Annotated in this window: 52 protein-coding genes and 1 riboswitch; of the genes, 39 read left to right on the plus strand and 13 right to left on the minus strand. The window is 36.6% G+C overall.

The window, feature by feature from the left end:
• Positions 1-12 precede the first annotated feature (12 nt).
• The 4 genes from fadH (at position 13) to ACIP9G_RS18810 (ending at position 2785) form a co-directional block, all read left to right on the plus strand.
• A complete protein-coding gene (gene fadH, locus ACIP9G_RS18795) occupies positions 13-780 on the plus strand; it encodes a 2,4-dienoyl-CoA reductase (RefSeq protein WP_401021363.1) in 768 nt (255 codons plus the stop codon).
• Between the two features lie 158 nt (positions 781-938).
• On the plus strand, positions 939-1178 hold the full coding sequence (locus ACIP9G_RS18800) for a short-chain dehydrogenase (RefSeq protein WP_340826146.1): 240 nt from the start codon (positions 939-941) through the stop codon (positions 1176-1178).
• Positions 1179-1619: 441 nt separating this feature from the next.
• The gene (locus ACIP9G_RS18805) at positions 1620-2495 is read left to right on the plus strand and encodes a helix-turn-helix domain-containing protein (protein ID WP_401021365.1); all 876 of its coding nucleotides are present in this window, start codon (positions 1620-1622) and stop codon (positions 2493-2495) included.
• A 125-nt stretch (positions 2496-2620) separates the two neighbouring features.
• Positions 2621-2785 (plus strand): hypothetical protein, encoded by a 165-nt coding sequence (locus tag ACIP9G_RS18810; protein ID WP_340826143.1) that lies wholly within the window; start codon positions 2621-2623, stop codon positions 2783-2785.
• Between the two features lie 54 nt (positions 2786-2839).
• Here the strand turns inward: ACIP9G_RS18810 and ACIP9G_RS18815 are convergent, their stop codons facing one another.
• Positions 2840-3673, minus strand: coding sequence for an alpha/beta fold hydrolase (locus tag ACIP9G_RS18815; protein ID WP_401021367.1), 834 nt, complete (start codon positions 3671-3673; stop codon positions 2840-2842).
• Between the two features lie 154 nt (positions 3674-3827).
• On the opposite strand from ACIP9G_RS18815, the gene ACIP9G_RS18820 reads away from it, so the two are divergent.
• The 17 genes from ACIP9G_RS18820 (at position 3828) to ACIP9G_RS18900 (ending at position 23539) form a co-directional block, all read left to right on the plus strand.
• The gene (locus tag ACIP9G_RS18820) at positions 3828-3956 is read left to right on the plus strand and encodes a hypothetical protein (protein WP_340826140.1); all 129 of its coding nucleotides are present in this window, start codon (positions 3828-3830) and stop codon (positions 3954-3956) included.
• 94 nt (positions 3957-4050) lie between these two features.
• Entirely contained in the window at positions 4051-4821 is a 771-nt protein-coding gene (locus tag ACIP9G_RS18825) for a hypothetical protein (protein ID WP_401021370.1), read from the plus strand.
• Complete coding sequence (locus tag ACIP9G_RS18830) at positions 4818-6035, plus strand: YcaO-like family protein (protein WP_401021371.1); 1218 nt, start codon at positions 4818-4820, stop codon at positions 6033-6035. The genes ACIP9G_RS18825 and ACIP9G_RS18830 overlap by 4 nt, the downstream gene beginning before the upstream one ends.
• A 12-nt stretch (positions 6036-6047) precedes the next feature.
• Positions 6048-6752 carry a SagB/ThcOx family dehydrogenase gene (locus ACIP9G_RS18835; protein WP_401021373.1) on the plus strand — a complete coding sequence of 235 codons (705 nt, stop codon included), beginning with the start codon at positions 6048-6050 and terminating at the stop codon, positions 6750-6752.
• Complete coding sequence (locus tag ACIP9G_RS18840; protein WP_401021375.1) at positions 6749-7549, plus strand: arylamine N-acetyltransferase; 801 nt, start codon at positions 6749-6751, stop codon at positions 7547-7549. The genes ACIP9G_RS18835 and ACIP9G_RS18840 overlap by 4 nt, the downstream gene beginning before the upstream one ends.
• A gap of 120 nt (positions 7550-7669) precedes the next feature.
• A complete protein-coding gene (locus ACIP9G_RS18845) occupies positions 7670-8314 on the plus strand; it encodes a DUF2268 domain-containing putative Zn-dependent protease (RefSeq protein WP_401021377.1) in 645 nt (214 codons plus the stop codon).
• 11 nt (positions 8315-8325) lie between these two features.
• Positions 8326-9549: an MFS transporter gene (locus ACIP9G_RS18850; RefSeq protein WP_401021380.1), complete on the plus strand. Its 1224-nt coding sequence runs from the start codon at positions 8326-8328 to the stop codon at positions 9547-9549.
• Between the two features lie 349 nt (positions 9550-9898).
• Complete coding sequence (cbpB, locus tag ACIP9G_RS18855) at positions 9899-10342, plus strand: cyclic-di-AMP-binding protein CbpB (protein WP_340826130.1); 444 nt, start codon at positions 9899-9901, stop codon at positions 10340-10342.
• A gap of 67 nt (positions 10343-10409) precedes the next feature.
• On the plus strand, positions 10410-11297 hold the full coding sequence (locus ACIP9G_RS18860) for a transcriptional regulator CcpC (RefSeq protein WP_340826530.1): 888 nt from the start codon (positions 10410-10412) through the stop codon (positions 11295-11297).
• A gap of 423 nt (positions 11298-11720) precedes the next feature.
• The gene (locus ACIP9G_RS18865; RefSeq protein WP_401021383.1) at positions 11721-14111 is read left to right on the plus strand and encodes a hypothetical protein; all 2391 of its coding nucleotides are present in this window, start codon (positions 11721-11723) and stop codon (positions 14109-14111) included.
• The gene (locus tag ACIP9G_RS18870; RefSeq protein WP_340826126.1) at positions 14111-15046 is read left to right on the plus strand and encodes an ABC transporter ATP-binding protein; all 936 of its coding nucleotides are present in this window, start codon (positions 14111-14113) and stop codon (positions 15044-15046) included. Before ACIP9G_RS18865 ends, ACIP9G_RS18870 begins: the two co-directional genes overlap by 1 nt.
• Complete coding sequence (locus ACIP9G_RS18875) at positions 15043-15888, plus strand: ABC transporter permease (protein WP_401021386.1); 846 nt, start codon at positions 15043-15045, stop codon at positions 15886-15888. Before ACIP9G_RS18870 ends, ACIP9G_RS18875 begins: the two co-directional genes overlap by 4 nt.
• A gap of 12 nt (positions 15889-15900) precedes the next feature.
• Positions 15901-17325 (plus strand): hypothetical protein, encoded by a 1425-nt coding sequence (locus ACIP9G_RS18880; protein ID WP_401021387.1) that lies wholly within the window; start codon positions 15901-15903, stop codon positions 17323-17325.
• Positions 17326-17336: 11 nt separating this feature from the next.
• On the plus strand, positions 17337-18332 hold the full coding sequence (locus ACIP9G_RS18885; protein WP_401021388.1) for an AAA family ATPase: 996 nt from the start codon (positions 17337-17339) through the stop codon (positions 18330-18332).
• Positions 18329-19201 carry a DUF58 domain-containing protein gene (locus ACIP9G_RS18890; protein WP_340826120.1) on the plus strand — a complete coding sequence of 291 codons (873 nt, stop codon included), beginning with the start codon at positions 18329-18331 and terminating at the stop codon, positions 19199-19201. The genes ACIP9G_RS18885 and ACIP9G_RS18890 overlap by 4 nt, the downstream gene beginning before the upstream one ends.
• Positions 19202-19212: 11 nt before the next feature.
• Positions 19213-20958, plus strand: coding sequence for a vWA domain-containing protein (locus ACIP9G_RS18895; protein ID WP_401021391.1), 1746 nt, complete (start codon positions 19213-19215; stop codon positions 20956-20958).
• Positions 20942-23539, plus strand: coding sequence for a VWA domain-containing protein (locus tag ACIP9G_RS18900; RefSeq protein ID WP_401021393.1), 2598 nt, complete (start codon positions 20942-20944; stop codon positions 23537-23539). Before ACIP9G_RS18895 ends, ACIP9G_RS18900 begins: the two co-directional genes overlap by 17 nt.
• Before the next feature lie 59 nt (positions 23540-23598).
• Here ACIP9G_RS18900 and thiW read toward each other — a convergent pair whose 3' ends face one another.
• The 7 genes from thiW to ACIP9G_RS18935 all read right to left on the minus strand — a co-directional run bounded on the left by thiW (position 23599) and on the right by ACIP9G_RS18935 (position 30401).
• The gene (thiW, locus tag ACIP9G_RS18905) at positions 23599-24090 is read right to left on the minus strand and encodes an energy coupling factor transporter S component ThiW (protein WP_401021396.1); all 492 of its coding nucleotides are present in this window, start codon (positions 24088-24090) and stop codon (positions 23599-23601) included.
• Between the two features lie 220 nt (positions 24091-24310).
• Positions 24311-24418: riboswitch (TPP riboswitch) on the minus strand.
• 55 nt (positions 24419-24473) lie between these two features.
• Positions 24474-25670, minus strand: a complete 1197-nt coding sequence (locus ACIP9G_RS18910; protein WP_401021397.1) for an MFS transporter — start codon at positions 25668-25670, stop codon at positions 24474-24476.
• Positions 25671-26071: 401 nt separating this feature from the next.
• Positions 26072-27145 (minus strand): ABC transporter substrate-binding protein, encoded by a 1074-nt coding sequence (locus ACIP9G_RS18915; RefSeq protein ID WP_340826112.1) that lies wholly within the window; start codon positions 27143-27145, stop codon positions 26072-26074.
• A complete protein-coding gene (locus tag ACIP9G_RS18920) occupies positions 27142-27939 on the minus strand; it encodes an ABC transporter permease (protein WP_340826109.1) in 798 nt (265 codons plus the stop codon). Before ACIP9G_RS18920 ends, ACIP9G_RS18915 begins: the two co-directional genes overlap by 4 nt.
• Entirely contained in the window at positions 27936-28745 is an 810-nt protein-coding gene (locus tag ACIP9G_RS18925) for an ABC transporter permease (protein ID WP_401009628.1), read from the minus strand. The genes ACIP9G_RS18920 and ACIP9G_RS18925 overlap by 4 nt, the downstream gene beginning before the upstream one ends.
• Positions 28735-29841: an ABC transporter ATP-binding protein gene (locus ACIP9G_RS18930; protein ID WP_340826105.1), complete on the minus strand. Its 1107-nt coding sequence runs from the start codon at positions 29839-29841 to the stop codon at positions 28735-28737. The genes ACIP9G_RS18925 and ACIP9G_RS18930 overlap by 11 nt, the downstream gene beginning before the upstream one ends.
• 17 nt (positions 29842-29858) lie before the next feature.
• Positions 29859-30401: a helix-turn-helix domain-containing protein gene (locus ACIP9G_RS18935; RefSeq protein WP_401021402.1), complete on the minus strand. Its 543-nt coding sequence runs from the start codon at positions 30399-30401 to the stop codon at positions 29859-29861.
• Between the two features lie 404 nt (positions 30402-30805).
• On the opposite strand from ACIP9G_RS18935, the gene ACIP9G_RS18940 reads away from it, so the two are divergent.
• From ACIP9G_RS18940 to ACIP9G_RS18970, 7 genes are all read left to right on the plus strand, one after another.
• On the plus strand, positions 30806-31348 hold the full coding sequence (locus ACIP9G_RS18940; RefSeq protein ID WP_401009626.1) for a peroxiredoxin: 543 nt from the start codon (positions 30806-30808) through the stop codon (positions 31346-31348).
• Positions 31349-31582: 234 nt separating this feature from the next.
• Positions 31583-32035 (plus strand): TlpA family protein disulfide reductase, encoded by a 453-nt coding sequence (locus ACIP9G_RS18945; protein ID WP_340826099.1) that lies wholly within the window; start codon positions 31583-31585, stop codon positions 32033-32035.
• 280 nt (positions 32036-32315) lie between these two features.
• Entirely contained in the window at positions 32316-32978 is a 663-nt protein-coding gene (locus ACIP9G_RS18950; protein ID WP_024362220.1) for a potassium channel family protein, read from the plus strand.
• Between the two features lie 166 nt (positions 32979-33144).
• Positions 33145-35667, plus strand: a complete 2523-nt coding sequence (gene mprF / locus ACIP9G_RS18955; protein ID WP_401021405.1) for a bifunctional lysylphosphatidylglycerol flippase/synthetase MprF — start codon at positions 33145-33147, stop codon at positions 35665-35667.
• A 182-nt stretch (positions 35668-35849) separates the two neighbouring features.
• Entirely contained in the window at positions 35850-36416 is a 567-nt protein-coding gene (locus ACIP9G_RS18960) for a GNAT family N-acetyltransferase (protein ID WP_401021408.1), read from the plus strand.
• A gap of 190 nt (positions 36417-36606) precedes the next feature.
• Positions 36607-37104, plus strand: a complete 498-nt coding sequence (locus tag ACIP9G_RS18965; RefSeq protein ID WP_401021410.1) for a GNAT family N-acetyltransferase — start codon at positions 36607-36609, stop codon at positions 37102-37104.
• 9 nt (positions 37105-37113) lie between these two features.
• Entirely contained in the window at positions 37114-37935 is an 822-nt protein-coding gene (locus ACIP9G_RS18970) for an alpha/beta fold hydrolase (protein WP_401021412.1), read from the plus strand.
• A gap of 94 nt (positions 37936-38029) precedes the next feature.
• On the opposite strand, the gene ACIP9G_RS18975 is transcribed toward ACIP9G_RS18970, so the two are convergent.
• Complete coding sequence (locus ACIP9G_RS18975; RefSeq protein WP_401021415.1) at positions 38030-41119, minus strand: efflux RND transporter permease subunit; 3090 nt, start codon at positions 41117-41119, stop codon at positions 38030-38032.
• A gap of 99 nt (positions 41120-41218) precedes the next feature.
• Between ACIP9G_RS18975 and ACIP9G_RS18980 the strand changes: the two genes are divergently transcribed.
• A complete protein-coding gene (locus ACIP9G_RS18980; protein WP_401021416.1) occupies positions 41219-42052 on the plus strand; it encodes a TetR/AcrR family transcriptional regulator in 834 nt (277 codons plus the stop codon).
• Positions 42053-42432: 380 nt separating this feature from the next.
• Here the strand turns inward: ACIP9G_RS18980 and rnjA are convergent, their stop codons facing one another.
• Together rnjA and ACIP9G_RS18990 are read right to left on the minus strand one after the other, a co-directional pair.
• Positions 42433-44100 carry a ribonuclease J1 gene (gene rnjA, locus ACIP9G_RS18985; protein WP_340826085.1) on the minus strand — a complete coding sequence of 556 codons (1668 nt, stop codon included), beginning with the start codon at positions 44098-44100 and terminating at the stop codon, positions 42433-42435.
• Positions 44101-44105: 5 nt separating this feature from the next.
• Entirely contained in the window at positions 44106-44315 is a 210-nt protein-coding gene (locus ACIP9G_RS18990; protein ID WP_340826084.1) for a DNA-dependent RNA polymerase subunit epsilon, read from the minus strand.
• 434 nt (positions 44316-44749) lie between these two features.
• On the opposite strand from ACIP9G_RS18990, the gene ACIP9G_RS18995 reads away from it, so the two are divergent.
• Complete coding sequence (locus ACIP9G_RS18995; protein ID WP_401021419.1) at positions 44750-45520, plus strand: Cof-type HAD-IIB family hydrolase; 771 nt, start codon at positions 44750-44752, stop codon at positions 45518-45520.
• Positions 45521-45690: 170 nt separating this feature from the next.
• Here ACIP9G_RS18995 and ACIP9G_RS19000 read toward each other — a convergent pair whose 3' ends face one another.
• Entirely contained in the window at positions 45691-46452 is a 762-nt protein-coding gene (locus ACIP9G_RS19000) for a DeoR/GlpR family DNA-binding transcription regulator (protein ID WP_401021421.1), read from the minus strand.
• A gap of 147 nt (positions 46453-46599) precedes the next feature.
• On the opposite strand from ACIP9G_RS19000, the gene ACIP9G_RS19005 reads away from it, so the two are divergent.
• The 5 genes from ACIP9G_RS19005 to phnX are packed head-to-tail and all read left to right on the plus strand — an operon-like array spanning position 46600 to position 51849.
• Positions 46600-47352, plus strand: a complete 753-nt coding sequence (locus tag ACIP9G_RS19005) for an ABC transporter ATP-binding protein (RefSeq protein ID WP_401021423.1) — start codon at positions 46600-46602, stop codon at positions 47350-47352.
• Positions 47345-48973 carry an ABC transporter permease subunit gene (locus ACIP9G_RS19010; RefSeq protein WP_401021425.1) on the plus strand — a complete coding sequence of 543 codons (1629 nt, stop codon included), beginning with the start codon at positions 47345-47347 and terminating at the stop codon, positions 48971-48973. The genes ACIP9G_RS19005 and ACIP9G_RS19010 overlap by 8 nt, the downstream gene beginning before the upstream one ends.
• Positions 48973-49956, plus strand: coding sequence for an extracellular solute-binding protein (locus ACIP9G_RS19015; RefSeq protein ID WP_401021427.1), 984 nt, complete (start codon positions 48973-48975; stop codon positions 49954-49956). The genes ACIP9G_RS19010 and ACIP9G_RS19015 overlap by 1 nt, the downstream gene beginning before the upstream one ends.
• A 14-nt stretch (positions 49957-49970) precedes the next feature.
• Complete coding sequence (gene phnW, locus ACIP9G_RS19020) at positions 49971-51071, plus strand: 2-aminoethylphosphonate--pyruvate transaminase (protein ID WP_401021430.1); 1101 nt, start codon at positions 49971-49973, stop codon at positions 51069-51071.
• The gene (phnX, locus tag ACIP9G_RS19025) at positions 51061-51849 is read left to right on the plus strand and encodes a phosphonoacetaldehyde hydrolase (RefSeq protein ID WP_401021432.1); all 789 of its coding nucleotides are present in this window, start codon (positions 51061-51063) and stop codon (positions 51847-51849) included. The genes phnW and phnX overlap by 11 nt, the downstream gene beginning before the upstream one ends.
• A 237-nt stretch (positions 51850-52086) precedes the next feature.
• Here phnX and def read toward each other — a convergent pair whose 3' ends face one another.
• Positions 52087-52644, minus strand: a complete 558-nt coding sequence (def, locus tag ACIP9G_RS19030; RefSeq protein ID WP_340826072.1) for a peptide deformylase — start codon at positions 52642-52644, stop codon at positions 52087-52089.
• A 395-nt stretch (positions 52645-53039) separates the two neighbouring features.
• On the opposite strand from def, the gene pdhA reads away from it, so the two are divergent.
• The 4 genes from pdhA to ACIP9G_RS19050 all read left to right on the plus strand — a co-directional run.
• Positions 53040-54155 (plus strand): pyruvate dehydrogenase (acetyl-transferring) E1 component subunit alpha, encoded by a 1116-nt coding sequence (gene pdhA, locus ACIP9G_RS19035; protein ID WP_401021436.1) that lies wholly within the window; start codon positions 53040-53042, stop codon positions 54153-54155.
• Between the two features lie 3 nt (positions 54156-54158).
• Complete coding sequence (locus ACIP9G_RS19040) at positions 54159-55136, plus strand: alpha-ketoacid dehydrogenase subunit beta (RefSeq protein WP_173477915.1); 978 nt, start codon at positions 54159-54161, stop codon at positions 55134-55136.
• A 47-nt stretch (positions 55137-55183) separates the two neighbouring features.
• Positions 55184-56536 carry a dihydrolipoamide acetyltransferase family protein gene (locus tag ACIP9G_RS19045; protein ID WP_340826069.1) on the plus strand — a complete coding sequence of 451 codons (1353 nt, stop codon included), beginning with the start codon at positions 55184-55186 and terminating at the stop codon, positions 56534-56536.
• Positions 56537-56540: 4 nt separating this feature from the next.
• The coding region (locus ACIP9G_RS19050; protein ID WP_401021439.1) for an FAD-dependent oxidoreductase at positions 56541-57046 on the plus strand (506 nt) is incomplete at its 3' end.

Genomic DNA, 57046 nt, shown 5'->3' on the forward strand with positions numbered 1-57046 from the left:
GGGGGAAGCAGAATGTTGCAGGGGAAAACGATTATTATTACAGGTGGTTCAAGTGGTATGGGGCTTTATATGGCAAAGCAATTCGTTTCAGAAGGCGCAAATGTTGTTATAGTAGGTCGTAATGAAGAGCGATTAGCAGAAGCTAAAAAGTTTATATTAGAAGCAGGAAAAACAATTGAAACATTCCAAATGGATGTTCGTATACCAGAGCAGGCAGAGGCGATGGTCACGTTTGCTGTTGAAAAATTTGGCCAAGTTGATGGACTAGTGAATAATGCAGCTGGTAACTTTATCGTTCGTGCAGAAGATTTGACGCCTAATGGTTGGAAATCAGTAGTTGATATTGTATTAAATGGTACGTTCTTTTGCTCTTCTGCCATCGGCAAATATTGGATTAAAAATAAAATCAACGGTTCAATTATCAATATGGTGGCGACCTATGCTTGGAATGCAGGCGCTGGTGTAATACATTCATCTGCTGCAAAAGCAGGCGTATTATCAATGACAAGAACTTTAGCGGTCGAGTGGGGGAAACGTTATGGAATTCGTGTAAATGCCATTGCACCAGGTCCAATTGAACGTACTGGTGGTGCAGCTAAACTATGGGAATCAGAGGCAGCTGCTGCTATGACAATTGATTCTGTACCACTTGGGCGAATTGGTACGCCAGAGGAAGTAGCCGATCTTGCAACATTTATGATGTCTGATAAGGCGCGTTATATGAATGGTGAATGTGTCACATTGGATGGAGGACAGTGGCTAAATCAATCCCCTTTTTAACTTGCTTCAGCAAAAGAATGAATGTCGTTGAATCCAGTTAAATGGACTTGCCGATGTCACAGCTTTTAAGTGAGGCTTTTGAGCAGCCTCGAAAAAAATCATTGCATAATGAAGAGCTGTATTGATGCATACTAAGGGCAAAGAAAGGAGTTTTGTCTATGGGTATGTGGTTAATACCAGCTCTTATTGCAATTACAATCATTGCGGCTATATCCTTTGTGGCGACAATGCGAATTGCCAAGATGACTTCCGAGCGGAAATCGGAAAAAGATACGCCGATTTCAGGGACAGTCGAAGAATTTGCAACAATGCTGAATCCAATTGTTTGGGTGTATATTGTTTTTTTACTGTTTTTAGGGATTATGATTTTTTACTACTGGAGTAAGATAGGATATTAAACGGCTTTAAACGAAGTATCACCATTGCATTGGTCAATGTGATACTTCTTTTTTAATAAAAAATTTCGTCTAAAGCTAAGCTGTTAAATATTATTTTTCCTTAAAATTGCGAATTTATAAGGTGTTTTTTTATTAACTTTAATTTGTGCTTAGCTCAAACATTTTGAGTGACAGCACTTTTTTATTTTCAACAGTAAATTTTGAAAGGAGCGACATTTAGTTTAAATAATGCTCCTTGTCTTTGCACGTAATAATTTTAGGTGCTTTAATTGAGTTATGGACATATTACTTTTTTATTATTAGAATAGTTATAATGATAAGGAGTTTATATTATAAAGTAATAACAAACTTCTTCAAATATATGCACCATGTGGGCTCTCATAGAAAAAGAAGTGATTACGTAAGTATAAGAACTATATACTGTAGAAGAAAAGGAGAATTATGTTAGAACTTATTTCAAGTAAATTAAAAGAAGCACGTAAAGATAGAGGAATTACACAAGCGGAGCTAGCAGATGGAATTTGTACGCAAGCGATGATAAGTAATTTTGAAAAAGGTGAAAGTGTACCATCTAGTGTAGTGTTATTTAAAATTGCTCAAAAATTAAAGTTAGATATTAACTACTTCTTCGGACAAAATTCATTGAAAACACATCAAGATGATAATGAGGAAACAAAAAAATTAATAAGAAAACTAATAAGAAATCGTGATTATCAAGCTATAAATTATATAGTAAAAACGGAAAAAGAAAAGGCGAATTTTAGCAGTAATGAAGATAAACAGTTTTTACTATGGCATGAGGGCATATGTGATTTTTATTTAAATAAAGATAGTGTTAACGCTATAAATATATTAAACAGCGCTTTAAAATTAACCGGTAAGGAAAATTATACAGAGCAGACTATTAGTATAAATAATAGTATTGCGATTATTTATTTTGAAGTACAGCAGTATGAAAATTCTTTAGAAATCTTCCAAAAGTGTAAATCAGAATACGATTTAAGTAATTTAAAAGATAGTGTGCTGAAGATTAGAATTTTATATGGTCTATCTAAAACTTTAGTTGCTTTAAAAAGAGAAGAAGAAGCTATTTTAGAATGTAAGAAGGCAATTAAAATATGCGTTACAGAAGAGTCACTGTATTTATTGGGAGAGCTTTACTTCCAAATAGGTAGGAATTTAGTTATTTTAGATAGGGTAATGGAATCAGAACAATATTTTGAGAAAGCGCAACATATTTTCGAAATTGAGGGAAATTATGAATTCCTTGATGTGATAGAAAAAGTAAAATTAGATTATTTTACTGAAAAACGATAATGATATGGGATTCCTGATTGCATCGCAGCTGTCGGGAATTTTTTATTAAAATAAATATTTATATAAAAATACTTATTGAAAAAATCAAAATATTTATGTATAATATTTCAAAAGGAGGGTAATATATGAAGAAAATAATAACGCAATTTTTAGTAGTATCTACTCTTTTCGTAACTTTTATTAGTGGACCAACAACAAAACCAACAGCAATGGTGGACAGTCCTAAAAATATTGAAGTAGTCAATATTATAGAAGTTCTAGATATACCTGATTTACCAAGTCAACACTAATCCTATGATGAACAAGAAGCTATTCCTCCTATATGTGGGGAATAGCTTTTTTCTTTATTTAGTCGACTTAACAAAATTATTAAATGCCTCTTCTTCTTCGACAAATGGATTATGACTACTTTCGTCAAATATCGTTAAGCTAGAATTGTTAATTGCCGTGGCGATTTCTTCAGAAAAAACTAAAGGACATTGTGTATCAAACCTTCCGCAATAAATAAAAGAAGGGCTATCTATTTCTTTTAAGCTATCAGTAATATCATAGTTTTTTAGTTCCGTAGATATAAAATAATCTAATCTTTTGTTTACTGCCTTTCCACTATTAGGTCGAGACATTATGATATCGTAATCTTCTTTTTTATAAATGGACATTAGATTCCATTCTTTATTTAACGCTCTTCGTTCTTCTAAAGTTTTAGATGGATCTTTAAGAAGTTTTAAAATTTCTAATAACCTTGGATTATTAGGATTACTTTTACAATATATGCTATCTGGATGCGACATATATTTTGACGATGCGGACAAACCACCTACTATAATTTTTTGTAAAGAATTTGGCTTTGTTATCGCATAAATTAAACCCAACATACCTCCAGCAGAATGACCAGCAAAGCTCCACTGTGACAAGCCTAGTGATATTCTGATTGCTTCCAAATCTTTAACACTAGTCATAAAACTATAGTCATCAGTTAATGTTGAATCGCTAGAGTTTCCACAGCCCCTTAAATTAATTAAATAGACAGTATAGTGTTTAGTAAAAGGAGCTGCGAATATATTGCCCTTACTATTAAACTCCGTATATTGATGCGTTATACAAATTGGTTCACCATTTCCCATTTTAAAATACTCAAAGTGTCCTCGAGGGGTTTCAATCATATATTGTGTCCACATAAGGTGCCTCCAATTGTTTTTATTTATTATAACACTATTACAATAAGTTTATTTATAAAATACGTATAAAAATAAGTAATTTTATAATTTGATAAATATATTTATTGTAAAAATATTAAAAATTAGTATAATTATATGCAAGGAGGTGTTAAATATGAAATTAACAATTAAAAGTGTAGATGTTCAATCATTAAACACAAAGACTAAAAAAGATTCACAACAATTACTACAAGCTGGTTGCTGTTGTGGAGGTGGAAGTGAAGCTCGTCCATTAAAAAAATAAGAGCAAATATTTTCGTACCATCTAGATATAAAAATTTAAAAAAGTAGCGAATTTTTTAAATTTGCTACTTTTTTGTAACTTTGAGGTGATAAATATGTATATTCAATCAAACGGGGAACTACAACGTTTATCTGAAAAGCTAATATTTATTAATGATCGAGTAGGTTATGAGATAGATGGAGAAGGTGTAACAAATTTTAATCAGTTATTTCCTTATTTAACAGGTACAATTCCTTTGACAAAAATAAGCGAATTAATCCATATGGAAGAACATGAATTATTAAATAATATAAGTGATTTAGAGAAAGTTGGAATTGTTTCGATTAATGATGCACCAATGCTGAAAGTGAGCATAGTTTCTGGAAGTTTAAATAGTGAAAAGTTACAGCGAATTTTTGACATTCCTACTTTAAATCAAATTATAACTTTTACTAATTTAGAAAATATCTCATTAGAAAACACAGACATTGTAATAGCACTTGATAATGATGGTAGTAGTTTTTTTTCACAGGTACATAAACGTTTAAGAGCTATTGAAGTCCCTTGGTTAAAATATTCCTTTAGCTATTCTAAACTTTTTATGGGACCGATTTTCTTTCCTGATGGAGGTCCTTGTTACAATTGCTTCCAAAAACGCCTTAGTAGAGCGGAGGAAGAGCCTATAAAAAATAAAAGTTTAGGCAATTTAGAAGCTTTTTTAGCGCCTTTTATTGAAAAAGAATTATTAAAGTACTGTAGAGCTAAAACGCCAACACTATGCTTTAATACTGAAATCGTTTTTGACGCTGAGGAACTTGAAATTAAAAAATATCCTGTATATCAAATGCCTGACTGTGAGTTTTGTAGGGGTGAGGTTAGTTTATGAGTAATCAAATAATAATAGAGGATACTTTAAGAGCAAGCTTTATTTCAACATTAAACGAAATTTACCCTTTGCCAGGGTCACCTAGGTTATTTCGCTATTTAGCAGTAATTAATGGTGATAATCATTATATAAGTAGTGGCTCTGGCTTTTCAATAAGTAGGGAGCAAGCTAAGTCTGCTGCAATTGGAGAAAGTGTTGAGAGGTATTGTGCTAATCAGTTTAATATGAAAGACATTTATATCGGAAAATATGCAGATATTAGTCATCAGGCACTTAATCCTACATTTATTACTCGATATACAGATGAACAATATAAGAATAATACGATGTACAAAGAAGTCGACGTTAACGAACCGAGAGCATGGGTTGAGGCAAAAGATGTAGTAGATAATAAAAAAATATTAGTCCCATTTGAACTGATTTTTCTAACTAGCCCTCCTAGTCATTTGCCATTACGGGATTTAATTTCTACTGGATTAGCTTGTGGCCAAACTTTAGAGAAAGCAATTTTAAGTGGTTTTAATGAATGTATTGAAAGAGATGCATTTGTGAAATTTTGGTTACTTGGTTGCGTACGAGGAGAAATTGATTTAAATACGGTTCACAACGAATATGTAAAAAGACTATTGGAGCTTGCTGAAAATAGCAATCTACAATTGAGGGTGTATGATATTAGCACTGATTTGGAAGTGCCTACAATATTAACTGTTGTAAAAGTTACAGGGAATGCTGGATTTTACTTAGGGTGTGCTAGCTCACTCGAATACTTGCATGCAATTAGAAAGTCAATTGAAGAAGGGTTAGGAGGATTTTCGATTTATTATGAGTTGATAAATCACTATAAAGAGCCTATTCCTAAAAAGCTTGATCATACATCTACTTTAGATGATCATCCACTATATTATTTAGCTGGCAATAATGATGAAATTTTATTGCAGCTCCTTCCTAATTCTATACCTAAAATTGCCGTAGAAGACCGTAGTGTGCAATTTACTGACGCAGTTGAAAGGATTACTCGTCTAGGTCATAAAATATATTATAGTGAAATTACAACTGAAGATGTAAAACAAATGGGATTATCTGTTGTAAGAGTGATAATACCCACTTTGTGTTTTCTCTCAATTAATGATCCACTACTCAATTGCCCAAGGTTACAAGAAACGGCTTCTAAATTAGGGAGAAAAATAAATACAGAACCACACCCATTTCCATAAGGAGGGCTTTATTTGAAAGATTCATATATATACGAGTTTTATCATAATAATTCAAAAAACTATCTTTCGCAAATTTTAAATGCTCCGGGGAAAAGTTTTAACATAGATAGTGATGGCAAACTATATCCACTTAGTCATAAAAATTATTGCGATGTGTCGAATGTTAACGGTACTATAACAAGTTCCTTTAGAAGTTATGAAAAAGTGGATATGACAATGGATGTACTTTTACAAATATTAAAAAAGAGCTACTTTTTAGAGAAAAAGGGGGAAGAAATTAAATCTTTAACCCCCTCAGCTGGTGGATTGTATCCAATTGAAATGTATGTGCTAACATCTACTAGCCATTATTTAAAAGGAACATATCATTACCTTAGATCAGAAGCAAAACTTAATTATATACGTGATGCAATAGCGTTTGATTCATTTCTACCTACTAATAATAGTTTTGTTTATAGCGCTCCATTTGTCATAGTAATGACGGCAAGAATGGAAGACATAATTAATAAATACGGAGCAAGAGGGTATAGATACGCCCTTCTTGAAGCAGGTCACATCGGTCAAAATATTTCGAGGGCAATTATGGATAATCCAGATTTAGGTTGTTGTGCTATTGGTGGCTTTTATGATGACAAATTACATAGTGCACTTAATCTACCATTAGATGAAGTGCCACTATATTTATATTGTATTGGTCAAAAGGGGGAGTTTACATGATGGCATATAGAGAATATTTAAGATTATTGAGCATTGATGACTCTATGGTCTTACATTTACCACGTTTTGACTTGCTTTCGCGAATTATCTTAAATCATCAGTTAGCTATACCATTCGATACAGTTAGAAAATCTCAAGATTATAACGCTAAAAAAATATTAAAAGAGAATTACGTAGATGTTAATCAATATATCCAATCTGTTTCTCAAAATGGTTATGGTGGAACATGCTTTCATCTCACGTGGGGTCTTTATAATCTGTTACATTCACTTAATTATGAAGTGAAAATAATTAAATTAGAGGAACTACATTTTGCGTTAGTTGTCAGCTACGATGCGGAAGAGTTTTACGTTGATGTTGGTTTTTGGGCGCCATTATTTAAGCCTTTCCCATTAAGAGAAAATTGGATAGTAACAAATCACGTGCATTCTGTTGAATGGAGGTATATGCCTGAAAATGAAAGCGGCACCCTTCTGTGTGGCGGAGAACCCGCAAAAAGGTGGGATGGTAGCTTCCTAAGTGTTCATGATTTTTGGCGTGAATGGGAAAATTCGATGAATGAAGATAATACCTTTCTTCAAAATTTATATATTAATAAATGGAAGGATGAAGATACTTTTTTATTTCTAGTTAACAATAGCTATAAGGAGTTTTATAAAGGGAAAAAAATTAAAGATGTCCAATATGACTATACAAATACAGTTGAATTAAAAAACATACTTGTCAATAATTTTAATGTGGATGGGGACGATTATATTTATTTATTGGACCAACATTATAAAAGCAAGATGAGGTGAGTAGCTATAGTTAATGTAATTAATTTAATTGATAAACCTATCGATCAAGTAAAAGAAAAACTTGTTATATTTAGCTCAGCTTTAGATATTAATCAATTAATACAAACTGGTTTTAGTCAAATGATGCATGATAAAAAGGAAAACTTATACCATAATATCGAACATGAAGTGGCGACTTATATAAAGTCAGCTAGTAATCAATTAATGGAAGTTCCTACGAATGTGTTTCTTCTGCCGTTAATTACGACGGATGTATTTTATTTAGAAAAAATGAGCGGAATTTTAGCACATACAGATGGGACCTCAAATATTTTTATATATTTAAATGTTGATAAAAGGGTGGATTCAAAATTTATTCAAAGTATTTCCTTCCATGAATACCAGCATGTTGTTCGCAATACAATCGTCAAAAAGAAAGAACCAAAAACTTTACTAGATGTAATGATAGATGAGGGTTGTTCAGAATTATTTGTGGAAGATGCTCTTGGTAAAGACTATGTTGGGGAATGGGCAACGTCGTTAAGTAACAATGAAATAAATCTGTATATAGAACGTTTTAGGCATAAGCTTTCTTTAACGAAAGCGGATGACATTCAAAAATTTATGTATGGTAATACGTTGGAATACCCATTGTGGTTAGGTTATTCGATGGGATACTACATTGTTAATAACTTTAGGAAGAAAGAGCCACAAATAAAATTCGAACATTTAATACGACTTAATCCTTATCAAATTTATTATAACGCTACTAGTATAGATAGGTGATTAACATTAAAATGAATACAATTTCGTATATATGGAGAAAGTATCCAGATTTTAAAAGATTACAAATGTCTTCAATTTTTACTGGATTAGGATCATGGATTTCGTTTATAGGGATGCTTGTGCTATTAGATAAAATAACACAAAATGGGATACAGTTAGGATTATTATGGTCAATAAGTGGACTTGCACCTATTCTATTTAGCTTATTTACTGGCGTTTTTGTAGATAGGGTGAATATTAGGAAGTTAATAGTTTTTGCTGATTTTTTTAATGCAATATTATTTTTAGTTTATATATTTATTCCACAATTCGATATGAACATATCTTGGGTATTATTTTTTGTTATTCGATTCATAATTGGAATATCAAATTCGTTCTCTTCTATCGCCTCTCAAAAATTAGTGAAAAATATCGTCAATGGAGAAGATTTAGTTATTGCTAACTCTTTAAGCTATACCATTACAAGTGTTATAAGACTTACAGGAGCCTCAATCGGGGGACTAGTGATTTCGTTTTTTCCTCTAGAGATAGCATGGATTATCGCCTCATTCCTATATTTAATATCAGCAGTTAATATTTATTTATGTAACTGGAAGCATAGTGAGAAAATAAAATCAGAAAAGAATTTTAAAGAAGAATTTATAACGGGTTTAAAAGTTGTTCAGCAAAATAAATTAGTGGGGATCGTATTGATTTCTGCATTAACAATGGGAATAATTATTGGAACCTTTAATTTAATGCTTCAGCAATATGTTACAAATATATATAAAATGCAAAATTATGGGATTAGCATGTTGTATTGCGCTGAAGGTTTAATTGCAATTATTGTTGGGTATAAAATAGCTCAGAAGAAATTTATGCTAAGCAATAAAATTAAATACAGCTTTATCTATGGATTGATTGGATTAGGATGGATACTTTTCGGTTTTACTAATGGTATATATCAAGGCATACTTGCACTAATTATCTTTTCAATCGGCGCAGCGATATTAGCCCCATTTGAAAGATACATTATGCAGACACAGGTTCCAGAAGCATTACAGGGGAGAGTCTTTGGCTTGTGGAATACCGTTACATTGGCTGCAATACAAATTGGTGCGTTATTTACTGGAATCATTATAGAAGGCTTAGGTATCAGATTTGTCCCAATCATAAGTGGTACTCTTGAAATACTAACAGGTATCGTATTTTTTATTATTTTTAGTGCCAGGCACACAAACAATTCTGACAATTAAAAATAACGGCAACAAAATGTCCTTTCCATATGCGAATACATTGTATAAAGCTGAGGATGAATTTTGTATATGGAAAGAGTATTAAAACGAATCAAAGATATTTTAGCATTACATACATAAATAGATATTACAGTGAAGATGCATTATCTATGTAAATGAGGAGAATATAAAAATATTCCTCCTAATATGCTTTGAACAGAAGAAGGTGTTAATGGGAAATGCCCATAATATGCATTATTTATAATAAACTCTTCTTGACCTTGTCGTGGTCATATTCGGAAACATTGTGATATGATAAAAGAGAAGGATCCTGTTCTGCAAAGCAAGGACAGAAAAGGAGAAGAATTTCATGATTTCAACTAACAGCAAAGACTTATTAGCAATGCCAATTAGTGATTTTATTATTTCATCCGAAAAGGTCGCGCATGTACAAATTGGTAATAGTGCTGAGCATGCACTCCTTGTTCTAACACGTACGGGGTACTCATCAATACCTGTATTAGATATGAAATATCGACTTCAAGGTTTACTGAGCATGAAAATGATTACCGAATCCATTCTAGGTCTCGAACATATTGAATATGAAAAATTACCAGATATTAAAGTCGATACAATAATGGAGAAAAATATAGCCGTATTAAAGATGACGGATACATTCCAACGCGCTTTAGATTTGGTTATTAACCATGCATTTTTATGTGTTATAGATGAAGATGGTACATTTACAGGAATTTTAACAAGACGCGTTATTTTAAAGCAGTTGAAAAAATATATCTATCAAAAAGAAAAGTAGTGTAAGAGGGAGCTCAGATGAAAATCATGAGGTCCCCCTTTACTTGTATTGGAGGTTTAGGTAATTGATGGCAACAGAAGCGGAAATTTTGAAAGTTTTAGCTGAGGAACGCAATATGCGTAAGGCAGCGGAGCGGTTGTTTTTATCGCAGCCTGCACTTTCACAACGGTTGCAATCGATTGAAAAAGATTGGGGTGCACAGCTTTTTATTCGTTCACAAAAAGGACTAACAGCAACACCTGCAGGGGAGCACGTCATTGCCTATGCAACAGACATGCTCACTAAAAAAGAAGAAATCTTTGAAATGATTCAATCCTTAACGACAAAAGTTAATGGGACACTAAAAATTGCTTGTGCTTCGATTGTAGGGCAAAACTGGTTGCCCCAAATATTAAAGGACTTTGTGACAAAATATCCAGAAGCTAAAATATCACTTATGACTGGCTGGAGCTCAGAAATTGTCAAAGCTTTATATGAAGGAGAGGCTCATGTCGGAATTGTGCGTGGTCAGGTCGATTGGAAAGGAGAAAAGATTCATCTTTTCCGAGATACACTGTACTTAGTCGACCAAGAATTAAAAACGATTGAAGATGTGTTAACGACTGATCGCCCATTTATTCAATTCAAAAGTGATTCAAATTATTACCAGGAAATACAGCAATGGTGGCAACAGCATTTTGCTTCAAATCCAAGAAGACAAATTTTAGTGGACCAAATTGAAATATGTAAGCAGATGGCGTTAAATGGCATAGGTTATGCTATCTTACCGTCAATCACATTAAATGAGCATGATAATATTAATAAAATCGCACTAACAAACGATGAAAAAGAATTCGGTTTAACGCGAGATACATGGTTAATTGGCTATGAGTCTTCTTTTGAATTACGACAAGTTGAGGCATTTGTAGAAGTCGTGCAAGATCATGCGCGATGTCTGTTTGACTATACAAAGTAAATATCCCAATGCTAAAAAAGGCTGGGACAAAAGAGAAAAAGTGTTAGATTGACTGCCGTCAAACTAACACTTTTTTGCTGTGCTTATTATGAAGGAGAACATATATATTCTTTCATTTGGCATAGATAGAATCCAATTAGTTGATGGTAGCGGAGGCGGTGACTCCTGATGGAACGCACGCAGCGTAAGATGCGGGCATTCCGCGCGTTAGCGAGCGTTGCGGCTTACGGTGTGCCCGCGGAAAGCAACCGCCATAGCGGACATCAACGGGTAGCAAAAATAGGCCCAACCTCTATTTATATTTCTCCCTAAATCTTAAGAGTTTATGAATATTCATGAAGATATCATAAGAAATGGAACAAAATGCCCGATAAAACGTATAATTATGTAATCATCTAAAAGTAAGAAAAAGGGGTTGAGCTTTTGAAAAAAATAAATATTACAGTACTAATACTATTATTAATGCTTGTTGTAGGTTATGCTCTGCCTGTCTCCGAGGCGAGCGCAGCACCTACTTTAGAGGTACAAGCTAAGGCAGGGATTTCAGGAAAGGCTAAATATCAATCAGTTACACCATTGCAAGTAACGGTAAAAAATAATGGTGCTGACTTTTCGGGAGATATGGCCATTAATACCTTTAATTCTTATCAGGCTGCATCAGCACTAGTCGTTCCAATCGATATAGCAGCTGGTGAAGAAAAAACATTTACATTATATTTAGACAGCTTAGCTGACTACGGATATTCCGATGCCGATTTATTTGCCTTTTATGAGGGCGATATTGAAAAAGGAAAAAAGGTCGCATATAAAGGAACAAAACGTTTGCAGGCTAATTTTTTAGAAGCAAATTCAACATTTATTTATACGCTAACAGATAAAAGTGACCGATTATCGGCATATTTGCGATTATCACAATTTGTACCATCAAATAGTGTTGAAATTTTTAATTTAAATCAACTAAAGGATTATACATTACCTGAAGTTGCACAAGGCTTTGAGATGGCGAATATCATTGCAGTAGATGAGATAGCCATTGCTGATTTATCACCTAAACAACAGGAAGCATTATTAAAATGGGTACAAGATGGCGGTACATTATTACTTGGAGGCGCTGAGCAAATCAATGCAACAGCGGGCGTTTTTAAAGACTATTTACCACTTTCATTATCCCAACAAATGACAAGTGTCTCAGCAGATAGCTTAACAAAATTATCTGGAGGCGGTATTTTCACACAAGCAATACCGGTATATACAGCAACAGAAAACGAAGGAAGTGTCCCAGTATTAAAGGACAATAATATTATTCTAGCAGCTAAGAAACAGGTTGGTAGTGGAGAAATTGTGCAAACAACGTTTTCATTAGGAGATCAGCCTTTAGCATCGATGGATGGTTATGCGGCATTAACGGCGAAAATGCTAGATATTCAAACAATGTCTCAACAAACAACGATGCAAGGTCAATCAACGATGGATCAGCTTTCTTATGAGCTAGGTAGTATTAATGAGTTATTCCCATCATTTGAAGTGTCTGTTACTTATATGCTCATCGTCATTATTCTTTATATTTTAGTAATTGGTCCAATCCTTTACTTTGTTCTAAAGAAAATGGATAAACGTGAGCATGCTTGGTGGGTAGTTCCTGCTATTTCTGTTGTCCTATCGATTGCGCTATTTATTTTTGGTGCAAAAGATCGTATTGTACAGCCACAAGTACAACAATCGGCATTTTTTAAAGTAAATGAAGATAGTAGCGTAAATGGCTATTATGTTGAATCGATTTTAACAAATCGAAGTGGTAATTTTGTTGTGAATGCAGATAAGGCTACGACTGCACTAGCATTCCGTAATAACTATAATCTCTCCGGTGCAGCGGGTTCATTACATGAATCATCGTATATTAAGGAGCACGCAAATGGTTCGACATTAACATTACGTGATTTAAGCTATTGGTCTGTACAATCTTTTGGAGGAAAAACTGCAGCTCAAAATATTGGCAAAATGGATGTTGATATTACATTAAAAGACGAAAAGCTTTCAGGAACAGTTAAAAATAACTTCCCGTTTGCTCTAAAGGATGTCACTGTAATATCGGGCACGAAAGAAGTGAAGCTTGGTGATATTGAACCAAATGCCACACTAACGGTGGATAAAGAAATGAAAACAACGGTTCTTCAAAAGCCTTCAAACTTTAATAATTATAATTATGATAATCCAAAGTCGAAGGAAGAGGTTGACCCAATACGTATTGAACGCATGAAATCTCAGGCACTTCAATTAGTAGAAAATGAAAAACAACCAGTCATTACAGCTTGGGCAGAGCAAGCGATTGTTGGCGTAGAACTTGAAACAAGCGTCAAGATGTCGCCTATTTCTTATTTTGTACAGCCATTTGATGGAAAAGTTGAAATGTCCGGTCCATTTACGATGAAACGCAACAACTTTTCATATAATTTGAGCCCACAATCATCAAATGCCTTTTTTGATAAAATAGATGAACAGTTGAATACTTGGTACTTGTCAGACGGCTTATACGAATTATCGATAGAGATGCCAGACAATTTTATGAGCTTCGTTCAATCTTTAAATGAGCTCACAATTTCTAATAAAGATGTTAAACGTATGCAGCTATCGATTTGGAATAATACAACGAATGCCTATGAGCCATTAGTGGATACAAAGCAGGTGTTTACAAAAGATATTACTCAGTATTTCAATGAAAAGGGTGAACTGCTTTTGGAAATTAAATTTGGACCAGATCAAACTGGAGAGCAGACAAAATTACCTGAAATAGAGCTGAAAGGAGTGGCGAAGTAATGATTGAGATTCGTGATTTAACAAAAAAGTATGGCTCCTTCATAGCACTAGATCATTTAAATCTATCATTGGAGGAAGGGGTAGTGTTTGGTTTCGTAGGTGCCAATGGTGCTGGGAAATCGACAACATTTTCGATTTTAGCAACATTGCTTTCCCCAACTTCAGGCGATGCATTGATTAACGGAAAAAGTGTCATTAAGGAACCAAAAGAAGTGCGTAAACAAATAGGCTATATGCCAGATTTCTTCGGTGTATACGACCAACTAAAGGTAGATGAATATTTAGACTTTTATGGTGCGAGCTATGGCATTGGAACGCAGGACCGTAAAGTGCTGATACCACAGTTATTAGAGCTCGTTAATTTAACTAATAAACGTTTTGAATATGTAGATTTACTATCACGAGGAATGAAGCAGCGTCTATGTTTAGCAAGAGCCCTCATCCATGATCCAAAGGTATTAATCTTGGATGAACCTGCTTCAGGATTAGATCCACGTGCGCGAGTAGAAATGCGTGATATTTTACGAAATTTAAAATCCATGGGAAAAACCATTTTAATTTCCTCGCATATTTTGCCAGAGCTAGCTGAAATGTGCGATGAAATTGGCGTTATTGATAATGGTAAACTGATTGCCCATGGCAATGTTGCTACTATTCAAGCTCAGTTACAAGGGGAAAAGCGCATTGTCATTAAGGTTTCGGATTGTTTAAATGAAGTACGTGCATTTTTGGAAGAAGATCCACTTATTTCTTCAATAGATGTGATGGACAATCGATTGGAAATTGCCTTTAATTACCGTGGAACGGACAGTGAACAAATCATGTTACTGAAAAAGGCAATGCTTGCGGATTTACCAATTTATGCATTGAGTGAGGAAGAAAAAGATTTAGAGGATGTCTTTATGGCGATTACGAAGGGAGCGGACAATCAATGATGGAAAGGTTTTATAACCCTGTACTTGTAAAAGAATTGAAGTTACGCTTCCGTTCTTTTAAAAGCTTTTCAGGTTTAATGTTTTATCTAGCAGTGATTTGTATTTTTATCGCAGGCTTTTTACTGCTGACGACTGAATTTACCGGCAAAGGCTTCTTCAGACCCGACACAAGCTTTATGATGTTTGCAGTACTGACAATTTTACAAATGGCACTCGTTCTTTTCATTACACCGAGTTTAACTGCTGGGGCAATTAGTAGTGAACGAGAAAAGCAAACGTTAAATATTTTACTAACAACTACACAAAGCTCAACACAAATTATCATTGGTAAATTATTGTCATCCGTGGCGTTTTTAGTATTAATGTTAATCGCGGGGCTACCGTTGTACAGTTTAGTATTTTTATTTGGTGGGGTATCACCTTCACAACTTATTTCAATCTTTTTATTTTACTTATTAACAGTTGTTGCAATTGGCAGTATTGGTGTTATGTTTTCAACTATTACGAAGAAAACAATTGTCGCAATGATAGCTACGTACGGTTCAATCATTTTTTTAGGTGGAATTACGGCGTTTTTCTTCTTCCTATCGATGGCATTCCATCAAATGGGCAATACGATTGCAACAGGTTCTTCATTTATGACATATTTTTGGGCATCTATTAATCCAGGTGCTTTAATGCTTACACTTATTTCTCCATCTATGGGAGACGCGTTAACCGAGCTTAGCGGAGTGAAGTTCCCAGTATGGATTACCTATTTAGTAGTTTATATTTTAATTATCGTGTTAAGTTTATCGATTGCGATTAAAAAATTACGTGCCAATATGAAGAGTAATCGATGAGGAGGAAACAGCATGGAGCGTCGACAGCAATTACGAAAATTTATTCAGCGTGCAAAAAACAGTTTAACATTTGAGAAAAGTCTACCAATTGCACAGTACGGGTTGTTTTTAGCATTGCTTTCGAGTGCTTTGCTCGTCCTTGTATCAAGATTGTTTGTTTGGCCATATTATCGTCAAATTGCGCTTGCTACCTTTATTATTGGCATACTTGCTACAGTTGTTTTAATGTGGTGGCGACGTGTTAAAGAGAAGGAAGCATTGCATGCGTTGGATTATTACTTCGCTCATAATGAATTAGTAACAGCATTGTCATTTAAAGATGACAAAGATCCACTCGTGCAATCTTTACTTGCAAAAGCTGTCCAAAAGTCGGAAAAAGCCTTTGCTGAATTTAAAGCTCGAAAGAAAAATTTGTTTCGAACTCAAGCCTTCGTCGGCCTTTTTGTGACAGCTGTCGTATTAGCAATACTTTATATGTTCCCAGCGGCAACACAAATTGAAGCGATTGAAGTTGAAAAAGAAAAGGCTGTTATTGAGGACATTAAAAAAGAAGTTGCCAAGTTAGAGAAAAAAGCAGAGACAAAAGAAGTGAAAGAGCAGTTAAAGGAATTACAAAATACATTAAAAGAAACACAAACTGCCGAAGAAGCATTACGTGAAGTTGTGAAAAAGCAGAAGGAATTAGCTCTAAAAGAACAGCAATTAAAAGATAAGCAGACTGCGAGTAAAGAAGGCGCTGCAGACAATAACAATGACACTTTATCAAAAGAGGAAATCGCACAGTTGAAAGAGCTTGCTCAGATGCAGCAACAGCTTACACAAAGTGCGAATACAACGCAAACTGCGATGAGCAATTTAGGGAAACCAGCAAGCAATACATTACAAAATGCTATTGCTAGTGCTAATAGTACAAATAATAACAAGCAGAGCAATTCAAACTCGAATCAACATTCTTCAGGTAACGCACAGCCGAGCAGTCAACAAGGGCAATCGGGACAGCAAGGACAAAATAATTCCCAAAATGGTTCCCAGCAAGCAACAGGCAACGGGCAATCACAAGGCAACCAGCAAGGTCAAGGACAAGGACAGGGCCAAGGTCAAGGACAAGGACAAGGACAAGGTCAAGGTCAAGGAAGTGGCTCAGGTTCTGGTTTAGGAAATGGTGCGGGGAGCGGTCAAGGCAGCCGAAACTTATTAACTACACCTAGAATTGGTGGATCTAATGAAACGACTGTCGATGGCGGGCAATTAGGCGACGGTTCGCATGTATCTGAGCAACAAGGAAATGGACCGATTACGAAAGGTTCTATCCGACCGTATGAAGAAGTAATTGGCTCATATAAAGACAGCTATTTAGAAAGCTCAGAGCGTTTACAATTGCCGAAGGATTTACAACAAGTCGTGCAATCATATTTCACGACTATTGAGCAGCAGTAGGAGGAGAAAACATGGCATTTACAGAACAACAGTATGTCGAAATGGGTACGAAATTACAACAAGTAAAAGATGAAATTCATCGTTTTATTGTTGGACAAGAAGAAGCAATTGATTACACATTATATGCAGTCCTTGCAGACGGACATGCGCTGTTAGAAGGGCTTCCTGGATTAGGGAAAACGATGCTCATTCGTACAATCTCTGAAGTGCTCGATTTATCTTTTTCACGTATTCAATTCACGCCGGATTTAATGCCTGCTGATATTACAGGAACAAGCATGATTGAGCGCACAGCAGATGGCAGACAGCAGTTTGCATTCCAGCCAGGGCCAATTTTTAGTCAAATGGTATTGGCAGATGAAATTAACCGTGCAACACCAAAAACGCAAAGTGCCTTGCTTGAAGCAATGGGGGAAAAAACGGTTACGATTTTAGGGGATACGAAGAAAATGGCAAAACCATTTTTTGTCCTAGCTACACAAAACCCAATTGAAATGGAAGGTACATATCCGTTGCCTGAGGCGCAAATGGACCGTTTCCTTTGTAAAATTCTCGTTCCATATCCAGAGAAAAGTGAGCTTATGGAAATTATGAAGCGGACAACAGGTGCGCAGGAAGTAAGCTTACAAAAAGTTTTGGATACAGATGGACTAATTATGGCGCAGCAAATGGTTAAGGAAGTGATGATTGCTGATGAGATGCTTGAGTTTGCAGCAGATCTTGTTGTGGCAACACACCCTGAAAGCGCAGATACTATCGATGAAGTAAGGCACTATGTTATGTATGGCAGTGGACCTCGTGGCTTGCAAAGCTTAATTAAGTTAGCGAAAGCTAGAGCTTTAATGAGTGGACGCTTTCATGTGTCTGTTGGGGATATTAAGTCAGTGGCGAAGCCCGTATTACGTCACCGAATGCTGCTGAATTATGAAGGGGAGGCTTCAGGTAAAACAGCAGATGATGTGATAGACGTTATTTTAGACAAAGTACAGCAAGGCGTAAGTCGATGACAAAAAACATATTGCCCGAAGATTGGTTAGCGAAAATAAGTCGTTTCCAAGTGGCGACTGCCTCCAAAATGCGTGGCCAGCATAAAGGCTCGCATCGTTCGCAGCGCTTCGGGGCATCCCTCGATTTCTCTGATTTCCGCGAATATCATTTAGGTGATGATGTGCGACAAGTAGATTGGAACGTCTATGCAAGAACCGATAAATATTTTATTAAACGTTTTTTAGATGAGCAAGAAATGAGAGTGCATATTTTATTAGATGCAACAAAATCAATGGGCGATCAAGCAAAATGGACGTTTGCGCGGCAAATCGTTGCTTCACTTGGATTAATGGTACTTGGGCGAGATGACCGTTTATCGTTTGCTTATGTGCAGGATGACGTGAAGCCACCGTTTCGTCGTAAAGGTGCAATGTATCGTCGTGCCTTTTTGCAAGTTGTAACAGAAATTGAACAAGCAACTTATACAGCAGGCTTTGCACAGGGAGCATTAAAGGCTTTACCAAAGGATAGTACTGTGCTATTCATCGTGACTGATGGGCTTGAACCTATTGAGGAATGGGAGCAGTTATTGAAAAGATTACCCCGTTTTGCAGGAGATGTCCGCATTTTACAAATCGTTACTGAGGAGGAGCTATCCCCTCATTATGCAGGAGATGTGCGTTTACTCGACCGTGAAACAGGGCGTGATGTAAATGTCACGATGTCATCAAAAGTACTAAATACGTATGAGGCAAGACGTCGCCTTCACGAAGAAGAGTTTGAAACCATTTGCCGTCGCTTTGGCGTGCGTAAACTGCAACTCAAGGTGGAGGACGGGTTGCAACATGCAATCTTTCAGCAATTATTAAAAGCACATTGGATTAGGTGAGGTGAGCCGTTTTGGGCTTTAGTCAAATTATTTTTAGCTGGACGGCCATCATCCCGGTCATTGTCCTGCTCTATTATTTCTTTCGAAAAAAATATACCGATCAAACGGTGTCCTCAACACTTTTTTGGTCTGAAATTATGCAAGAAACTCGGGTTTCTCCATATTTAAAGCATTTACAAAAAAATGCGTTGCTCTATTTGCAATTGCTAGCATTGCTCCTATTAGTGCTAGCACTGATGAATCCGTATGTGAAAAAAAGCACTATTGCGGGTGCGCAGACGATTTTTATCGTTGATACGTCCGCTACAATGCTAGCTGGTAAAGAGCAATCTACATTTGATGCACATAAAAAAGAAATGCAATCATTAGTGAAGCAACTTGACGGACGACCTGTCACATTAATAACAACGGGCAATACGCCACAAGCAGTACTACAGCAGGAAACTAATGTGAAAAATATTGAAAAAGCGATTCAAGATTTACATGTAACGTATGAAACTGCGCAAATGAATAAGGCGCTTGACGTCGCACAAGCGTTTGTTGGTGATACGCAAACATCGATTTACGTCTTTACAGATTCACTCGATAAAAAACAATTGCCAATGGAGAAAGATTCAGTGAAATGGCTCGTATATGGTGCTGAAAAGGGATTAACAAATGTTGCAATTACACGCTTTGCGGCAACGACAGACGGTAAATCTACGATGGCGTTAGTGCAACTACAAAACGATACCGACCAGGAGCATGAGCTGACAATTACACTTCAAAATAATCAAGGTGAAGTGATAATGGACGAGCAAATATCTTTATCAGCGAATGAAGCTACGACTAAAACATTTAAAGATTTACCTTTAATGGATACTATAACAGCGAACATTGATGTGAAAGATGATTATGCAGTGGATAATACACAATCGGTTGTGCTTCAAACTGCAACAGCGAATATCGTTGTCGACCAAAGCATGCATCAACTTATTCAAAAGGGCTTTCAATCTATTAATAATAATGTAAAGATTGTACCGTCATTACAACTAGCGGATAACCAAAATGCTACCATCGTAACAAATCAAACGTCATTACTTCAAAAAATACAAAGACCGTTAGTATTAATTGGACGTGATGATGTTGAAAAAAAGGAAATTAATGGTGAGGTAAAAACAACGAGCGATGCTTTATTTGCATTTAGTGAGTTAAATGATATTTATGTAAGTGCACTGTATCCTGCTTTTGATGGCTATAAAACAATTGCCACAGTAGGTGATAAACCATTTATTCAACGATCACCACAAGGGGATATTATCGTTCTAGCTGATATTGCAGATACGGATTGGCCATTATATCCTTCATTCCCGTTATTTTTATGGAGTGCGGAACAACAATTATCTGAATCAGTAGGGTCTCTTGGCATTTTCGCACCAAATGAGCAACGTTCAGTTGCGTTAGCACAAGGAGATTGGAGTGTCTATTCTCAGGACGATGAATTTTTATCGTCAATTACTAACGGTTTATTAACTGCACCGATGCAGCCAGGTATTTACACGGCTCGCTCAAGTAGTGAAGAAAAACGTCTTATCGTGCAACTACAGGCACCTGAACGTGTGATAGAAGAAGGGACGAGCTATACGCTTGGAGAGCTTCAGCAAAATGGCAAAGAAGAAGTATCAAAGGCTTCATTTGTCCCTTGGTTAATACTCATTATTTTATGTTTGCTTGTAGCAGAGTGGGAGGTGCAACGACGTCGTGGATTTACGAATTGATACGCCATTAGCCTTATTGTTATTAGTGCCATTGTTTATGTACTTTGGGTGGACTTATTGGCAAGAGCGTATGCGCCTGAAAAAAAGTCATCTTGTTGTAATGAGCATTCGTGTAATAGCAATCGGTTGTTTGGTCTTTGCACTCGCAGCGCCCTATATTTTATTACCAGTAAAGGACGAGCAAGTATTATATTTAGTTGACCGTTCTGCTTCGATGAATAACACAGAAGCGGAAATGACTAGTTTTATAGAGGAAAGTTTGAAATCGAAAAAGGATGAACAACTTGCAGGGATTTACTCTTTTTCATCAACTCTCCAAACAGAAGCGATTTTATCGAAATCATTAAAGGAAGTTCCCAAATTTACTGAAGTCAAAGGAACAGACCAAACGAATATTGAGCAAAGTCTTCAACTTGCTACAGGTATTGTCGATCCTAAAAAGGCAACAAGACTTGTTTTACTAACAGATGCCAATGAGACACAAGGGAGCGCACTAGATTTTGCAACGAAGCTAAAGGGCTCCAATATTAGTGTAGATGTCGTTCCATTTCATCAAAGCGTGACGAATGATGTGTCTCTAAAAAGCTTTGTCACACCACAAGTAGCTTACGTAGGTGAACAGCAGCAGCTTGTTACGGAAGTAAATGCTACAGCTGCAGGACAAGGTGAACTATTACTGTACGAAAATGACAAACTCATTCATCGCGAGTCTGTAGAACTTGCACAAGGTTCAAATGTTTTCACATATAAACATACGGCAACTGCAGAGGGGCTTGTAAAATATGAGGCACACGTGCAAGTTGGACAAGATGCTATTTTTGAAAATAATAAATTAACAAGTATTACAATGGTGCAAAGTGAGCCACATTTACTCATTGTTAATGGCTACGATACGACATCACCAATTGCTGCAGCGCTAGGGGCGAATTCAATCTCCTATGATGTGATAGATGCAGCAAGCTTACCAAATGAACTTTCTAGCTATTTGCAATATAACGCTATTATTTTCGATAATGTACCTGGACACTTAGTCGGTGAAGCGAAGATGGGCGTTATTGAGCAGGCAGTCAAAAACTTTGGTGTTGGCTTTACAATGGTCGGCGGTGAAAATAGCTTCGGCTTGGGTGGCTATTTTAAAACGCCGATTGAAACATTATTACCTGTTGAGATGGAGATAAAGGGTAAAGAGCAATTGCCATCGCTAGGACTTGTCATCGTACTTGACCGTTCAGGAAGTATGTATGGCTCAAAATTAGAGCTAGCGAAAGAAGCGGCCGCACGATCAGTTGAAATGTTACGCGATGAGGATACGCTTGGGTTTATTGCCTTTGATGATCGTCCTTGGGAAATCATTGAAACTGGACCGCTTGGTAATAAAGAGGAAGCAGTCGATACGATTTTATCGGTAACTCCAGGTGGTGGTACGGAAATATATAGTTCACTTGCAGCGGCATATGATAGTTTGGCAGATTTAAAATTGCAGAGGAAGCATATTATTTTATTAACTGATGGACAGTCGCAATCAGGCAATTATGAGGATTTAATTGAAAATGGTAAAGAACAAGGGATTACACTTTCTACAGTGGCGATTGGACAAGATGCAGATGGCAACTTACTACAGTCATTAAGTGAAATGGGTAGTGGTCGTTTTTATGATGTCATTGATGAACAAACAATTCCTTCAATTTTATCACGTGAGACAGCCATGATTTCCCGTACTTATATAGAAGACAATCCATTTTACCCTACAATTTATAATGCAACTGGATGGAATGCACTCTTTGCAAATGGTGTGCCACAAATGAATGCATATATTGGTACGACAGCGAAGCAGGGAGCTGCTGTGATTGCCGAAAGCGAGAAGGAAGACCCTGTATTGGCTCAATGGCAATATGGACTTGGTAAAACTTTCGCTTTCACATCAGATTCGACAGGGAAATGGGCTGGTGACTGGGCAAGATGGCAAGGATGGGGATCATTTTGGCAAACAATCATTTCGCAAATGCTACCAAGTTATAATGATGTAGCCTATGATGTACGTCTTGATACAGATGGCTCATTTATCATCACGGACCCGACAAATGAAGCTGCCTTTTTAGATATTGTCGCTGTTGATGAATCTGGCGAGGAGCTTGATTTGCAGCTTGAAACGATTTCTGCTTCGCAAGTACGTGCAGTCGTCCAAGCTAAACCAGGGTTGATTTTTTTCCGTATTGCTGACGAAGAACAGGCGATTTACCAGGCTGGACTAAGCGTACCGTACAGTGCAGAATATGAATTACGTCCAGTGAATGAAACACTTGTCGAGCAACTAACGAAGCAAACTGGTGGCTCTGTCTTGAAAGAACCACAAGATGTGTTCCGTAAGTTCACTAACAAAGGAGCAGAGCGCCAAAATATTGCAACATGGTTATTATTAACGGGGATGCTATTATTCTTCGTAGATATTACGATTCGACGCTTTGGCTGGAGCTTCATAACAAGGCATAAACAAAAAGAAAAGTCTGTAGAAGAAGCAACTGTACAGTCGGAAGACACGAACGTTGCACAGTTATTAAAAGGGATGAAAAAACGCTCTTAATTAAAAAAACGATAGCACATTGCTAAAAGCGTGTGCTATCGTTTTTTTTATAAACATAGCTACTTCGTAATAAGAAGATGCGATGCGGTTTTCTTTAGACTGCTAGCAATCATAATACCAAGAAATGCCCCAATTAAACTAGATGTAAAAAATGCAGGCATAAAAAATAATGCTCCTACGGACGTTCCCATTAATAACTGCGCATATGGTACAGCGACTAATGAGGCAAGGATACCAGTGCCAAATACTTCACCAATACCAGCAAGCCAGTAGTTGCGACTGTATTTATAAGCAAAGGCTGCACATGCCGCACCGATGACGCTTCCAGGAATCGCTAAAAGAGAGCCTGTGCCTGTTAAAATACGAATCAATGATGTAACTATAGCAACGACGATGGAAGGCATAGGACCTAATAGAATGGCACAGATGACGTTGATCGCATGTTGTACAGGATAAGCACGTGCAATGCCAGTTGGAATGGAGACAAAAATAGAACCTGCTACTGCAATAGCTACTAATAAAGCCATCGTAGTTAGTTTTCGAATAGACATGATAGATACTCCTTTTAGTTTTGTGCGATGAATCGCCGATAGAACCCAGTGAACCGCCGGTAAAATGTGACAAATCGCCGATAGCACTTCCGAAATCGCCGATAAAACCGGACAAATCGCCGGTAGACCTCGCAAAATCACCGATAGCACTGTCTAATGAATACAAAAAAGCCGCTTCCTTGTCACGAAAGGAAGCGGCCTTGCATTTTAAATTACACGAAAGCAAGCGTCGCCACTTCCCTCCGCTAGTGTGAACTAGATCAGGTTCAAAGGGTCCGTATATGAGCATATACGTCTCAGCCTTGTAAAGACTCCCCTAGTGGTGTTAAACGATTTAATTTTTCGATAATAAATGTACCATATTACAAATAATTGTCAATGGACTAATTTGCATCAGGCTGCATAAGATGCGGCGCCTTTTTCAATGTCCAAATAAGCGCTAGTAAGAAGCATGTCATTAAAATAATTGCCCCAAATATATACGGGCTGTTCATATTCCAATCGAATAAAAGACCCGCAAGTGCAGGACCAATCATATTTCCAAGGCTCATATAGGCATTGGTAAGTCCAGCGGCTAAACCTTGTTCATTGCCAGCAAGTTTAGAAATCAGTGTGTTGACGGCTGGGCGAATCAGTGTTGTTGCCGTTGAGAAAATCGTTGCGACAACTAAAATAAGTGCGAAGCCAGAAACAAATAATATTAGGAAAATAGCTACAGCAGCAATAAATAAATTGACTAATACAACTTTCATTTCCCCAAAGCGTTTAAAGAGTGGTGTTATGATGAACATTTGCACAACAACACCAAATGCGCCACCGACAGTTAAAATGATCGCAATATCAGTAGGTGTGTAGTTAAATTTGTCTGTCACAAATAATGATAATGTCGTTTGGAAATTGGCGATGCCGAACGAGAACACTAGCATAATAACCAACATAACAAAGTATGGCATTTGGACTGAACGTGCCATCTGCCTCACGAGATTGTCTTGCTTTTGTGCTTTCTGAGCTGCACTTGGTTTTGTAGAAGGTAATAACAACAATGAAAGGATAGAGGCAATAATAGCAGCTCCTCCAGCCATAAAAAATGGGAAATGCAAACTAACTTTAGATAGGAATCCACCAATACCTGGTCCAATCATAAAACCAAGAGACATAGCGGCACCTAACATGCCCATTCCTTTACCTCGTTCTTCATACGTTGTGATATCTGCTACAAACGCCATAATTGGAGGTGCTACAAAGGCAGAACCTAAACCTCCTAAGAATCGAGCAACAAAAAGCATCCAAACGTCTGTAGATAGCCCGAACGAAATTTGCCCAATACCAGTTACAATCAGACCAAAAATAATCAAATTTTTTCGACCATATCGATCCGAAAGATTCCCAGCAATTGGAGAAAAAATGAATTGTGCAAAGGCGAACGTTGCAATTAACATGCCAAGAACTTGTCCTGCTGCACCAAATATATGTAAGTACTTTGGCATAACAGGAATAATAATTCCGATACTCCCCATTGCGATAAACATATTAAACATTAAAATATACAAAGCCGCCTTGTTAGACTTCTGCTGGGTCATCGAATACCCCCCTTTTTTCTATTGAAACATTACTCCAGTCTATCATAAAGAAATATTGCTTGGCTATTGGATTATAGTCGTAGATGAATGACCTGGTGATTGGAACAGAGACATTGTTTTTTCCTATGAATAATACCGTTGATTTCCACTACGGGCGGTCGCTTTCCACGGGTATACTGTAAGCCGCAACCCTCGCTGGCGCGCAGCCTGTTGCGTCTTACGTGTTGTGCGTTCCCGCAGGAGTCGCCGCCCTCCGCTCCAATTAACTGAACATATCGGAAGTGAAATTCTCTATTAGAACTATCAAAAGAAAAAATGACAAAAGACACCAAGTATTTAAACTTTTGATGCCTTTTGTCGACTCTTTGAGAGAGAAAAATATTGTTTTTTCTCTTTAGTATTTATCGAATACTCATTTTAAATTCTAAAAACAATTCATTGTATTTGCCTAAATATTCTGGACCAAGGTTTTTATATACTTCTAATTTTTTGCGTTGCTCCTCGGAAGGGTAGAAGCGCTCATCAGTTACAACTTCTTTATCCATTAAGTTCATCGCTGCAATATTAGGTGTAGAATAGCCTACATAATCAGCGTTTTGAGCACCAGATTCCGCTTTCAACATAAAGTTAATAAAAGCATGTGCACCATCAACATTTTTTGAAGTTTTCGGGATAACCATATTGTCAAACCATAAATTTGAGCCTTCTTCTGGAACAGCAAAGTCTAAGTCTTCATTTTCAAATAACATATCTGCTGCTTGACCAGACCATGTGAGAGCGACAGCCGCTTCGTTATTAATCATTAAAGGTGTAATTTCATCACCGATGATTGCTTTAACGTTTGGTGCGAGTGTAATTAGTTTATTTGTAGCCTGACGTAACTCATGGTCATCTAACGAGTTAAGGGAATGACCAAGACTATTTAAGCCCATGCCAATAACTTCACGTGCACCATCTACTAAAAATACTTTACGTTTTAACGATGGGTCCCATAAATCTTCCCAAGAAGAGAAATCTAAGTCACCGACCAAATCTGGATTATAGACAATACCTACTGTGCCCCAGAAATAAGGAACAGAGTATTCATTGTTATCATCAAATGGTAAATCGAGAAAATACGGATCGATATTTTTAAAATTAGGTATTTTCGTTTTATCTAACGGAAGTAGTAAGTTTTCTTCCTTCATTTTTTCAATCATATATTCAGATGGCACTGCAATATCGTAAGCCGTACCACCTTGTTTAATTTTCGTCATCATTGCCTCATTGGAGTCAAATGTTTCGTAAATAACATGGATACCCGTTTCTTTTTCGAATTGCTTTAGCAAATCAGGGTCGATATATTCTCCCCAGTTAAAAATCGTTAATGTATCTTTACCACTTTTACCACCGTTCGCACTCATTGCGTCAGCAGCGTACATTAAAAGGGCGGAAACGACAAGAATAGCGATAGTAGCTTGAATTAAAGATTTCATTGTTGTCCCCCCGTTCTTTTACTTGTACGGCTAGTAAAGAAATAATAGCCGACTACAACTAATATAGTTACGAAGAATACTAAACCAGAAATTGCGTTAACCGTTAAAGAAATACCTGCACGAGCCATCGAGTAAATTTCAACAGATAATGTACTAAAGCCATTTCCTGTTACGAAAAATGTTACGGCAAAGTCATCCAATGAATAAGTTAAAGCGAGAAAGAAACCTGCAAAAATACCAGGTTGGATATACGGTAAAATAACGCGCATCATGACATCTTTTTTTGAAGCGCCAAGATCTAAAGCTGCATCAATTAACGACTTATTCATCTCTAGCAATTTCGGTAAAACCATAAGTACTACAATAGGAACACTAAACGCTACATGGGCTAATAATACCGAAGCAAAGCCTAGTTTAATGCCAACCATTGTAAATAATATTAAAAAGCTTGCGCCGATAATAACATCTGGACTAACGATTAACACATTATTTAAAGAAAGTAGAGTATTGCGCATTTTCGAATCTTTTACCGTAACAATACCAATTGCTCCTAATGTGCCAATAATTGTCGAGATAAGGGCTGAAAGCAGTGCAACAATTACCGTATTAATTAATATAACGAGTAGTCTTGAATCCTCGAAAACTGCCTTGTAATGGTCCAATGTAAAGGATTGGAAGTTAGTCATGGAATCCCCACTATTGAATGAGTAAAAGACTAAGTAAAATATAGGTGCATACAGGACGATAAAAACAATCGCTAAATACACTTTTGCAGATGTTGAGAGTTTGCTCATCGTACGCGACCTCCTTTATCCTTTTGACCTGTAATAAGCATAATAATCACCATGAATAAAATTAAAAATACGGCAATCGTAGAACCCATGCCCCAGTTTTGCGTCACAAGGAATTGCTGTTCAATTGCTGTACCCAGAGTAATGACACGATTCCCTGCAATTAAGCGAGTAATCATGAATAGTGATAAAGCTGGAATAAATACAACTTGAATCCCTGATTTAACGCCATCCATCGTCAATGGTAATACGACGCGACGGAACGTTGTAAAAGCAGATGCACCTAGGTCGCGGGCTGCGTATATAAGCGTTGGATTTAGACGATCCAATGAGTTGAAAATTGGTAAAATCATAAATGGTATAAAAATATAAACAGATACAAAGACAAAGCTAATATCTGTGAATAGCATTTGCTTCGGATCGAAGCCGAATACTTCAATCGCTGCGTTAATCGGACCATATAAACCAAAAATCCCTATAAACGCGTATGTTTTTAACAATAAATTAATCCAAGACGGAATAATAATGAGCAACAGCCATAGCTGCTTGTGTTTTGTTTTTGTTAAAAAATAAGCTGTTGGGTATGAAATAAGCAGTGTAAAGAATGTTATTAAAAACGCATACCAAAACGAACTAAGTGTCATTTTTAAATAGACAGAAGAGAAAAATGCTTTGTAGTTATTAAGCGTAAAATTGCCATGTAAATCTAGTAGGGAGTAGTAAACAACGAGAGCAATCGGCGCAATAACAAAAAGTGCAATCCATAAAACATATGGAAATAACGCTGATTTCGAAGTTTTAGTTTGCATCTTCGTCATCTCCATAGGATTCTAGACGTTTATCGAACTCTTCCTCAGTTTCATTTAAGCGCATTACATGAATGGCTTCTGGATCAAAGTCTAATCCTATTTCTGCCCCTACTTCAGCTTTTTTCAATGAATGTACAAGCCACTCATTACCTGCCTTGTCATATGTGGAAAGCTCATAATGTACACCACGGAATAATTGTGTATCTACCTTAACAATTAATTTTCCTTTGTCGACTGTTGTAATTTCTAAATCCTCTGGCCGTATGACAATATCGATTTTCTCATTTGGTTTCATCCCTTGGTCAACACACTCAAACACTTTACCAGCAAATTCAACTGTAAAATCTTCTATCATAACACCGTTAACAATGTTTGATTCTCCGATAAAGTCGGCAACAAAACGGTTAATTGGTTCATCATAAATATCTACTGGCGTACCTGATTGTTGAATTTGACCTTCACTCAGTACGAATATTTCATCACTCATGGCTAGAGCTTCCTCTTGGTCATGTGTAACAAATACAAAAGTTTTACCAAGTCTTTGTTGTAATTCACGTAGTTCATACTGCATTTCAGTACGAAGTTTTAAGTCTAGTGCAGAAAGAGGCTCATCAAGTAAAATTACCTCTGGATCATTCACAATGGCACGAGCGATCGCCACTCGTTGACGTTGCCCACCTGACATTTCAGAAATTTCACGATTGCCGTAACCTGCTAAATTGACAAATTTAAGCGCTTCTGACACACGTTCTTTAATGTTGCTTTCAGGAAGCTTTTTAATGCGTAGTCCAAATGCCACGTTTTCAAAAACGTTTAAATGTGGAAATAACGCATAATCTTGAAATACTGTGTTAACTTGGCGTTCATTTGCTGGAACAGTATTAATTTTTTTATCGTGGAAGAATACATCACCTGTAGTAGGTTCTGTGAAACCAGCTATAATACGTAAAATAGTTGTTTTACCGCAACCAGAAGGACCAAGTAACGTATAAAACTTACCTTTTTCAAGCTCTAAGTTAATATTTTGTAGGACGACTGTACCGTCACTATATGATTTTGAAACATTTTCAAAGCGGATAATTGAATTTGTTGTCATTGAAGCGCCTCCTTAAGCTATAAATAAGAATCAGTTGCGACGAGTAAAATTTTTGTCTCATCGTCATGTGCATTAAAAATTTGATGATGATCGGATGCGTCAAAATAGAGCGCATTACCTTCACTAGCTATATATTGTTCATTCCCTAAAACGAGACGAATACGCCCTTTGACAATATAAATAAACGTTTCTGATAGAGATGGTTCGAATTGTTTAAATTCTCCATCAGCAGCAAGTGTCAAAAAGATGGGCTCCATTTCTTTCTCATTTGAAGTAGGAATGAGCCATTGAATTTCATATTTTTTTTCTTCATCTGTATAGGTCGATTGATCTTCCTCAGTGTAGACAACTTTTTGTTCTGTTGCATCATCATCAAAAAATTCCTTAGGCGTCGATCCTAAAACTTCTAATAATGAAAAAAGCGTTTCAATAGAAGGCGAATTCAAATCTCGCTCCAGTTGTGAAATATAGCCTTTACTTAAATCAGTACGTTCTCCAAGCTCTTCTTGGGTAAGACCTTTTTTCAAACGAAGTGCTTTAATTTTTCCTCCAATTTGCATCCTTTCCCTCCTAGAAGAAGTTTAGCAATCATAAACTTTTAGAAAATGAAGTTTACTTTAACGAAACTTTTAGTTTACTAAAAACATTACTATTATACATAATAATAAAAAATTTGCAATCGTTTTAGATGAAAAAAAGTACAAGAAATTTATAGAAAAAATGCATATAAATTTTCGTGCATATTTTTGGATTTTTCCAGAATAAATTTGCGGAAATTAGCAAATAACTAATGTGTAGACATGATTATTTTTTGGGTATTTGACAAATATTTGTCAATGCATATGCGACGATTAGCGTGGCGAAGTGAACTTCGTTGAAAAACTGTGCTTTCTTTGCTATCGTAGAAGACGGTTCGCATGTGCGAATAGAATATAAAACTACATATTATTCGGAGGGATTTATAATGGCAGAACGCATGGTAGGTAAACAAGCCCCAGATTTCACAATGGAAGCAGTACTTGCAGACAAATCTTTTGGTAAAGTATCTTTAGAAGAAATTAAAGCACAAGACAAATGGACTGTATTATTCTTCTACCCAATGGACTTCACTTTTGTATGTCCAACAGAAATTACTGCAATGAGCGATCGTTATGACGAGTTTGAAGACTTAGATGCAGAAGTAATCGGTGTATCAACTGATACAATCCACACACACTTAGCTTGGATTAACACAGATCGAACTCAAAACGGGCTTGGCGATTTAAAATATCCATTAGCAGCAGATACTAACCATGCTATTTCGAAAGAATATGGTGTTTTAATTGAAGAAGAAGGTATCGCACTACGTGGCTTATTTATTATTAATCCAGAAGGCGAACTAAAATATCAAACAGTATTTGATAATAACATTGGCCGTGATGTAGATGAAACTTTACGTGTACTACAAGCTTTACAAACTGGTGGTCTTTGCCCAGCAAACTGGCGCCCAGGTCAAGCAACACTTTAATTTGATTTAGCAAAAGTCCACTACCTATATAAGTACGGGATGAATGTTAGCTAATTCAGTGGGGGTTCACCCCAACTGAATGAAGCGGATGTCACAGATTTTATGAGGTGATTTTCGAGCGTGCTCGAAAAAAATCTGGACGCAATTACGCCAAGACGTGATTGATGCATAAAATAAATAATGGGTCCCCACGATACGCTTGTGGGGATATTTTTTTCTAGGGAGGATTTTTTTATGAAACTTCGTGAACAAATGCCTGAACTTGTAGGCGCAACAACGTGGTTAAATGGTGAAGTAACAAAAGCAGAGCTAGTTGGCGAAAAACCAACATTAATCCACTTCTGGTCAGTTAGCTGTCATTTATGTAAAGAAGCAATGCCAGATGTGAATAATTTCCGTGATCAATATAAAGATGAACTAAATGTTATCGCAGTGCATATGCCTCGTTCTGAAGCAGATACTGATTTAGAGACAATTAAAGCTGTTGCGGCAGAGCATGATATTACGCAACCTATTTTTGTTGATAGTGAAATGAAGCTAACAGATGCATTTGAAAATCAATACGTTCCTGCGTACTTTGTTTTCGATAAAGATGGTCAGCTTCGTCATATGCAAGCTGGTGGAAGCGGCATGAAGATGCTAGAAAAGCGTGTAAATCGAGTTCTTGATGAAATGCGTAACGCATAATTTTAATATTGGAAAGACGAGGATGTTCAAATCCTCGTCTTTTTTTATCTTGCTGTAACAGACTTTCTAGTATGTAGGAACTGGCGAATGGTAAGAGGGCTTTTCGAGCAAGTTCAAAAAAAGTTAAGCTGAGGCGTAAATAATTAGTAGTTGTATGATAGAATGTCGAAAGTTATAGATAGAATATATAAAATGGGGAATCGTATCCTGTTTTGACGATACATATGAGTAAATATAAGTTAAAATAAAGTAATTGTAGTTTTCGGAGGGATTTTTAATGATGAAAAAAGAATTTGCTGTCATTGGACTTGGACGTTTTGGGGGAAGCATTGTTCGTGAACTAATGAGTCAAGGAGCGCAAGTTATGGCGATAGATCATTCATCTGAACGGGTGGATGAATTTGCTGCGATTGCTACTCAGGCCGTTATTGCAGATTCAACAGATGAATCGGTATTAAATTCATTAGGCATTCGTAATTTTGAACATGTTATTGTCGCGATAGGCGAAGATATTCAGGCTAGTATTTTAACGACAATTATTTTAAAAGAAATAGGTGTTCAGCAAATTACAGTAAAGGCTCAAAATGACTATCATGAAAAAGTGTTAAGAAAAATTGGGGCAGATTTTGTTGTGCATCCTGAGCGTGATATGGGTATTCGTATTGCCAATAATATGCTGTCTAATACGGTACTCGATTATTTAGAGCTTTCAGATGAACACTCAATCATGGAGCTAAAAGCAAATGATGCCATTGCAGGCTACTCGATTATGGATTTAGATATTCGAGCAAAATATGGCATTAACATTGTAGGGATAAAGCGAGGATCGGATATTATTGTATCCCCACAAGCGAGTGACAAAATCTTACTAGGGGATATTATGCTTCTTATAGGTGCAGATGTAGATATAAATCGTTTTGTGAAAAAAGCGATGAAAGAATAAATGGGTGCCAGGCACTCAAACAATTTCACGTTGTGCTGTGCGAAAACATCCGCCTGCATCCGAAATCAACGGCAGTTATATTTAATATGCATAATCCCTAAAAGGGTATTAAGAAGTTTGTTCGAATTTTAAACTTTTGAGAAAGCTTGGGGAGTAGGTTTAGCACATGTTCAAAATAAGGAAAGAACCATTAATGCGGTTTCTGAAAATTTTATTTCCAGTCATACTGTTAGCGATAGCTATTTATGAAATTCAGCAATCGCTAAGAGGCGTAGATGTTAATTTACTTCGGAATGAAGTTAGTCAATTACAAATATGGGAACTGTTATTGATTTTTTTCATCGCATTTTGTGCGATTACTCCGATGATTTTTTACGATGTCATTTTAGCTAAACTACTAGGAATCAAAATGAACAAGCGCACTTTGCTGAACAATTCATTTATCGTCAATACATTTTCTAACCTCATTGGCTTTGGTGGTTTAGTAGGCGTTTTTCTACGAAATTATTTTTATTCAAAATATAAAGAGGATCGAGAAGGATTGTTGAAGAACATTGCCTCCGTTACTCTTTTTTATTTAACAGGAATCTCTTTGTTAGCCTGGCTAATGTATGTATTCTTTTGGGACTTCCCATTACTAAAAGAAACTCGGTGGCTTTCAATTGCCGTAATTCTTGTCAGCTTATATGTTCCAGCCTTTATTGGGATGCACCTTATTCGTTATAAAAAAGGTAGTTCTTTATCAATAAAAGTATCTCTTCAATTAATAATTACTTCAGTAGCAGAATGGCTTGCAGTTTTTTTCGTTATTTGGCTGCTAACGTTAATCTTGCATATACCTATTGAGTTATCGACCCTTATACCGATATTTTTAATTGCCTCATGTGCTGGCATAATTAGTATGATACCTGGTGGGGTTGGCTCATTCGACCTCGTATTTTTATGGGGGACGCAAAGTGTTGGAATCGGTGAAGAAAAAGTCCTTTTCTTATTAATTTTATACCGTGTTGGCTACTTCGTATTACCATTTTTAGTATCCGTACTATTATTTATTAAAGACTATTGGGAACGCTGGAATCGATCTTGGGATGACTTACCAAATGTTATTTTTCAAAAAATTAGTCATATGTTGTTAACGATTTTAGTATTTATCTCAGGCATTGTGTTATTGCTATCGGCATCGGTGCCTGGCGTTTTAAGTCGGCTAAAAATAGCTCAGGAGTTTTTATCATCACCAATTATGAATATCTCCCATCAATTGACTGTGGCAGCAGCCTTTATCCTTTTAGGATTGTGTAGGGGAATTAAATATAAAGTAAAAAAAGCTTATCAACTTGCAATCATCGTGCTTAGTAGCTCGGCTATATTCTCGATCATTAAAGGTTTTGATTATGAAGAAGCGATCTTTTTACTAATTGTCGCAGTGTTGCTCATGGCATCGAAAAAACAATTTTATCGAGAAAGTTATGTCCTCACATGGGGCGTCATCCTATTTGACCTTGCTGCCGTTCTTTTTATTACTGCAATGTATTTATTAATTGGATATGTCAACTTACCTACTGCAAAAATTCATATTCCAGCAGCGTTACAATATTACATCCTTACCGACTATCGGGATTTATTTTTTAGTGCAATTATTGGTATCCTCATTGCGTGTGTCATTTTTTACTTTGGCTATTTTACGCGCGGAACGAAAAAAATGGAAAAGCTTCTATCAAGAGAGCACGAAGATAAAATTAAAAACCACTTAATGGAATATAAAGGGACTGAGTTTTCTCATTTAATATTTTTACATGACAAATTCATATATTGGAATGAAAAGAATACAGTGTTATTTGCGTATCAAATATTTGCAGATAAAATTGTTGTGTTAGGAGATCCAGTAGGGCAAGAAAGTGATTTTTTATCAGCTATTCAAGAGTTTTTGGAATTGGCAGATAAACATGGATATACACCTGTTTTTTATGAGATAAACAACAATATTTTCCCTTCTTTACATGAGCATGGCTATAGCTTTTTTAAACTTGGTGAGGAAGCATTTGTTGATTTAGATAAATTCACGTTTACTGGTAAAGAAATGAAGAGTAGTAGGGCGGTAAAAAATAAGTTTGAACGAGAGAACTATGCGGTTGCATTATTAAGCCCGCCATATTCACAGGAACTCATGAATGAATTGGAAGAGGTATCAAGTAAATGGCTACAAGGAAGAGCTGAAAAGGGATTTTCTCTTGGCTTTTTCGATGAAAACTATTTGAGTAAGTCAAACATTGCTGTTTTAAGAGGTGCAGAAGGTGTGATAGGCTTTGCTAGCATTATGCCAATGTATGACAATGACGAAAGAATTTCAGTCGATCTCATGCGTTTCAAGCCAGGTGCACCGTCTGGAACGATGGATTTCATTTTTTTATCGCTGTTTGAATGGGCGAAAGAACAAGGTTATCGAGTGTTCAATATGGGCATGTCGCCACTATCAAATGTGGGGCAATCGAGATATTCCTTTTTAAGTGAAAAAATTGCAGCACAAATATTTTTACATGGACATTTCTTCTATCATTTCAAAGGATTAAGAAATTTTAAATTAAAATATGCTGATTTTTGGGAACCTAAGTATGTGGCATATCGCAAAAAATCTTCATTACCATTTACAATGGCACAAGTAACGCTATTAATCGGTCGAAAAAGAAAATAAGTGAATTTCAAATTGCAAGTAAGATATACTATAAATGGTAATGTGCTATAATTTTCCTAATTACAATGGAAGGAATGATGAATATGAAAAAGATACGGAATGTGATTGAGAAGTAGCATAGAGAGGATATGCCACTTTTCAAGCAATTAAAAAAAGAAATGAAAATTGAAAAGAGGCTGCTTATGTACACAGATCAAGAATTAAACATTCGTCCTATCATTGAGTCTGATTTAGAGCGCATATGGGAGCTTATTTATAAAGACGAGCAACCAGAATGGAAAAAATGGGATGCTCCCTATTTCCCGCATCAAGCTAAACCATTGCATGATTTTATGTTAATGTCACAGCAATTTATTAATCAAAAAAACTTTTGGGCAATTGAGGTTGATGGCGTTATTTGTGGCGTAATCTCATATTATTGGGAGCATGAGCCTTCTAAGTGGTTAGAAATAGGTATTGTTTTTCATGAGTCTCATAATTGGGGCAAAGGACTTGGCACTAGAGCAATGGCACTTTGGATTGATCACTTATTTTCTACGATGCCACTTGTTCGCGTTGGGTTTACGACATGGTCAGGAAATAAACGGATGATTCGCGTCGGAGAGAAATTAGGGATGCAATTGGAAGCGAAAATTCGCAAAGTGCGTTTGTATGAGGGTGTCTATTATGATTCCATACGTATGGGCATGTTAAGAGAAGAGTGGGAAGCTAGAAAAGAATGCTTAAAGGAGCTTTCAACAACTAAATAACAAGCTAGTCATTATGAAATAAGATAGACTTAGTAATTTTGAAAAAATGTTTTAGCCTGTGTTCGATATTGTATCGGACGCAGGCCTTTTATTTTCTTTGAGAGGATTAAAACAAATTAATGTAAAATTGTGTTTGATTTCCTATTATAGCTTTGTCATAATAAAGAAAATTAAAATAGCGAGGCATGTTATGTTAATTACGGAAAATTGTATCATCCAGTCTATAAAGCCAAACCATGTTGAAGATATTTATTCATTGTATTGTAATGAGGATGTCAGAGCCTTTCTAGGAGGGGTACCGGAAAAAAGCTACATCTATTCTTCCTTTGACAGCATGCTACAAGCACCTTTGCCTAATTCATATTTTTATATTTCATTAAAAAACAAAAATGAATTTATTGGTTTAGTGTCGATTGATGAATATCATGAAAAAACGACATATGAGCTGAGCTATCAATTTCTACCACAATATTGGGGTAAGGGTTATGCATTTGAAGTATTATTAGTCATCATCCATTATGGATTTTTCAGCCTAAATTTATCAAAAATAGTAGCGGAAACGCAAACCGCAAATGTTGCCTCCTGTCGTGTACTAGAAAAGTTAGGTATGCAAAAAGTAAAGGTTTTAGAAAGGTTTGGTCATGAGCAAGCTGTCTTTCAGTTATTGAAAACGATAGAAAAAGAATAGGGGTAGCCAATGAGAAATTATATACAATACAATGCCAATCAGCATAACGAGGTTATTATTGCGATTCCAGCTCTTGGGGAACGGAAAGAAATGTATGCTGCATTGGCCAAAGCATTGCCAGAAGTGCATATTGTAGCAATTGATTTACCTGGGCATAATGGGCTGCTAGACAATGATTTTTCGTTTAAAACATATACTAAGAACATTAAAGAAACGATGGATGCGTTAAAAATTGCAAAAGCTCATTTTGTAGGAAATTCAATAGGCGCCTGGATCATTCAAAATTTTTATACAAACTATCGTAATTTAGTAAAGTCGTTAACATTATTAGACGGTGGCCATTATTTTCATGGACAATATCATCTTGATGATGAAATGGAGATAAAATTGCCTATTATTGAAAGCTACGAAGATTTACAAGAGGCGATAAATGAAGAAATAAAGAGCATGGGCATAGCAACAGCTGAACATCGGCAATATTTGTACGAATATTTTATTGGGAATTTTGTGAAAGAGGAAAATATCTACCGTCACCATAGTAAGGAAGAAGCTATAAATTATTTGGCGAAAGCAGTTGACCAGCACGATTATTGCATAGAAACGGAAACTCCTTTGCCAGTTTTATTACTGTTAGCAGATCATCAACAAGACGAATTGTTACATAGGAAATTAACTAATTTTCACGAAAGACAACCAACGGCAAAAATAATAAAAGTTCCTAATGGATTTCATTTTTTACCACTAACGAATCCACAAGAGGTTGCTGGATGGATTCGTAATACGGTACTTTCGGGGCGTAACCCCCAAATGGACCTTAAAGCCTCTACGTGAAAAGGGAGCTTCTAGATTAGAAATCAATGGTTACGAAGACGATAAAAAAAGGGCACTCCATTATGGGGTGCCCTTTTAGCATTGCGACTATTAATTAATTTTCTTCCATATCTTTACGGTTTTTCTTTAACATTTTTGATAGCATTTCATACACAATTGGTACGACTACTAATGTTAATAATGTTGAAGATAATAAACCACCGATTACTGTAATTGCAAGGTCTTTCGAAATTAATCCGCTACCACCATTACCTAGTGCCATTGGAATCATCGCGCCAATCGTTGCAATTGCAGTCATTAAAATTGGACGTAGACGCGTTGCACCTGCTTCTAAAATTGCTTCACGCATACCCAGTCCATCTCGTTCCATATGGATAATGCGGTCGACAAGTACGATGGCATTTGTTACAACAATACCTATTAGCATCAATAGACCCATCATTACTGAAACAGAAATCGTTTGATTCGTTACATATAAGCCAACAAATGCACCGATTACCGCAAACGGTAATGAGAAGAGGATAGCAAATGGCGCTAAACCTTCACCAAACGTTACGACAAGAATAAAGTAAACGATGGCAATTGCTGCTAACATAGCAATTCCAAGTTGTGTGAATGTTTCTTGCATATCTGCTGCTACACCGGATACGCCTGTTGTCACACCTTTAGGTAAGTCTAACTTATCGATTTTTTTATCAGCTGCAGAAGTTGCTTTTGAAATATCATCACCAATAATTGTGGCAGATACTGTTGCGAAGTATTCACCTTTTGAGCGTGATAATGAATTAAGCGTTGTACCTTCTTCAACATCTACTAATTCACCGATTGTCATCGTTGTGCCTAAAGCTGTTTTAATTTCTGTTTTTAAAATATCATCGATTGATAAGGCTGCTTTCTTTGCATCGCGTTGGACAATGACGTTAATATCTTCACCGTCACGTTCAACTGTTGTTAACACTTCTTGTGAAGCCGTAGAATTTAAAGCCATGACGATTTGAGCAGTCGTTAAACCGTATTGTAAAACATTTTTTTGCTCTACTTTTAATACATGCTCTACATAAGGGTCTTCATAATCAGATTTAACATCCTCTAAGCCCTTAACATCATTTAATGTACCTTCAACGTCTTTAACAGCGCTACGAAGATTATCTAAGTTTTCACTGTATAATGTGTAGCTAACTTCATTTGAAGACATAGACATTGATGTGAAGTTTTGGCTTTTCCATTCACCTGATTGGTCAATGTTAAATACATAGTTTTCCACTTCTTCACGAGCTGCTGGGAAGTCTTCCATTTCAGGGTCAAAGATTAGGTACATTAATGCACCACCAGCTCCGCCACCCATCATCATTGTTGCAGAATCTGCGTTTGTAGCATCTGTTATAGAAACTTGTAAAATATCAATATCTTTACGTTTCATTAATTCTTTTTCGACTGTTGCAACATTTGCTTCTGTTTCATCATTTAACTCACCAGTACCAGGTGTATATGTTAAATACATTACCTTTTCCTCTTGAGATCCCATGAAACTAAAGCCGATTAATGGTGTTAGGGCAAGTGAGCCAACAAGCATTAAAATCGCAATTGTAGAAGTGATAATTTTATGATTTAACGCTTTTTCTAATACACCTCTGTACCAAGTAGCTAGTTTACCAACTTCTTGATGTTGGCTTTCCTTTTTCTCTCCATAGATTTTTTTACGGAATAAGAAATGAGATAATGCTGGTACAATTGTAATCGCTACTAATAATGACGCGCCTAAAGCAAATGTCATTGTTAATGCGAATGGCATGAATAATTCACCGACCATACCGCCTACAAACATAAGTGGGGCAAATACCGCAACTGTTACTAATGTAGAAGACAGGATAGGTTTAAACATTTCAATTGTCGCTTCACGAATAAGTGCGCGACCCGTTAATTTTTCTTGTTTCAAATGGATGCGTCGATAAATATTTTCTACTACGACAATGGAGTCATCAATAACGCGCCCAATGGCAACGGTGATTGCACCAAGTGTCATAATATTTAACGTAATATCCATCCAGTTCAATAGTAGTAAAGCCATGAAAACAGATACTGGAATAGAAATTATTGAAATAATTGTTGATTTGAAATCGCGTAAGAATAGTAAAATAATTAAAACAGCTATTGCGCCACCGAATACTGCTTTTTCAATCATTGTGAAGACTGAATCTTCAATTGGAGCACCTTGGTCAAGTGAGATATCCACTTTTAAGCCGTCAATTCTTTTTTCTTCATCTTTAATAAGGTCTTTTACAGCATTTACGACAGTTACAGTATTTGCATCTTGACCTTTTACAATTTGAATCGCAATGGCATCTTTACCATTTGTGCGTGAAACAGATTGTACTTTACCTTCAACTTCAATCGTTGCAATATCACCTAAACGAACGAAAGGAGAAGGTTGTGTTGCTGAAGGTGTGACTGGTATTAATAAATCTTTTAATTCATCAACAGATTTAACTTTACCATCTACGGAAACTGCTTGTTCTCCAACAGTAAATTGATATAAACCAAGCGATAATGACATATCACTTGCTTGGATCATTTGCTTGACGGTATCCTCTGTTAAGCCGAGAGCAGCCATTTTTTCTTCGTCATATTTGAACGAAACTTGTTCAATATGTTGACCAGTAATTGTTGCAGAAGCAACACCGTCGATTTTTTCGATTTTAGGAAGTAATAAATCTTCTACTGTTGATGTTAGTTCAACTATATCTTCCTTAGAACTACTTACTGATAATGCGACAACAGGCATCATGTTCATACTTATTGCCATAATTGTAGGTTCTTGTGCACCCTCAGGGAGTTTCACATTATCTAAAGCTGATTCTAACTGGCGTTTTTTCTCATCCATATCGATGCCGTAGTCATATTCAACTTGAACTTGTGCAATGTTGGATGAAGAAGTAGAATAAACTGCCTTAACATCCTCTAAACTTTCGATTGATTTTTCAAATGGAATGGAAAGTTCATTCATGACTTGTTCAGGCGTTGCACCTGGATAAACGCCCATTACAATTAAATATGGAATCGATATATCAGGGATTGATTCCATTTTCATTCTTGTACCTGAATAAATACCTGAGACAGTGATGATAATTGTTAATAACCACACTGCCAATTTGTTCTTCAATACAAAATTAACTAAACCTTTCACCTTCACACCTACCCTTTATTGACTTACTAGATTCAATTATTTATAATAATGACTAATCGGTCATTTGTCAATGAAATGCATTAGGAGAGATTTGAAAATATGTCAAAAAAGCAACTGATTATGGAGAAAGCATTAGAGCTGTTTTCTGAACAAGGCTTTGAAGCAACATCTGTACAGCAAATTACAGAGCGCTGTGGGATTTCTAAAGGGGCATTTTATTTGTCTTTTAAAACAAAAGATGAACTTCTTTTTTCAATGGTTGACTACTACCTACAGCAATTTATAGCTGATATTGACCAAGTAGTCAGAAGCACGAACAAAAAAGATGTCGTGTTGGTAGATTTTTATAAAGGTATTTTTCAAACGTTTAAAAAACATTCAGCTTCTTCACGTGTGTTCTTTAATGAAAAGGTATTTCTTACAAAAAAAGAGCTGTTTTATAAAGTGAGTGCCTATGAAGCGGATATGTCGAAGTTTATCGTCCAAATGCTTGAACAACTTTATCGAGAAGAGCTGCAAGAGACAAAATATGATGTGATGTATTGTGTAAAAGGATTTGTGAAAGGCTATGCCGAGCTGTTTATGTTCTCAAATTTGCCGCTTGATTTAGATCAATTGGCAAAATCATTAGCGGAAAAGACAGATATTATTGCACGTCATACGACAATCCCTTTTATTACCGAAGAACTCGCTCAAATTGTAGCAAGACCTTGTGCAGAGGAAGTTACGCAACAATCGCTATTGCAGTTAATCGAACAAAACATCCAGAACATAGAGCCATCTATTGAACGTGAATCATTGGAGCTGTTAAAAAATCAAGTAGAGCACCAAACATACAGTAAACCGATTATAAAAGGGCTAATTGAAAACATCCGCCAACAGCCAGGGTGTCAATGGATCGCATATGTATTAGAGAAATATTTCCAATTTTAAACATTGAAATAGAATTGTTCACAAGTAAGTTAGAGTGGACGATTCTATTTTTTTGAAATTGTATTCAAAAGGATGTTTCATTTCGAAAAGGGGGAAAGGAATCGTGTTGTTATTACTATATACGTAATTTGTTATAGGAGGTTTCAATATTTTAGAAATTTATTAAATCAAATTTAAACTGAAACGAAAAAAGCTAAGTCACGTAAAAATATTGCTGGTGAATTTGTGTATTCTAAATTTAAGGAGGTTAAACTACATCTTACAAAATTAAAGTGGGGAGCTTAGTCTTTTACAAACTCTATAATTTTATGTAAATAAAATAGAATGTATATACATAAAAAAAGCTACGCAAATAATGCGTAGCTTCTTAATTTAAAAGATTATACTTCCATAATAATCGGTAAAATCATCGGACGACGTTTAGTTTTCTCAAATAAGTAAGGTCCTAAAACGTCAGTAATTTCATTTTTAAGCTCAGTCCATTGCGGCGTTTTGCTTTGAATTGTTTCGTTAAGATGACGGTTCAGCATTTTTTGTGCTTCATTAATCATTGTACCTGATTCACGCATATAGACGAAGCCACGTGAAATAATATCAGGACCTGAAACAATTTTTTGGTTTTCCATATCTACGCTCACTACAACTATTACTAAACCTTCTTCAGAAAGTATACGGCGATCGCGTAGTACAATATTGCCAATATCTCCAATACCGTTACCATCAATATAGACATCACCAGAAGGGATGCGACCTGCAACATGTGCTTCATTTGCACTTAATGCCAGGACATCACCATTTTCCATAACGAAAGTATTTTCAAGTGGAACATCACAATCTTCTGCTAAATGCGTATGCATTTTTAACATACGGAATTCACCGTGGATAGGCATAAAGAATTTTGGCTTCATTAGTCGTAGCATTAGCTTTTGTTCTTCTTGCGATCCGTGACCAGATGTATGGATATTATTTAATGCACCGTGAATTACTTCAGCGCCAGCACGGAAAAGTAAATTAATGATTTTATTTACGCTAACCGTATTACCTGGTACAGGTGAAGACGAGAAGATAACAGTGTCGCCAGGCTGGATTTGAATTTGACGGTGTGTACCATTGGCAATACGAGATAGTGCTGCCATTGGTTCACCTTGCGAGCCTGTACATAAAATCATCACTTCGTTGGCAGGTAAACGGTTAATGCTTTGGGCATCAATGAATGTATCTTTTGGTGCGTTGATGTAGCCAAGTTCACGGCCGATTGTAATGGCATTATCCATAGATCGACCGAATACAGCGATTTTTCGTCCGTACTTAATGGCAGCATCTGTTGCTTGCTGTAAGCGGTGAATATTTGATGCGAACGTTGCAAAAATAATACGACTATCAACCTTGCGGAAGATTTCGTCAATACTTTTCCCAACTGTACGTTCAGACATCGTGAAATTTGGTTTTTCAGCATTCGTACTATCAGATAGTAAGCACAGCACGCCGTCACGACCTATTTCAGCCATTTTTGTTAAGTTTGCTGGCTCGCCTACTGGCGTAAAGTCGAATTTAAAGTCACCTGTATGCACGATATTGCCAGGAGGTGTTTTTACGACGATACCATAAGCATCTGGAATACTATGCGTTGTTCTAAAGAAGCTTACAGATGTTTTTCTAAATTTAATAACATCATCTTCTTTAATTTCGATTAGTTTAGTTGTACGTAGTAAACCATGTTCTTCAAGTTTGTTGCGCAATAAGCCAAGTGCAAGCTTACCACCATAAACAGGAACATTCACTTGACGTAGTAAATAAGGGATACCACCAATATGGTCTTCGTGTCCGTGCGTAATAAATAACCCTTTAATTTTATCGACGTTTCGTACTAAATACGTGTAATCAGGAATAACATAGTCAATTCCGAGTAAATCGTCTTCTGGAAATTTTATTCCGGCGTCAATTAAGATGATTTCATCTTGAAATTGAACGCCGTAAGTGTTTTTGCCGATTTCGCCCAGTCCGCCGAGCGCGAAAACAGCTGCTTGGTCATTTTTAACAAACTTCATGTTTGTTAAATTTCCTCCAAGATGAAGTTCGGACTTGCTTGTTCGTAGTCTAAATAGTTACCTTCAAGCAGTTGAATGAACTCAATGTTGTAATGACGGTCTTGTAACTTTTGACGTACTTCACGTTCTGAAGCAGCTTCAAGGTATAGACTTTTAGTGTTTTCGCGAACTGGAATCTCATTTGCTTTTTCTTGATAATAAACTTTGTAAATCATAGTTTGCTCTCCTTTAATTGCGTACATTATTATTGCAGATTTGGCTATTACCACACACGTACTACAAGAAAAAACCGCGAATTTCTAGTATACTTCAAACTAATAAAGAAATGAGCGTTTGAATTTCTTGTATCTCAATACTTTAATCTTGCACTTTTCATAAAGGCAATGAGACAGTGGTTGCGCATAGACAAATAAATGCATTTCCTTTATATTATCACGCGGCTACTTTAAAATAAAGAAAAGCCCTTCAAATAATGAAGGGCAAATGTTAGGCAATTGATTTTTTTCCGAGTACGCCGCGAAGTTGCTTCAACAATTTTTGCTTTAGTTTCTTCAGCATGGCACATCACTCCTTAGGATCATTATAATTAAAAACGATACCTGTGTAAAGTATTTTGCCTTTGCAACAACAAAAAGAAAGGAATTATAAAATGAATAAAATTTTATTTTTTGATGTAGATGGAACACTTTATAACAGTGAAAAAATATTGCCAGCTTCAGCAAAGGAAGCGTTATTAGAAGCACGTCGTAAAGGCTATGAGATTGTAATTGCCACTGGACGTGCACCTTTTATGATTCAATCATTGTTAAAAGAGCTTGATATTAATACGTATGTGACCTTCAATGGACAATACGTTGTTTATCGTGGCGAGGTTGTCTATACAAATGGTGTTGAAAAAGATGAGTTAGCGAAAATTATTGCCTTTGGTGAAGCGCGAAACGAACCAGTTGTTTTTTTAGACGACAAGCGAATGATCGCGTCAGTTGGAGGGCATAACATGGTATCGGAAAGTCTCGATACTTTAAAATACCCATATCCAGAACTAGACTCATCTTATTATATGCAGAACGATGTTTATCAAACACTGATCTTTATGGAAGAGAAAGATGAACATTTGTATTACGAAGCTTTTCCAAATGTTCAGTTTGTGCGTTGGCATCAATATTCTTGTGATATTTTGCCTAAAGGAGGCTCGAAGGCTGCAGGAATCGAAAAAGTGCTCACAAAAATGGGTCTAACATTAGATGATGCAATTGCTTTTGGTGATGGTATTAATGATATTGAAATGTTAGAGGCTGTTGGTACGAGCATAGCGATGGGGAATGGCCATGAAAGAGTAAAGGCAGTTGCCTCACATATTACAGATCATGTAGATGCGGACGGTCTTGCAAAAGCAATGCGTTATCTGAGAATTATATAAGTGCCAGGCACCCAAACAATTCTGAATTTTACTCGTAAAATATATTTAAAAATCCAATAAGACTCCTGCGGGAACGCACGTAACGTAAGTCGCAACAACCTTTGTGTTAGCGAGGGTTGCGGCTTACGTCGTGCCTGTTAGAGTGTCAGGCACTCAAACAATTCTGAATTTTACCCAACTTCAACAATCTCCAGCTTAATTCCTGCCTCATTATACTGCTTTAGCGTATCTTTTGAGAGCTTGTTATCGGTAATAATCTTGTCGACCTGATTTAACGGGCACACTTGAATCGCGACATCTTTATTAAATTTAGAAGAATCCGTTGCAACATAAACCGTTTGTGATATATTAATGAGCTGTTTCCTCGTCATCGCCTCTTCTAGACTGAAATCGGATATTCCTTTTTCAAGCGTTACGCCACTTGCGCATATAAACGCCTTATTAATATTTAGATGCTCGAATCGGAAAAGGAAATCATTAGAAGTGACCGACTTTTCTGAATGACGTATCTTTCCGCCGATAATCATTACTTCAATATTAGAGCCGATTAAATCAAATGCCACAGGTAGAGAATTCGTAACAACTGTTAGTTTTTCCTTTCCTAAAAGGAATGGCGTCATCTGATAGGTTGTTGTACCACTATCAATAAATATGCAGTCACCATCATCTACTAAAGATGCGCAAGCTTTTGCGATAGCGATTTTTTCTGTTAGTTGCTGCGTCAATCGATTGTCCATTAGCCCTTCGACAGGTTCAATATATTTTACGCCCCCATAAAACTTCTCGATTTTCTTCTCTTGTACAAGTAATTGAATATCTCTTCGGATAGTTTCCATTGATACATTGAATTCTTTTGTCAAGGTAACTAATTTCACTACCTTGTTATTGCGCACGTATTGCAAAATATGTTGCTGCCTTTCTAATGTATACATTTAATCACCTCTATTTGTTATTTACTCAAAGTAGTAATGACTTTGTCAACAGTTGGTCAGAATTTACTCAACATTTACACAAACATGTTATTTCCCTTTACAAATTGCCACTATACTGTGAGTAACAACTCAAAAGGAGTGAGCGATTTGTTGGAACTAAGAAATATTTCAAAAAGCTATAAAAATAAAAAAGTTTTAAAAGATATAAATTTAACAATTGGCTCTGGCGAAATAGTTTCTTTATTGGGGCCGAGTGGTTGTGGCAAAACAACATTACTCAACATTGTTCTAGGTCTTACAGAGCAAACGAATGGGCAACTTTTTTACAATGGACAAGATATATCGAAACAATCGATGCAGGAACGGGGATTTAATATCGTTTTCCAAGATTTCGCGTTATTCCCACATTTAAATGCTTACGACAATATCGTATATGGCTTAAAAAATAAAAAACAGCAAATGACAAAAAACGAGATACAAGAGTATGTTGATTTTTTAGAACTAGCCCCACATCTACATAAGAAGATTCACGAATTATCAGGTGGGCAGAAACAACGTGTATCAATTGCTAGAACACTCGTGATGCAACCGAACATATTATTACTAGATGAACCATTAAGTGCGCTTGACGGGGTAATCAAGGAATCGATTAAAGAGCGCATTAAATCGATTGCGCGGCAATTTAATCTAACGACAATTATCGTGACCCATGATCCTGAAGAGGCGCTTACGTTATCAGATAAAGTACTAATTATTAATGAGGGCACTGTTTCACAATATGGTACACCTCATGAAATATTAAAAACACCAAAAAATCAATTTATCGAAGACTTTATCTTAAGGCAACTTCACATTAAACGTCATAACATTTACCAACTGTTTGGAGAATCCTATGCTTAAAACTAATAAAATGGTGAAAATTTTGTTTATCCCTGTTGCCTTCTTTTTTCTCTTCTTTTTAATTGTGCCTTTGCTTTATATGTTTTGGCAGTCCTTGAAAAAAGGCAATAGCATAACGTTACAAAACTATGTAGAAGCATTACAGAGCGTTGAAATTCGTGAAGCGTTTCTCAATAGTTTTCAAGTGTCATTTGTAGCTGCTATTATCACGACTTGTTTAGCGTTTGCATTGGCTTATGCATTACATTTTACGATGATGAATCGGCATGTTAAAAAACTTGTGCATGTAGGAATAACATTGCCGATGTTGTTGCCGACAATCACCTATGGTTTTGTACTGATTTATACATTTGGCAATCAAGGCATTATTACAAAATTAGTAGGTCAGCCTATAGTGACTATTTATGGATTTAATGGATTGTTAATTGGATATGTACTTTACACATTACCTGTTGCCTTTATTTTAATGCAAAATTCGATGCAATACATTGATAAACGGTTTTTGCTCGTTTCCATGCTGATGCATGATAGACCGTCACGTCGATTTTACCATACCGTACTTCGTCCAATGCTAGGAACAATTGGTGGAGCTTTTATATTAACGTTTATTTTAAGCTTTACTGACTTTGGAATACCAGCGTCGGTAGGTGGAAGTTATAAAGTGATCGCTACAGAGCTTTATCAAGCAATGCTTGGCTCTATCGTGCGATTTGAGCAAGGATCGGTAATTTCTGTATTGATGCTTGTGCCTGCTGTACTTGGTATCGTGATACTAAGTTTGCTAGATCGATTTAATTTTCAATACAAGCATGCTAGTCAAAGTGAGCTAGTAGTACACCGTCTGCGCGATAGTACATTTACAGTTCTTTCATTACTATGTGTGAGTTCGATTTTTATCATCTTCTCGACAATGTTCATCGTGCCATTTACAAAAGGGTATCCATATGACTTTAGCTTTACATTGGAACATATACAAAATGTTTTAGCAGAGAAAAACTTAACTAGAGTTTATTTGAATTCACTCATCGTTGCTTTCTTTACAGCCGTTTTAGGTGTTTGTATAGCATTTATCTCAGCGCTTCTAAACGTCAGAACGCCACTGAAAGGCAGGAAAACGATAGATATTATGTCAATGGTTACGAACACCGTGCCTGGGATGGTTCTTGGTCTTTCTTATTTATTTTTCTTTAATGGAAGTTCGTTAAAGGGGACCTTCTTCATTATTATTGCCTATACTGTCGTTCATTTTTTTACAACACCGTATTTGATGGCGAAAAACTCTTTGCAAAAAATGGACCCTACATGGGAAGTAACGGGGGAATTGCTAAAAGACTCCTGGATTCAAACAGTGGTACGCGTTATTTTACCAAATATCCGTCCTACTATTTTTCAAATGTTTAGCTACTATTTTTTAAATGCCATGGTGACTGTTAGTGGGGTAATTTTCCTTGTCAGTACGAAAACAATGCTTGTCTCCACGCGCATAAAAGAACTTCAGCATTTTGCGAAGTATACAGATATTTTTGTTCTCTCCATTTTTATTTTATGCACAAACCTCATTGTGAAATTAGGTTGTGATTATATAACAACAACTAAAGAAAAGGTTAAGGAGATGGAATGATGAAAAAGTCAACAATCATGATGTTAGGTACTGTTAGTTCTGCAATTGTATTAGCTGCATGTGGTAGTGCAGAGGCTGATGCAAACAAACAAGTAATCATTTATTCGAATGCAGATGATGAAGCAATTGAGGTAATGCAAGCGACATTAGATAAGGAAGGCTATGAAGGCAAGTATATCATCCAATCTTTTGGGACATCTGAATTAGGTGGAAAAATGATGGCGGAAGGTACTGATATTGAAGCGGATGTTGTAACGATGGCTTCGTATTTTATAGAAAGTGCTCAAACATCTAAATCAATGTTTGTTGACCTGCCCTCTGACTTAAAGCCAATAGATGGTGGATCAACCTATGCATTACCGATTTTAGGGAATGTAGGATCAATTTTTATTAATACAGATTTATTGGCACAAAAAGGACTACCTGTCCCGAAAACAATAAAGGATTTAACGAACCCTAAATTTAAAGATTTAGTTTCATTTCCTAATATTCTAGACTCATCTACAGGTTGGCTATTAGTACAAGCGATTATGAATGAATACGGAGAAAAAGAAGGGAAACAAGTATTAGCGGATTTAATTAAAAATGCAGGTCCTCATATTGAAAGCTCTGGCTCTGGTCCTATTAAAAAGGTAAAAACAGGTGAAGTGGCAGCTGGGTTTGGGTTACGTATTCAAGCAATTGATGCAAAAAATGAGGGCTTACCAATTGATTATATTGACCCTACTGAAGGCAACTTTACGTTAACAGAATCTGTAGCTGTTGTAGATAAAGAGGGCGATGAAGCGTTGGCAATTGAAATGGCAAAGGTAATAGCGACAGAGGCACGAGCAGATTTGTTGAAACAATACCCGGTAGCGCTTTACGAAGGTGAGCAAGTAGATAATGAATATGTACCACAGTATTTGAAAAAGTGGGATACGACTTTAACTGTCGATTTATTAGAAAAACATCAAGCATTCTTTAAAGAAGCACAACAATAAAGGGGCATAACGACATGAATAACTACAAATTATTAACACCAGGTCCATTAACAACAACAGATGCAGTAAAAAAGGAGATGCTAATGGATCGCTGTACATGGGATGACGACTATAAGCAAGTTACACAAACAATACGTAAAAAGTTAGTAGAACTAGCGCAAGTAGATGAAACAAATTATTCAGCAGTACTAATGCAAGGAAGTGGTAGCTTCGTTGTTGAGTCTGTACTAACAACTACTATCGGTGATGCAGATAAAGTTCTTATTTTAACAAATGGTGCTTATGGGGAACGGATAGTCGAAATGGCGAAAGTACTTCAGTTACAGCATATCGTTTATAGTGTCCCGTATAATGAACAACCATCACCGTTAGAGGTGCGAAATATACTAGAAAATGATGCTGCTATTACACATGTCGCTGTTGTACATTGTGAGACGACAACGGGGATATTAAATCCCATTGATGCAATAGGAGAAGTCGTTCGTTCGTTCAATAAAACATTTATTGTAGATGCGATGAGTAGCTTTGGTGGTGTGCCGATGGATTTGTCAAACGGTCAAATTGACTTTTTAATCAGTAGTGCTAACAAATGTATTCAAGGCGTTCCTGGTTTTGGTTTTGTCATCGCGAAAATTGAAGCGTTAGAAAAATGTAAAGGAACGGCCAAAAGCGTTGCATTGGATTTATACAATCAATGGGAAGTGATGAAAGTAGATGGGAAATGGCGTTTTACATCACCGACACATGTTGTAGCAGCTTTTGCCAAGGCACTTGAGGAACTAGCTGAAGAAGGTGGAATTGAGGCGCGCTACAAACGCTATGCTAAAAACAACCTAATGCTGCGTGAAAGATTGTCGCAATGTGGATTTAAGGCTTATATTTCTGAGGAAGTTCAATCACCTATTATTACAACGTTTTTATATCCATATGAAGCATTTTCTTTCGATCATTTCTATCATGAGATGAAAAAAGCTGGCTTTGTTATTTATCCAGGGAAATTAACTGAATTCGATACATTCCGAATTGGGAATATAGGGGATGTTCACGAGGGAGATATTAATACATTATGCAATGTTATTGAAAACTATATGGCGGTGAAAAATAATGAAAATTGAAGCGGTAATTTTAGATTGGGCAGGTACGGCGGTTGACTTCGGATGTTTTGCTCCAGTAAATGTGTTTCTTACAATTTTTGAAGATGCAGGTGTAACGGTGACGCTGGAAGAAGCGCGTAAACCTATGGGAATGTTAAAAATTGATCATATTCGAACAATGCTTGAAATGACTAGAATAAGTGAGGCTTGGGAACAAGTGTATGGACGTGCATATACAGAACAAGATGTACAAGCGTTATATTCACAGTTTGAAACGAAGTTAATGGAATTACTAGCTATGTACACCGATCCAATCCCACATGTAATAGAAACGGTTAATCATTTAAAACAGGCAGGCATAAGTATAGGCTCTACAACAGGCTATACTAAATCTATGATGGAAGTAGTGACTCATCACGCTCAGGAAAAAGGGTACAAGCCTGACTTTTTAGTTACGCCAACTGACGTAGGAGATAAAGGGCGTCCGTATCCTTATATGATTTTCAAAAATATCGAGGAACTTGGCATTCAAGCAACGAAAAAAGTAGTAAAAGTAGGGGATACTACTTCGGATATGCAAGAGGCATTAAATGCAGGGGTTTGGGCTGTAGGTGTCATCATTGGTAGTTCAGAAATGGGTTTAACAGAACAGGAGTTTATGCGTTTATCTGCTGAAGAGCGAGCGGATGCTATCGAAAGAACAAAAGCTGTTTTTGAACAAGCAGGTGCGCATTATACCATTCAAACAATGCAAGAACTGCCTGCACTAATTGAAACAATTAATGCACGATTAGTTTAAAATAAAGCTCTTAAAGCGAAAAAGTGTTAGATTGACTGTCATCAATCTAACACTTTTTGCAATAAATAAAACTTTGCAGAGAGCAATAGTTGATGGTAGCGGAGGCGGCGACTCCTGCGGGAACAGCACACAATGTAAGACGCAACAATCCCGCGCTTTAGCGAGGGGTGCGGCTTACGGTGTGCCCGCGGAAAGCGTCCGCCGTAGCGGACATCAACCAATAGCCACTAGCTTGTCTTAGTCGCGTTCGTACGGTACAGCGTTTGGAATTTCAGCAAACGGATTTTTTTCATTGATACGATCATAAAACATGACGCCATTTAAATGGTCTAATTCGTGCTGGAATGCAATAGCTGGTAAGCCTGATAGGCGCATTTTTTTCTCTTCACCGTCGATTGTTTTAAATTTCACGGTAATGCGTGCATGACGAGGCACGTAACCAGGTACATTACGATCAACAGATAAGCAGCCTTCGCCCGTTGGCAGGTAGGTATTTTCAACTGAGTGGCTAACAATTTTAGGATTGATAGCAACAAAGCTAAGTTGTTCGCCGTTTTCGTCTTTCAAATGAAGAGCGAACATTCGATGTAGGCTGTTTACTTGATTAGCAGCTAAACCGATGCCACTACGCAAATCATACTTATCAGCTATTTCAGGATCTTGGCTGTTAATTAAAAATTGAAGCATATCTGTAGCAAGCTGTTTTATTTCATCAGTTAAAGGGAATAGAACTTCCTCTGTTTTTGTGCGGAGAGTCGGATGGCCTTCGCGAATAATATCATCCATTAAAATCATGAGTAAATCTTCCTTTCAATCTTTGTATTACCTTACTTATAAGTATACATCACCTATCAAAACATGCACATGAAAAAAGACTTTATTTGAATAAGCTTAAAAATATTTTATGTTGCTATTAGATTATAGAGAACTGGGGTATTCTACTATTGGTAATTATGTATTGAAACGTAATGTTTGTGCGCTTGATGAATGTTGTTGTAATACAGATTTTTGAGGTTAGTAATACAGTATAGGACAGTATGTAATAATCGTTTTTGTAGAAAAATTCTTTGGTATTAGGCGTAATATATGATTGACCGACAGTATTTTATTCAGTATACTGAGTGCTAAGAATAAGTTGTACTAGTTTAAAAGTGATTTATTTTAATACAGTTGAAAGGGAGATGTGACAAATGAGCAAGAAAAACAATAATATTTTTGATCCAAAACAAACGCTAACTGAAATCGAAGAAAAGTTTGAAATGTTTCAAATTTTGAACGAAGAAGGCGAAATTATAAATGAAGAGGCAGATCCGAAATTATCAGATGAAGAGTTAGTTGAGTTAATGACGCGTATGGTATATACACGTATTTTAGATCAACGTTCCATTTCTCTTAACCGTCAAGGTCGCTTAGGCTTCTATGCACCAACAGCAGGTCAGGAAGCATCACAACTTGCTTCTCATTTTGCATTAGAAAAAGAAGATTGGATTTTACCGGGTTACCGTGATGTACCACAAATTGTGTGGCATGGTTTACCGTTAGATAAAGCATTTTTATTCTCACGTGGTCACTTCTTAGGGAATCAAGTTCCTGAAGGCGTAAACGTACTAGCTCCACAAATCATTATTGGTGCTCAATATATCCAAGCTGCTGGGGTGGCACTTGGTATTAAAAAACGAGGTAAAAAAGCAGTAGCAATTACTTATACAGGTGATGGTGGTTCATCACAAGGCGATTTCTACGAAGGTTTAAACTTTGCTGGTGCATTTAAAGCGCCTGCAATTTTCATCGTACAAAATAACCAATTCGCGATTTCAACACCACGTGAATTACAAACAGCTGCAAAAACAATTGCACAAAAAGGTATTGCAGCAGGTATTCCAAGTATTTTAGTTGATGGTATGGATGCGCTTGCAGTTTATGTTGCAACTCGTGATGCACGTGAACGTGCAATTAATGGTGAAGGTCCAACTTTCATTGAAACAATGTGTTACCGTTATGGCCCACATACTATGGCTGGGGATGATCCAACACGTTACCGTACATCAGATACAGATAACGAATGGGCTCAAAAAGATCCTCTAGTTCGTTTCCGTAAATACTTAGAGGGTAAAGGTTTATGGGATGAGAAAAAAGAAGAGGCTGTTATCGAGCGCGCGAAAGAAGAAATTAAAGACGCAATCAAAAAAGCTGATGCTGCACCTAAACAAAAAGTTACAGAGTTAATGGAAAATATGTATAAAGGCGAAATGCCATCTAATTTAAAAGAACAGTATGAAATCTACAAAGAGAAGGAGTCGAAATAACCTATGGCACAAATGACGATGATTCAAGCAATTACAGATGCTCTTCGCACAGAATTAAAGAATGATGAAAATGTTCTTTTATTCGGAGAAGATATAGGCGTCAACGGTGGGGTTTTCCGAGCAACTGAAGGCCTACAAAAAGAATTTGGTGTTGACCGTGTATTTGATACACCATTAGCAGAGTCAGGTATCGGTGGGTTAGCGATCGGTCTTTCTCTTCAAGGTTTCCGTCCAGTTCCGGAAATTCAATTTTTCGGTTTCGTATATGAAGTAATGGATTCTATCAGTGGGCAATTAGCACGTTTAAGCTACCGTAGCGGTGGTGTGTATAATGCACCTGTAACAATTCGTTCTCCATTCGGCGGCGGTGTGCATACACCAGAAATGCACTCTGACAGCTTAGAAAGTTTAATGACAGCTCAACCAGGTTTAACAGTAGTTGTACCATCAACACCTTACGATGCTAAAGGTTTACTTATTTCTTCTATTCGAAATGATAATCCAGTTATTTTCTTAGAGCATTTAAAATTATATCGCTCATTCCGTGAAGAAGTACCTGAGGAAGCATACGAAATTCCACTAGGTAAGGCTGATGTAAAACGTGAAGGTAAAGATTTAACAATTGTTGCATATGGCTTAATGGTACACGAAAGCTTAAAGGCTGCAGAAGAACTAGAAAAAGAAGGACATTCTGTAGAAGTTATTGATTTACGTACAATTCAACCAATTGATATTGAAACAATCATTGCGTCAGTTGAGAAAACAGGCCGAGCAATCGTTGTTCAAGAGGCACAAAAACAAGCAGGTATTGCTGCGAATGTTGTCGCTGAAATTACAGAACGTGCAATTTTGAGCTTAGAGGCTCCTGTTCTTCGTGTAGCAGCACCGGATACAGTGTACCCATTCCCACAAGCTGAAGGTGTTTGGTTACCGAATTTTAAAGATGTAATGGAAACAGCGAAAAAAGTTTTAACATTCTAATGTAACTTGCATATTTGAAGAAGAGCAAAGAGAAAGGATGGGTACACATGGCATTTGAATTCAGATTACCGGATATTGGCGAGGGTATTCACGAAGGCGAAATTGTAAAATGGTTCGTTAAAGCTGGGGATACAGTAAAAGAAGACGATATCCTTTGTGAAGTACAAAATGATAAAGCAGTCGTAGAAATTCCTTCACCTGTTGAAGGCAAAGTAGAGGAAATATTAGTAGCAGAAGGTACAGTTGCTGTTGTTGGCGATGTATTAATTCGTTTAGATGCTCCTGGTTATGAAGATTTGAAGCTAAAAGGTGACGATCATGCGGAAGCGAAGACAGAGGCACAAGTGCAGTCAACTGCTGAAGCTGGTCAAGATGTAGCAAAAGCGCCTGCTGCTAAGGAAGAAGCTCCAAAAGCTTCAGCAACAGCGGAGGTAGCAGTAAAGCAAGAAACAACTGATAGTACGAAACGCATCATCGCTATGCCTTCAGTTCGCAAATTTGCTCGAGACAATGATGTTAATATTCATGAAGTATCGGGTACTGGCAAAAATGGTCGTATTTTAAAAGAAGATATTGAGAATTTCTTAAATGGTGGTGGAGCAGTACAGTCTGAAGAAGCTGAAGCTCCAGTTGCAAATGAGGAAGCAGTTGCTCAACAAGAAACTGCACCAGCTGCACCTGTTGTTCTTGAAGGCGACTTCCCAGAAACACGTGAAAAAATGTCTGGCATTCGTAAAGCAATTGCTAAAGCAATGGTGCATTCAAAACAAACTGCGCCACACGTTACACTAATGGATGAAGTTGATGTAACAGCTCTTGTAGCACATCGCAAAAAATTCAAAGATATCGCGGCTGAAAAAGGTGTGAAATTGACGTATTTACCATACGTAGTGAAAGCACTTATTTCAACTTTACGTGAATTCCCAGAATTTAACCGCTCATTAGATGATGCAACACAAGAAATCGTTCAAAAGCATTACTACAATATCGGTATTGCGGCGGATACTGAAAAAGGCTTGCTAGTTCCAGTTATTAAGCATGCTGATCGCAAATCGGTATTTGCGGTTTCAAATGAAATTAATGACTTAGCAACAAAAGCACGTGATGGTAAACTTGCACCACATGAAATGAAAGGTGCATCAATGTCTATTACGAATATCGGTTCTGCAGGTGGTCAATGGTTTACTCCAGTAATTAACCACCCTGAAGTAGCTATTTTAGGTATTGGTCGAATTGCAGAAAAACCTGTAATAAAAAATGGTGAAATTGTAGCTGCACCTGTGTTAGCATTATCATTGAGCTTTGATCATCGCATGATCGATGGAGCCACTGCGCAAAATGCTTTAAATCACTTAAAGCGTTTGTTAAGTGAGCCAGAATTATTATTAATGGAGGCGTAACAAAATGGTAGTAGGAGATTTCCCAATCGAAACAGATACTCTTGTCATTGGTTCAGGTCCTGGAGGATATGTAGCAGCAATTCGTGCAGCTCAAACTGGCCAAAAAGTAACAATCGTTGAAAAAAATGTACTTGGTGGTGTGTGCTTAAACGTAGGTTGTATTCCATCAAAAGCGTTAATTTCAGTAGGTCACCGCTTTGAGCATGCTAAACATTCAGATGACATGGGTATCATCGCTTCTGATGTGAAACTAGACTTTTCAAAAGCACAAGCTTTTAAAGACAGCGTTGTTAAAAAATTAACTGGCGGTGTTGAAGGCTTACTTAAAGGTAATAAAGTTGAAATTGTACAAGGTGAAGCATATTTCGTTGACGCTAATTCAGTGCGTATCATCAATGGTGAATCTGCTCAAACTTACACATTTAACAATGTGATTATCGCAACAGGTTCTCGTCCAGTTGAAATTCCAACTTTTAAATTCTCTGATCGTGTCCTAAACTCTACTGGCGC

Source organism: Lysinibacillus sp. NPDC093197 (assembly GCF_044754025.1).
Lineage (GTDB): Bacteria > Bacillota > Bacilli > Bacillales_A > Planococcaceae > Lysinibacillus.

Bases quoted from the DNA above. Each gene is read 5' to 3' on its own strand.
- fadH (WP_401021363.1), top strand. From the start codon at position 13: ATGTTGCAGGGGAAAACGATTATTATTACAGGTGGTTCAAGTGGTATG.
- thiW (WP_401021396.1), bottom strand. From the start codon at position 24,090: ATGTCTATTCGAAAACTAACTACGATGGCTTTATTAGTAGCTATTGCA.
- ACIP9G_RS18930 (WP_340826105.1), bottom strand. From the start codon at position 29,841: ATGACAACAAATTCAATTATCCGCTTTGAAAATGTTTCAAAATCATAT.
- ACIP9G_RS18820 (WP_340826140.1), top strand. From the start codon at position 3,828: ATGAAATTAACAATTAAAAGTGTAGATGTTCAATCATTAAACACAAAG.
- ACIP9G_RS18875 (WP_401021386.1), top strand. From the start codon at position 15,043: ATGATGGAAAGGTTTTATAACCCTGTACTTGTAAAAGAATTGAAGTTA.
- ACIP9G_RS19015 (WP_401021427.1), top strand. From the start codon at position 48,973: ATGAAAAAGTCAACAATCATGATGTTAGGTACTGTTAGTTCTGCAATT.
- rnjA (WP_340826085.1), bottom strand. From the start codon at position 44,100: ATGAAGTTTGTTAAAAATGACCAAGCAGCTGTTTTCGCGCTCGGCGGA.
- ACIP9G_RS18910 (WP_401021397.1), bottom strand. From the start codon at position 25,670: ATGACCCAGCAGAAGTCTAACAAGGCGGCTTTGTATATTTTAATGTTT.
- ACIP9G_RS18860 (WP_340826530.1), top strand. From the start codon at position 10,410: ATGGCAACAGAAGCGGAAATTTTGAAAGTTTTAGCTGAGGAACGCAAT.
- ACIP9G_RS18945 (WP_340826099.1), top strand. From the start codon at position 31,583: ATGAAACTTCGTGAACAAATGCCTGAACTTGTAGGCGCAACAACGTGG.
- pdhA (WP_401021436.1), top strand. From the start codon at position 53,040: ATGAGCAAGAAAAACAATAATATTTTTGATCCAAAACAAACGCTAACT.
- phnX (WP_401021432.1), top strand. From the start codon at position 51,061: ATGAAAATTGAAGCGGTAATTTTAGATTGGGCAGGTACGGCGGTTGAC.
- ACIP9G_RS18950 (WP_024362220.1), top strand. From the start codon at position 32,316: ATGAAAAAAGAATTTGCTGTCATTGGACTTGGACGTTTTGGGGGAAGC.
- ACIP9G_RS18810 (WP_340826143.1), top strand. From the start codon at position 2,621: ATGAAGAAAATAATAACGCAATTTTTAGTAGTATCTACTCTTTTCGTA.
- ACIP9G_RS18915 (WP_340826112.1), bottom strand. From the start codon at position 27,145: ATGAAATCTTTAATTCAAGCTACTATCGCTATTCTTGTCGTTTCCGCC.
- cbpB (WP_340826130.1), top strand. From the start codon at position 9,899: ATGATTTCAACTAACAGCAAAGACTTATTAGCAATGCCAATTAGTGAT.
- ACIP9G_RS18880 (WP_401021387.1), top strand. From the start codon at position 15,901: ATGGAGCGTCGACAGCAATTACGAAAATTTATTCAGCGTGCAAAAAAC.
- ACIP9G_RS18800 (WP_340826146.1), top strand. From the start codon at position 939: ATGGGTATGTGGTTAATACCAGCTCTTATTGCAATTACAATCATTGCG.
- ACIP9G_RS18980 (WP_401021416.1), top strand. From the start codon at position 41,219: ATGTCAAAAAAGCAACTGATTATGGAGAAAGCATTAGAGCTGTTTTCT.
- ACIP9G_RS18805 (WP_401021365.1), top strand. From the start codon at position 1,620: ATGTTAGAACTTATTTCAAGTAAATTAAAAGAAGCACGTAAAGATAGA.
- mprF (WP_401021405.1), top strand. From the start codon at position 33,145: ATGTTCAAAATAAGGAAAGAACCATTAATGCGGTTTCTGAAAATTTTA.
- ACIP9G_RS18825 (WP_401021370.1), top strand. From the start codon at position 4,051: ATGTATATTCAATCAAACGGGGAACTACAACGTTTATCTGAAAAGCTA.
- ACIP9G_RS18970 (WP_401021412.1), top strand. From the start codon at position 37,114: ATGAGAAATTATATACAATACAATGCCAATCAGCATAACGAGGTTATT.
- ACIP9G_RS18965 (WP_401021410.1), top strand. From the start codon at position 36,607: ATGTTAATTACGGAAAATTGTATCATCCAGTCTATAAAGCCAAACCAT.
- ACIP9G_RS18870 (WP_340826126.1), top strand. From the start codon at position 14,111: ATGATTGAGATTCGTGATTTAACAAAAAAGTATGGCTCCTTCATAGCA.
- ACIP9G_RS19010 (WP_401021425.1), top strand. From the start codon at position 47,345: ATGCTTAAAACTAATAAAATGGTGAAAATTTTGTTTATCCCTGTTGCC.
- ACIP9G_RS18845 (WP_401021377.1), top strand. From the start codon at position 7,670: ATGATGCATGATAAAAAGGAAAACTTATACCATAATATCGAACATGAA.
- ACIP9G_RS18935 (WP_401021402.1), bottom strand. From the start codon at position 30,401: ATGCAAATTGGAGGAAAAATTAAAGCACTTCGTTTGAAAAAAGGTCTT.
- ACIP9G_RS19045 (WP_340826069.1), top strand. From the start codon at position 55,184: ATGGCATTTGAATTCAGATTACCGGATATTGGCGAGGGTATTCACGAA.
- def (WP_340826072.1), bottom strand. From the start codon at position 52,644: ATGATTTTAATGGATGATATTATTCGCGAAGGCCATCCGACTCTCCGC.
- ACIP9G_RS19000 (WP_401021421.1), bottom strand. From the start codon at position 46,452: ATGTATACATTAGAAAGGCAGCAACATATTTTGCAATACGTGCGCAAT.
- ACIP9G_RS18840 (WP_401021375.1), top strand. From the start codon at position 6,749: ATGATGGCATATAGAGAATATTTAAGATTATTGAGCATTGATGACTCT.
- ACIP9G_RS19040 (WP_173477915.1), top strand. From the start codon at position 54,159: ATGGCACAAATGACGATGATTCAAGCAATTACAGATGCTCTTCGCACA.
- ACIP9G_RS18960 (WP_401021408.1), top strand. From the start codon at position 35,850: ATGTACACAGATCAAGAATTAAACATTCGTCCTATCATTGAGTCTGAT.
- ACIP9G_RS18885 (WP_401021388.1), top strand. From the start codon at position 17,337: ATGGCATTTACAGAACAACAGTATGTCGAAATGGGTACGAAATTACAA.
- ACIP9G_RS18920 (WP_340826109.1), bottom strand. From the start codon at position 27,939: ATGAGCAAACTCTCAACATCTGCAAAAGTGTATTTAGCGATTGTTTTT.
- ACIP9G_RS18995 (WP_401021419.1), top strand. From the start codon at position 44,750: ATGAATAAAATTTTATTTTTTGATGTAGATGGAACACTTTATAACAGT.
- ACIP9G_RS18815 (WP_401021367.1), bottom strand. From the start codon at position 3,673: ATGTGGACACAATATATGATTGAAACCCCTCGAGGACACTTTGAGTAT.
- ACIP9G_RS18940 (WP_401009626.1), top strand. From the start codon at position 30,806: ATGGCAGAACGCATGGTAGGTAAACAAGCCCCAGATTTCACAATGGAA.
- ACIP9G_RS18850 (WP_401021380.1), top strand. From the start codon at position 8,326: ATGAATACAATTTCGTATATATGGAGAAAGTATCCAGATTTTAAAAGA.
- phnW (WP_401021430.1), top strand. From the start codon at position 49,971: ATGAATAACTACAAATTATTAACACCAGGTCCATTAACAACAACAGAT.
- ACIP9G_RS18925 (WP_401009628.1), bottom strand. From the start codon at position 28,745: ATGCAAACTAAAACTTCGAAATCAGCGTTATTTCCATATGTTTTATGG.
- ACIP9G_RS18830 (WP_401021371.1), top strand. From the start codon at position 4,818: ATGAGTAATCAAATAATAATAGAGGATACTTTAAGAGCAAGCTTTATT.
- ACIP9G_RS18990 (WP_340826084.1), bottom strand. From the start codon at position 44,315: ATGATTTACAAAGTTTATTATCAAGAAAAAGCAAATGAGATTCCAGTT.
- ACIP9G_RS18890 (WP_340826120.1), top strand. From the start codon at position 18,329: ATGACAAAAAACATATTGCCCGAAGATTGGTTAGCGAAAATAAGTCGT.